Source organism: Caulobacter sp. GW821-FHT12A07, assembly GCF_058807655.1.
Genome location: NZ_JBXAQX010000010.1, coordinates 167,011 through 217,042 on the forward strand (window position 1 = coordinate 167,011; position 50,032 = coordinate 217,042).

Below are 50,032 nucleotides of genomic sequence, written 5' to 3' on the forward strand. Positions count from 1 at the left end.
ACGAGGTCGAGACGCTGCAGAAGCGCTTGTCGGAAGTGGTCGACCGTCGCGAAGCCGCCGAGATGCGGGTGGTGATGATGGACGCCGAGGCCGAGGCCGAGATCAAGCGGGCCGAGGGCGACGCGTCGGCCGGCTGGTACATGATCGGCTACCGCAAGGGCGTGCAGGTGCGCCGCGCCGAAGCGATGCTCGAAATCGACCAGATCAGGATCGAGGAAACCGGCGCCCGCGACGCGCTGTCGGTGGCCTTCGAAAACCTCAAGAAATACGAACACGTCGCCGACGCCGCCAAGGCCGCCCTGGCCAAGAAGGTCGGCAAGATGGAAATGGCCGCGCTGGACGAGCTGGGCCTGCGCCGCGCGGCGATGGGCGGGCGCTAAGTTCCTTCTCCCCTTGCGGGAGAAGGTGTCAGCGAAGCTGACGGATGAGGGGTCGAAAGGCCTCTCCGCCACCTTCTGAGAGACCCCTAACCCGACCTCCCTCCGGGAGGCCACCCTCTCCCGCAAGGGGAGAGGGATCGCGCTGAACTTCACCCTTCCCAAACCTCCCCGTGCTTTCCTCGCGCCGATCGCCAGGGAGCCCGCCGCCATGTCCGACGTCTCACGCCGCGCCGTGCTCGGCTCCAGCCTGGCGCTGGCCGCCTGCGGGCAGACGGCGCAGGGCCAGCCGGTTCCGGCCAACCTGCCGCCGCTGAAGAGCGTCGCGCCGTTCCGGATCGGCTCCTCGGTGCAGGCCCTGCATCTGGATGACCCGGCGCTCTCGGCCCTACTGCGCCGCCAGGTCAGCCAGCTGACGCCCGAGTGGCAGATGAAGATGGAATACATCGTCCAGCCGGACGGCTCGTTCCGCTTCGACGCCCCCGACCGCATCGCCGCCTTCGCCGCCGCCAACGGCATGGCCCTGCTGGGCCACACCCTGGTCTGGTACGCCCAGGCGCCCGAGGCCTTCGAGCGGCTGGACGAGAACCGGGTCAGCTTCGAGCAGGCCTATCGCAACTACATCCTGGCCGTCGCCGGGCGCTATCGCGGCAAGGTCGTGGGTTGGGACGTGGTCAACGAGGCCGTGGCGGAAGACGGCGACGGCTGGCGCACGAGCCTGTGGTCGAAACGCCTGGGCGACTTCGAGCACATCGCCCTGGCCTATCGCACCGCCCGCGAGGCCGATCCCGGCGCGGTCCTGCTGCTCAACGACTACAATCTCGAATACATGCCGAGGAAGCGGGCGACGTTCCTGAAGCTGGCCGAGCGCCTGCTGGCCTCCGGCGCGCCGCTGACCGGCATCGGGACCCAGATGCACGTCGCCGCCGACATCCGGCCCGGCGAGATCACCACCATGATGAAGGACCTGGCGAGTCTCGGCCTGCCGATCCACCTTTCGGAATTGGACGTCTCGCTGGTGCGCGCCCAGAACAAGTTCCTGTCGCGCGCCGACCTGGAACAGCGCCAGGCCCGCACCTACGGCGAGGCGGCCGAGGCCTTCATGGCCCTGCCCGCGCGCCAGCGCTTCGCCTTCACCCTGTGGGGCCTGCGCGACGGCGACTCATGGCTGAAGAAGGAAAACGCCTCCGACGCCCCCGCCCCGTTCGACGACGCAGGGCGGGCGAAGGCCGGCGCGGCGGCGCTGGTGGAGGGATTCAGAAGGGCTTAAGCGCCCGCAGGCCGATACAAAGGCCTATTTTCTCCGAGCATCCCCGCGCAGGCGGGGATCCAAGCGGCGTCGGAGAAGACCCCTTAGACCGCGCCAGATTCTGGAATCAGCTTGGGTCCCCGCCTTCGCGGGGATCTTACGGTTGGAAATGGCCTCGCGACTTCACGCGAGGCGCGGTTCCAGACCTCAGGCGCCCGGGCCGCGCACGCTGGTGGCCACTGCGTGGTCGGCGTCGTTGGCCTGGCGCAGGGCGCGCAGGTCTTCGCTGATGCGGAAGACGGCGACGTAGAACTCGCAGAAGGCGCGCCACAGCAGCACCATGCCGGCGGCGACCAGCAGGCCGGCGATCAGCACCGGGAAGGCCAGCAGCAGCGAGGCGACGCCGCGTTCCTTCAGCGCCAGGCCCACGGCCGCGCCGACGACGGAAAAGGCGAACAGGGCCACGACGCCCAGGCCAGCCCAGTAGATCAGGTGGATGACCGGCCCCGTCACCAGTCGGTCGAAGGTCAACAGATCCCAGAACAGCGCGCTCGAACCGCGCCCCTTGGATTTCCTGGCCGGAGCCATCCGACGCACCTCATATCAGCGGACTGGCGGAGACCGCCTAAGTTTACGCTGCATCGCTAGCAGCGTGAGGCCCGCTCGGCAATGCTGGGCGGGCCTCGTGCGTGTTCGGAAGAAGGGACGCTGTTACTTCGGCCCCGTTACTTGGGCGCGGCCGCGCCGGCCAGGGCCGCATCGATCTGGGCCTTGGTGGCCGTGGTGCTGATGCTGCCGTCGGCGCCGGCGCTCAGGCTGGCCTTGGGCAGGGCGAACTTCTTCTCGCCGCTGCTGACCACGACATTGGCCGAGCCGTCGGCGCCGGTCGCGGTGTCGCTGATCGTGCCGACCACGGCGCCCGAGGGATCCTTGATCTCGGAGCCGACCTTGAAGTCGCCCGAGACGGTGGCCGAGGACGGCGTACCGGCCGCGCCGGCGGCGGCGGCCGAGGTGTCAGCCGGAGGCGTGGTCGTGGTGGTGGTCGAGGTGGTGCTGGTCGTCGAGGACGGCGGCTGCGCGGCGGCGGCCGGATCGGCCGGAGCCGTGGTGTTGGTGTCCTGCGCGGTGCTCTGCGCATAAGCGGCGCCGGCCATCGAAAGGGTCGCGGCGGCGGCGAGATAGGCGAACTTGGTCTTCATATTTACGCTCCGTCGGAGGGCCCCTGCCCGCTCAACCAACGCAAGCTCGTTTGTAACGGTTCCGAAACAGCGCGTGATCGGCGCCTAGGGAAAACCCTAGCCACACCTCAAGGCGCGCCTCATGGAAACCTTAGCCGCGCCTCAGGGCGCGGTGGGCGTGACCGGCGGCGCTTCCTGGATCGGGGCCTCGTCGTCCTTCAGCCCGGCCGCCTTCATCGCCGTCTTGAGGGTGTAGACCGAGGTCGCGGTATTGGTGGTGAAGGCCAGTTGCGCGGTCAGGGCCGGGTTCTCGGCCTCGTTGGCGAAACCGCCCTCGCGCACGGCGTTGAAGCTGATCGCATAGCTCTTGCCGGGCTTGGTGCGGCACAGCAGCACGAAGGTCTTGCCGTCGTTGAGCAGGCGCGGGGCGCGGACGCATTCGGGCCGCTCGCCGCCCGCCGCATCGGCGTAGTTCCAGGCCAGCGGCGTCATCTTCTGGTCGAAGGCGACCTTCAGCACCAGGACGCCCGGGGCCACGGCCTCGCCGGCCGCCGGCCAGGTGGCGGTCACCTTCGGCGGCAGGGTCGGCGGCATCACCGTCACCGGCGAGACCGGCGTAGGCTCGGGCCGCTGGGCCGACTGGGCGAGAGCGGTCCCCGAGAAGGCGACGACAGCCAGGATCGGGGCCAGGATCGGAAGGGCGGGAAGGAGCGCGCGCATGAGCTCGACAATGGCGATCAAGCGCGGCCTTCTCAAGGCGCCGCGAAAAGCCGCCGCTACGTGAATTTTCGGACATGAAAACCCAGGATGGGCGCCATTCAGGTGGCGTTCACGGCGGTTGCGGCTAGCTTGGCCTCAACGAACAACGGGCGGCGAAAGGCCGCCAGAACCGGGAGACTTCGCCATGCGCGCCGCCCTCGCCCTCATCGCCGCCGCCGGCGCCCTCGCCGCCGCAGCCGCCCCGGCCGCCGCCCAGGACCGCGGCTACGGCCGCCCCGACACGCCGCGCGGCTCCTACCAGGACAGCTGCCGCGACGTGCAGCTGCGCCGCGGCGAGATCAGCGCCCAGTGCCGCGACAATCGCGGCCAGTGGGTGTGGAGCACCGCCAGCGCCGACTGCCGCGGCGACATGACCAACCAGAACGGCCGCCTGACCTGCCTGTCGGGCAGCGGCCGCCCCGGAACCCTGCCGCGCGGCTCCTACCTGGAAAGCTGCCGCGACGCCTCGGTTCGCGGCCGCGAGCTCACCGCCCAGTGCCGCGATGATCGCGGCCGCTGGAACTGGACCAGCGCCAGCGCCGAATGCCGAGGCGACATGACCAACCAGAACGGCCGCCTGGTGTGCTTCGGCGGCTCTGGTGGTCCGGGCGGTCCCGGCGGCCCGGGCGGCGGACGCGGCCAGGCCGTGCTGTTCGAGGACGCCGGCTATCGCGGCCGCGCCGTCAACGTCGACGGCGACATCGCCGACCTCGGCGCCTTCGGCTTCAACGACCGCGCCTCGGCCATCCGGGTCGGCCGCGGCGAATGGGAGCTGTGCGACGACATCAACTATCGCGGCCGCTGCTGGCGGATCTCGTCGGACATCAGCCTGTTCTCGGGCGAGATGAACGACCGCGTCAGCTCGATCCGCCGCATCCGCTGATTTCTGGGCGCTGATCCTTCGGCGCTGATCCTTCCGTCGTAAACTCGACCTTGAAGCGGCGCGCGGGGCGGCTAAGCTCCGCGCGCCTTTTTCCACCATGAGATTTTCCATGCGCAAGTTCGTCGTCCTGGCCGCCGCCGCGGCCGCCCTGCTGGTCTCGGCCTGCAACACCGTCGAGGGCGTGGGCCGCGACGTCTCGGCCGCTGGCCGCGCCGTCACCGGCGCCGCCAGCGACGCCAAGCACTAGGCTCCGCTCTCAGCAGCAGATCCGGCGCGCGTCGCCCTGAGCGACGCGCGCCACATACTGGCCGCAATGACGCGCCAGTTTTGCCATTGTCACGGCAAGTAAACTCCGGCGACCTCGTTCATCATATCAAGCTTAACCGGAAGCGGCGTTTCATTAACCCTGCCGAACAGTTCATTCGCGCGCGATGAACGCGGAGGATGAATTCTTTCGGTAGTCGCCCATTCAGGGGCGCAATATCTGCTTCCAAAGCGCACATGCGACCGAAAGTGCTATTTGCACAAAGCGGCGCCGGAGCCATATGGACGCCATGACCGACCGACCCGTACCCAGCGTCCTGACCGGCATGAAGCGCGGCGTCCGCCACCGTTGCCCCAACTGCGGCGAGGGGCGGCTCTATTCGCGCTATCTGAAGGTCGAGTTCGACTGCGAGGTCTGCGGCCATCACCTGGCGGCCTATCCGGCCGATGACGGCCCGGCCTATTTCACGATCCTGATCATCGGCCACCTGTTCGTCGCGCCGCTGCTGCTGTTCCCGTTCATCTGGCAGGCCTCGCCGTGGCTGGTCGCGCCGCTGACCATCCTGCCGCTGGCCGGCCTGACCCTGCTGCTGCTGCCGCGCGTCAAGGGCGCGGTGATCGGGGCCCTTTGGGCCAACGGCCTGCGCAAGCCCGAGGACGCCGCCGGCGGCTGACCGCCCAGGCCAGGCGGAACCGTCGCCGCACGGACGGCATTCCCTCCCCCTAAGCCAGGGCGCCGAACGCGGCTGGCCCGGCCATCTGGGAGACGCGAATGCTCGGCACGATCCTCATCATCATCCTGATCCTGGCGCTGGTCGGCGCCCTGCCCACCTGGGGCCACAGCCGTTCGTGGGGCTATTTCCCCAGCGGCGGTCTCGGCCTCGTGCTGGTGATCATCATCATCCTGGTGCTCATCGGCAGGATCTGACGACGCCCGCTGAAAGCCCGCCCCAAAGGGGACTTTGAGCGCGACGGCGTCTTGACCTAAGGTCTCCCTAACGGCCGCCCAACCCAGGAAGGGGGCCGACAGGGGGAACCAGGGATGACCGACGCCGTCGCGCCGCAGGACCAGCCTGCGCCCCCCTCGGCCCCATCGCTCTCGGCGGGCGCCCGCGCGCGGGCCATCCTCGGCGGCTCGGCCGGCAACCTGGTCGAATGGTACGACTGGTTCGCCTACGCCGCCTTCACCCTCTATTTCGCGCCGCACTTCTTTCCGAAGGGCGACCAGACCGTTCAGCTGCTGCAGGCGGCGGCGGTGTTCTTCCTGGGGTTCGTGGCGCGCCCCGTCGGCGCCTGGCTGATGGGCCACTACGCCGACCGGGCCGGACGGCGCGCGGCGCTGAGCGTCTCGGTGTCGCTGATGTGCGCCGGCGCCCTGATCATCGCCCTGACGCCGGACTTCAAGACCATCGGCCTGTTCGCGCCGGCCGTGCTGCTGGTCGCCCGCGTGCTGCAGGGCCTGTCGGTCGGCGGCGAGTACGGTGCCAGCGCCACCTATATGAGCGAGATGGCCGGCAAGCGGCATCGCGGCTTCTGGTCCAGCTTCCACTATGTGACGCTGATCGCCGGCCAGCTGATCGCGCTGGCGGTGCTGATCGTGCTGCAACGGACCCTGGCCAAGGAGGACCTGGCCGCCTGGGGCTGGCGCATTCCGTTCGTGATCGGCGCGGGCCTGGCCGTCGTCGTGTTCTGGATCCGGCGGGGCCTGGATGAGAGCGTCTCGTTCAAGACCGCCGACAAGCCGGCCGAGCGCATCGGCGCGGCCCAGCGCAATCTCGCCTTGCTGTTCTTCGGCCTGACCCTGGCGGCCGGCGGCTGGATCCTGGCCAGGCCGGGCCTCGTGCCGCAGGTGCTGGCGGGCGTCTTCCTGGTCGGCTTCTTCGCCACCCTGATCGCGCCGCTGATGCGCCGCCACCCGCGCGAGACCCTGATGATCATGGGTCTGACCGCCGGCGGCTCGCTGACCTTCTACGTCTACACCACCTACATGCAGAAGTTCCTGGTCAACACGGCCGGGTTCGACAAGGCCCAGGCCTCGGAGATCAGCGCCATCAGCATGATCGTCTTCATGCTGCTGCAGCCGCTGGCCGGCTGGCTGTCGGACCGGCTGGGCCGCAAGCCGATGCTGATCGCCGCCTTCGCCGGCGGGGCCCTGACCATCTGGCCGATCATGAGCGGCATCGCCGCCACCGACTCCGTGCCGGTGGCCCTGTCGCTGATCGTCGCCGGCATGACCTTCCAGTCGGCCTATACCGCCATCAGCGCCGTGGTGAAGGCCGAGCTGTTTCCCGCCCACGTGCGCGCCCTGGGCGTGGCCCTGCCCTACGCCGTGGCCAACGTGCTGTTCGGCGGCACCGCGGAGATGGTCGCCCTGGCCTTCAAGCACGCCCATGTCGAGAGCGGCTTCTACCTCTATGTCGCCGCGATCATGACCGTGGGCCTGGTGGTCTCGATCCTGCTGCGTGACACCGCAAGACATAGTCTCATCGCCGAGGATTGACCCCGGCGCTCGCCCCGATATCCCCTGTCGTAGACTCCCGTTTCCCCAACAGCGTTGCCCATGCCGATTCTCGACATCCTGGCCCTTGGCCTCTTCGTCTTCGCCTGGCTGTTCTACGAGCCGCTGCTGCGGCGACTGGGACAGGGCAAGAACCTGATCAACACCGACATGACGGTGATCCGCCGCCGGTGGATGTCCGAGATGGCGGTGCGCGAGGTCGCCCTGCTGGACGGCCAACTCCTGGGCCACGCCATCAACTCGGCCAGCTTCTTCGCCTCGTCGAACCTGATCCTGATCGCGGCGGCGGCCGGCGTACTGTTCGGCGGCGACGCGGCGCTGAAGAGCGTCGAGGGCCTGCAGGTGCTGGAAAAGACCGCCCCCTGGATGTTCCAGGTCAAGCTGGGTCTGGTGCTGTTCACCCTGGCCCGGGGGCTGCTCGACTTCATCTGGGCGCTGCGCCAGATGAACTACTGCCTGGCCGCGATCGGCGCGACGCCGATGTGGGCGCCGCCCAGCGTGCTGGCCGAATACGCCGAGGCCGCCGGCGGCATCCTCAACCCGGCCCTGTCGGCCTTCAACGCCGGGGTGCGCGGCTACTACTTCGCCCTGGCGGCGGCGGCCTGGCTTCTGGGCCCCTACGCCTTCCTGGCCGCCAGCCTCGGGGCCCTGGTGCTGCTGGTCTGGCGCCAGCGCCGCAGCCGCGCCTCGGTGGCGGTGCGCAAGGTGCGCCAGATCCTCGAGCGTCAACCAGTGGTGCATGGCCCGCACATGCGGGGTCTGGCGGGCGATCCGCCGGAGGACCGGATTTAGTCCGGGGAGGACCCCCTCCGGCCCTCCGGGCCACCTCCCTACTCCTCCCCCGTGCAACGGGGGAGGTGGCGCGGTGCGGATACGCGCCGTGACGGAGGGGGCGACGGCCGGCACAGAGCCCAGTCTCGCCCCCTCCACCACTTCGTGGTCCCCCTCCCCCGTTTCACGGGGGAGGAGAAAAGATGCTCCCCCTCTGGGGGAGCTGTCGCGGAGCGACTGAGGGGGGCCGCAAAGCGGCTAAAGCCCCAGTTCCGCCCTGGCCTTCTTCGTCAGCTTGGCCGCGATCAGCGCGTGGGCCGTCTTCAGCCAGTCGGCGACCTCGGCGTCGTCGAACGACGCCAAATCCTCCAGCTTCACCCATTTCGCGCGAGCCAGATAAGGCGCGGCGATCGCCCGGCCGGTCTCGGTCAGCACCTCGTAGGCGACGTCCGAGACCTTGAACGACGCGCCGCCGCCGTGGGTGACGCCGGTCCCGATGACGGCGAACATCTTGCCGCCGACCTTGTAGACCTGGTCGTCGCCCCACTGGACGGTCATGGTCGCCGCGGGCAGCGCCATGGCCGCCTTGTGGAAGGCCTCAGGGCTCATCAGGCCTCGACGCCCACGCCGATCGGGCAGGTCACGCCGGTGCCGCCGATGCCGCAATAGCCGCCCGGATTCTTGGCCAGGTACTGCTGGTGATAGTCCTCGGCGAAGTAGAACGGACCGGCGGCGGCGATCTCGGTGGTGATCGCGCCCAGGCCCTTGGCGCTGAGAGCCTGCTGGTAGGCCTCCTTCGACGCCACGGCCGCGGCGGCCTGGGCGTCGTTGGTCGGATAGATCCCCGAGCGGTACTGGGTGCCGATATCGCCGCCCTGGCGCATGCCCTGGGTCGGGTCGTGGTTTTCCCAGAAGGTCTTCAGCAGGGTCTCGTAGGTGACGGCCTTGGGGTCGAACACCACCAGCACCACCTCGGTATGACCAGTGCGGCCCGAGCAGACCTCCTCATAGGTCGGGTTCGGGGTGATGCCCGCAGCGTAGCCGGCGGCGGTGACGTAGACGCCCGGGACCTGCCAGAACACCCGCTCGACGCCCCAGAAGCAGCCCATGGCGAACACCGCCGTCTCCAGGCCGTCCGGATAGGGACCCTTCAGCGGGTGGCCGTTGATGAAATGGACGTCGGCGGTCGGGATGGCGGCCTCGCGCCCCGGCAGGGCGGTGTCGATGGTCGGCATCTCGAGGAGCTTCTTGAACAGCATGGGACGGGGCCTTTCGGAGGCGGGAGTTTCTTGAGGCCCGATATAAGTCGTCGCAGGCCCGTTTTCACCCCGTAACGGCGCTTGCTACGAGTCGCTGCCTGAGTATATTGCGCCCCTTCCCGCGCCGGGGGTCTCAACCACCCCCGACTCGAAGTGCGCTGGTGAGGTGGCCGAGTGGTTGAAGGCGCACGCCTGGAACGCGTGTATAGGGGAAACTCTATCGAGGGTTCGAATCCCTCTCTCACCGCCACTACTCTTCCTCGCGGGGAAGCCTCACATGATCTCAGTCGCGCCTACGACCCAGGATGACGGCCGCGCGCGGCAAGGCGTGCTGCTCCTGCATGGCCATAGCCGCACCGGCCGGTCGATGGGCAAGCTGGCGGCGCGGCTGAGGGCCGCCGGCTTCGAGACCTGGGCGCCGACCTACTCCTTCCGCGCCCCGCTGCCCAAGGTCGTGGACCGCCTGCTGCCCGAACTCGCCGCCTTCGAGCGGTCCTTCGACGGTCCGCTGCACATTGTCGCCCACTCGCTGGGCAGCCTGGTCGCCCGCGCCCTGCTGGTCAGGCAGCGGCCCGATCCCCTCGGGCGGGTCGTCATGCTGGCCCCGCCCAACGGCGGCAGCGAATGGGCCGATGTGCTCTCCCGCGCGCGGCTGAACCGGATCGCGCTGGGAGCGATGGCGCCCCACCTGCTGACGCAGCCGCAGGACGACGCCAGCCTGCCCGCCGCCGTCGATTTCGAGCTGGGCGTCATCGCCGGCGACCGCGCGCTGGATCCAATCCTGCCCCGGCTGATCCTGCCGCGCCCCAACGACGGCAAGGTCTCGGTGGCGGCGACGCGCATCGCCGGCATGAGCGCCCACGTCGTCCTGCCGGTCACCCACACGCTGATGATCTTCAATCCCCGGGTGGGCGAGCAGGTGCGGGCCTATCTGGAAACCGGGCGGTTCCTCGACGTGGAAAACGACGCCCTCCGCCGGACCGCGTGACCACGCGGGTGCGCCTGGCGTAAAGACGCGGCATGATCCGCCCGGCCCTCCTCCTCCTCGCAGCCCTGAGCCTGTGCATGACGACCAACGCCCTGGCCGCCCCCACCGTCGTGACCTCGCCGCAGACCCTGCCCGCCGATCACGCCAGGCCGCGCGTGTTCCTGGGGGGCAGCATCGACATGGGCAAGGCGGTCGACTGGCAGGCCCAGGTGATCGCCGCCCTGGCCGACCAGGACGTGGTCATCCTCAATCCGCGCCGCCCCGACTGGAACCCGGCCTGGAAGCCGATCGCCGACGAGCCCGAGTTCCGCCGCCAGGTCGAATGGGAACTGGCCGCCCTGGAGAGCGCCGACGTCATCGTGCTGTACCTGACGCCCGGCTCGCAGGCCCCGATCAGCCTGCTGGAGATGGGCCTGCACGCGCGCTCGGGGAAGCTGGTGGTGCTGTGTCCCGAGGGCTTCTGGCGCAAGGGCAATGTCGACATCACCGGCGAGAAGTATGGGGTCAGGCAGGTGGAGAGCCTTGAGGCGCTGATCGCCGAGGTGAAGGCGCGGGTTAAGCGGTAGGTCACCGCTCTCGGGACCTCTTCCCGTAAAATCCCCGCGAAAGCGGGGACCCAGGTGTTTTATCGTCGAGCGCCCCACGTTTCAGAAAAAGCCTGGGTCCCCGCTTTCGCGGGGATTTTACGGAGAGAACCGGTGAGAAACGGAGAGAAGGCGTCACCTCCTCTCTACAGCTCCACCTCCCGCTCCACCCCGATCCCCGCCAAAAAGTCTGGATCGTGGCTGACCACCAGCAGCGCGCCGTCATAGCCCGCCAGCGCAGCCTCCACGGCCGCCACCGAGTCGAGGTCCAGGTGGTTGGTCGGCTCGTCGAGGATCAGCAGTTGCGGCGGGGTCGGGCCCGCGAGCACGCAGGCCAGGGCCGCGCGCAGACGCTCGCCGCCGCTCAAGCTCCCCGCCAGCCGGTCGGCGGCGCTGTTGCGGAAGAGGAAGCGGGCCAGGGCGGCCTGGGCGGCGTTGCGGTCGGCGGCGGGGTGCAGGCGCTGGAAGGCCTCGCGCAGGGTCTCGTCCGGACGCAGGATGGCCAGCGACTGGTCGAGCATCACCGCCGGAACGCCGCGCGTCACCGTTCCCGCCGTCGGGGCCAGGACGTCGGCAGCCAGGTTCAGCAGGGTCGACTTGCCCGCGCCGTTGGGGCCGCGCACGGCCACCCGCTCGGGACCGGCCAGGCGCAGGCTGACGCCGTCGAGCACCGGCGAACGACCGGGCCAGGCGAAGGCGACGTCCTCCATCGACAGCACCAGCCGGCCTGCCGGCAGGCCAGTGGGCGGCAAATCGAAGCCGAGAGTCCGCGCCCGCTCGACCCGCTTTTCGGCGCTCTCCACCGCCTCGCGGGCGCCGGACTGCAAGCGCTCGGCCAGGCGGCGTTCCTTGCCGCCGGTGTTCTCGGCGCGCTCGGCCCGGGCGCCGAGCAGGATCTTGGGCTCGCTGCCCTTGGCGGCGAAGCGCTTGCCGGCGGCGTCGCGGCGGGCTTTGCGTTCGAGCGCGGCCTGGGCCTCGCGGGCGGCGCGGCGCTCGTCGCGCTCGGCGCTGTCCAGAGCCCGGCCGGCGGCCTCCACCTCGGCCGCCTTGCGCTCGGTGTAGAGGTCATAGCCGCCGCCGTAGCTGGCCGCGCCCAGGCTGGAGATCTCGACGATACGGTCCATGCCGCGCAGCAGGGCGCGGTCGTGGCTGGCGACGATCGCCCCGCCCTTCCAGCGGGCCAGCACCAGCGCCACGAGGTCCCGCGCCCGGGCGTCGAGGTGGTTGGTCGGCTCGTCCAGCAGGATCAGGTCGGGCGCGGCCAGCAGCAGGGCGGCGAGACCCGCGCGGGTCTGCTGGCCGCCGCTTAGGGCGCTCGCGGGGCGGTCGGGATCGAGGCCGGTCAGACCGACCTCGGCCAAGGCCTCGTCCAGCCGCACAGGCAGGGTCCAGTCGGCCTCGGCGAAGTCGGTGTCGTCGCCTTGCCCCGCCTCGATGCGCGAGAGCCGCCGCCAGGCCTGCCCGACGGCCAGGCGATCGGCCAGGATCGCGTCCGGCGCAAGCTCGGGCGTCTGGTCGAGCACGCCGATCGTCCCGACCCGGGCGATGGTCCCGGCCAGGGGCGCCCGCGCGCCGGCGATCAGCGCCAGCAGGGTCGACTTGCCCGCGCCGTTGCGACCGACCAGGCCGACGCGCTCGGCGCCGACCGACAGGTTCAGGTTTTCGAAGAGAACGCGGCCGTCAGGCGCGGCGGCGGAAACGGAGTCCAGAGTGATGAAGGCAGGCATGGGAAACCACGAACAGGGAAACGGGAAGGACGAAGCGGTCTTCCGTCTGGCTGATCATGGCGGCCTCCATCAGGGGTGGAGCAGCCGATGTAGAGGTCGCGCCGGCCTTGGGCAAGCGCGACCGCGATTCAGAACGTCTTGCTGACCATCACGAAGGCGCTGGCCGAAGGGCGCGTGATCAGGGGCGATATGGCGGTCGCCGAGTCGGCCTTGATGGCGTCCCGATAGTCCGGCAGGACCAGCATGCTGTCCTTGTCGATGATCCGGTAATCCACGACCTTCGAGTCGGTGTCGAACAGCACGCCGATGCCGACGCCGAAATCCGCGCGATTGCTCCCCTCCTTCTTGCCCAGACCCAGGGCCCAGCCGACGCCGAACTGGTCGATCTTGGCGTCGCTGTCGAGCACGGCCGTGAACAGCGGACCGCAGCCCACCACCTGTCCGCTGGAGTCGTTGGCGAGGGCGAACGGACCGCAGGCCACGAGCTTGCCTACGCCGTCCCACCACCTCGCCCAGTTGCTCGGGCCTTCGCCTTTGTCGACTTTGACGTCTTTGGCGTTCCTGCCGGCGCTGATCCCCTGGAAAAGGCTCTGGTTCCGCAGCAGGTAGTGGGTTTCGACCGCGATCTGGATGTCGACGTCTTCCGACTTCTGGACCTGGGCCAGCACCTCGCCGTCCTGGCGGGTGATGAACTTGATGGCGTCGGCGCGCCGACCGCCGAGATTGCCGCTGACCAGCGCGCCCGTGCCGGCATAGAGGTCGGCGACGACGCTCTTCTTGTCGAGTGTCGTCGTCTTGGTTTCGACGACTTCGGTCGTTTCGGGCGTCCCGCCGTCCTTCGTGGTCGTGGTCGTGGTTTTCGTCTCGACCGTGGCTTTTTCCGCGTCCTGCGCCTCGCCGTTCCCACCGCCGCTGCCGGTTTCGACGGCCGGAGGGGCCTGATCGGCGCCGCCACCGCCAGCCGCGAGCGCAAGGGTCGAGGCCTTCTGAATGGCCGAGGGCGGCAGGGCCGTAGCGATCGGGGCGTCCTTGATCGCCGCCGCGGGCGCCTTCCTGGCGGCCGTCGGCTTGACGGCGGCGGGCTTGACCGCGACCGGCGTCGCGTCGGAGGCCTCGCCGAACGTGGTCACCGCGCCCTCGCCGGTCTTGACCGACATCGAGCCGTCCGCGCCGAAGGTGATCGTCACCTCGCCGACGATCTTGACCGTCGGCTTGGTCGAAGCGGCCATGACCGCCGCCGGCGCCAGCCAGGCCGCGATCGCCACGACACACGCGCGTGAAAGTGCTTTCCGCATGCCAGCCCCCCAGCATCATGCTCATGAAAACAATGTCGGAAACGCCCGCCGTTTCGGCGCGAACAGGAGTGCGCCACGGCGTTTTCGAATAGTGACGTTATCTCGAATTTATTGCAACCATGAATTGCTAAGATCGAAGCACTGAAGCCATGGGTTAGCTGAAAATCAGCAGATCCCGTCGCGCAGGCGCGGCTGCTCGGCGCGGCCGGCGCGATAGGCGCCGCAGCGGGCCTGCTTGCGGGCGTCTTCGGCGAAGGGCGGCGGGGGCGGCGGCAGGCCGCGGGGCACGAACTTCGCGGGCGGCGGGGCGGGACGGCCCACGGGTCCCATCCGCGGCGACGGGGCCTTGGCGGCGAGACTGCCCCAGCACTTGTCCTTCTCCTCGTCGGTCAGGTGCTCGCTGCTGAGGCCCTTGCAGGCCCGGTGGTAGCGGCCCCAGCGGAAGTCCGGATTGCCTTCCGTCAGCTTCCAGCGATCGACGGCCCGGGGATCGACCCGCCAGGCGGGGTCGATCGGCGGCGCGGCGGGGCCGGGCGAACCGGCCGACGGCGCGCCCTCACCTTCGCCCGTCGCGGCGGACGCGACGCCGTCGGGGCTGGTCCGAGGTACGGAAGCGCTGAGCGCTGAAGGGGCGGACGACGTTCTAGCCGCCCGTTTCGGCGCGGGCGGCGGGTCTTCCTCCTCCGTCCGATCGAGCTCGATCAGCATGGCCGGCGGCTCGACCGGCGGCGGCGCGCGCTCGACCAGCGACAGCAGGCCGATCAGCAGCAGGTTGGCGGCCAGACCCGCCGGGGCCGCAAGCGCCCATCGTCCGACCTCGCGTCGTCCCCGCCCCATCGCCCGCCACCGAAGATTGCCCTGACGACGAATGCTCGCGCTTCGATGGCGTCCGAAATTCGACCGCGCGGCGCCCGCTTTGCGCCCTCGAAAGCGCCTCCTGCTGACATCTGATGTCAGCAGGACTGGCAGCAGGATGGCTGCGGCGTTTGTTCGCATGTTGTTCTTGTGTTAATGCCGCGCCAGCGCCCTACATATAGCCGCTGCGCCGCGCCTCGCGCGTGGCTCCCAATCCGACCTTCGAGCGTTCCGGACACCATGGCCGAGCAACTGAACTTCATCCGCGTCCGCGGCGCCCGCGAGCACAATCTCAAGGACGTCAGCGTCGACATTCCGCGCGGCGAGCTGGTCGTGCTGACCGGCCTGTCGGGCTCGGGCAAGAGCTCGCTGGCTTTCGACACCATTTATGCCGAGGGCCAGCGCCGCTATGTCGAGAGCCTGTCGGCCTACGCCCGCCAGTTCCTCGAGCTGATGAGCAAGCCGGACGTGGACCTGATCGAGGGCCTGTCGCCAGCCATCTCGATCGAGCAGAAGACCACGTCGCGCAACCCGCGCTCGACCGTCGGCACGGTGACCGAGATCCACGACTACATGCGCCTGCTGTGGGCGCGGGTCGGGGTGCCCTATTCGCCCGCCACCGGCCTGCCGATCGAGAGCCAGACCATCAGCCAGATGGTCGACAAGATCACCGTCCTGCCCGAAGGCACGCGCCTCTATCTGCTGGCCCCGGTCGTGCGCGACCGCAAGGGCGAGTACCGCAAGGAGATCGCCGAGTGGCAGAAGGCCGGCTTCCAGCGGCTGAAGATCGACGGCGAGTACTATCCGATCGAGGACGCCCCGGCCCTCGACAAGAAGTTCAAGCACGACATCGACGTGGTCGTGGACCGCGTGGTGACCAAGGCCGGCATGGAGCAGCGCCTGGCCGACTCCCTCGAACAGGCCCTGCGCCTGGCTGACGGCCTCGCGGTGGCCGAATGGGCGACGATCGACGAGGGCGAGAAGGAGCCCAAGCGGCTGCTGTTCTCCGAACGCTTCGCCTGCCCGGTCAGCGGCTTCACCATCGCCGAGATCGAGCCGCGCCTGTTCTCGTTCAACAATCCGGCCGGCGCCTGCCCCACCTGCGACGGCCTGGGCGCGAAGCTGGCCTTCGACGCCGACCTGATCATCCCGGACAAGGACAAGACCCTGCACAAGGGCGCCGTCGCGCCCTGGGCCAAGGGTCCCTCGCCGCTCTACACCCAGACCCTGCAGGCCCTGGCGCGCCACTACGGCTTCTCGATGGACGAGCCCTGGTACAAGCTGCCGGAAAAGGCCCGGACCGTGGTGCTGAACGGCTCCAAGGGCGAGAAGATCAAGTTCACCTACGACGACAACGCCCGCAAGTACGAGGTCGACAAGCCCTTCGAGGGCGTGCTGCCGAACCTGGAGCGCCGCTGGCGCGAGACCGACAGCAGCTGGGTGCGTGAAGAACTCGGCCGCTATCAGTCCGACACCCCTTGCGAGGCCTGCGGCGGCAAGCGCCTGAAGCCCGAGGCCCTGGCCGTGAAGGTGCATGGCCTGGACATCGCCGCCGTCTCGAACCTGGCCATCCGCCCGGCCCGCGACTGGTTCACGGCGCTGGAAGGCCACCTGACCGACAAGCAGCTGGAGATCGCCCGGCGGATCCTGAAGGAGATCAACGATCGCCTGCGGTTCCTGGTCGACGTCGGCCTCGACTACCTCAACCTGTCGCGCGGCTCGGGCACGCTGTCGGGCGGCGAGAGCCAGCGCATCCGCCTGGCCAGCCAGATCGGCAGCGGCCTGACCGGCGTGCTCTACGTGCTCGACGAGCCGTCGATCGGCCTGCACCAGCGCGACAACACCCGCCTGCTGCAATCGCTGCAAGGGCTGCGGGACCTCGGCAACTCGGTGCTGGTCGTCGAGCACGACGAGGAGGCCATCCTCACCGCCGACTACGTGATCGACATGGGCCCGGCCGCCGGCGTCCACGGCGGCGAGATCGTCGCCGAGGGCAAGCCGGAAGAGATCATGGCCAATCCGGCCAGCGTCACCGGCCAGTACCTGACCGGCGCGCGCGAGATCGCCGTGCCGGAAGAGCGCCGGCCGATCAACAAGAAGAAGATGCTGAAGGTCATCGGCGCCAAGGGCAACAATCTGAAGGAGGTCACCGGCGAAATCCCCGTGGGCACCTTCACCTGCATCACCGGCGTCTCGGGCGGCGGCAAGTCGACCTTCACGATCGAGACCCTCTACAAGGCCGCCGCGCGCCGCCTGAACAACGCCAGCGACGCTCCGGCGGCGCACGAGCGGATCGAGGGGCTGGAGAACTTCGACAAGGTCATCGACATCGATCAATCGCCGATCGGCCGCACCCCGCGCTCGAACCCGGCGACTTACACGGGCGCCTTCGGCCCGATCCGCGACTGGTTCGCCCAGCTGCCGGAGAGCAAGGCGCGCGGCTACGGCCCGGGTCGCTTCAGCTTCAACGTCAAGGGCGGCCGCTGCGAGGCCTGCCAGGGCGACGGCGTCATCAAGATCGAGATGCACTTCCTGCCCGACGTCTACGTCACCTGCGATATCTGCAAGGGTAAGCGCTACAACCGCGAGACCCTGGACGTGCTGTTCAAGGGCAAGACCATCGCCGACGTGCTGGACATGACGGTGGAAGAGGCCGCCGACTTCTTCAAGGCCGTGCCGCCGATCCGCGACAAGATGGAGACCCTCAAGCGCGTGGGCCTCAGCTACATCAAGGTGGGCCAGCAGGCGACGACCCTGTCGGGCGGCGAGGCCCAGCGGGTGAAGCTGTCCAAGGAGCTTTCCAAGCGCGCCACCGGCCGCACGCTCTACATCCTCGACGAGCCCACGACGGGGCTTCACTTCGAGGACACCAAGAAGCTCTTGGAGGTGCTGCACGAGCTGGTCGACCAGGGCAACACCGTGGTCGTCATCGAACATAACCTCGACGTGGTGAAGACCGCCGACTGGCTGCTGGACTTCGGTCCGGAAGGCGGCGACGGCGGGGGCGAGATCGTCGCCGTGGGCTCGCCCCAGGACGTGGCCAAGGTCGAGGCCAGCTGGACCGGCAAGTACCTGAAGGAACTGCTCGATCGCCACGAAGAACGCCGCTTGGCGCGGGTGGGCGAACTGAAGAAGACCAAGCGGGCCTGATCAGGGCGTCCGCCTGAAGCGAGCTTGAAACAACAAAGGGCGGCGGGTCTCCCCGCCGCCCTTTTTCATGTCGGTGTCCCTGGAGGGATCAGACGTCGAACGGCCCTCTCGGAGCGGCCGTCGCGGCATCGGCCGCCCGTTCGACGATCTCGCGATAGATGAAGGCCGACGGGGCGTAGATCGTCACGCTGGTCAGCACCGTGATCAGGCCGCCGACGGCCAGGCTGAGCACGCCGGTCGGGGTGAGCAGCGACTCCAGCGTCAGCTTCTGCGACTGCATCAGGTCGTTCAGGGTGTCGAGGTTGAAGCCGCTGAGCGCGCCGCCCAGCAGGGTGATGATCAGAAACAGCAGCAGGTAGACGACAACCGCCAGGATGGTGGCCACGAAATAGGCCCCGAACATCGGCCAGAAGCGCCCCTTGGTCAGGGCGAACGAGCCGAAGACGTTGATCTTGCCCTCGGTGAAGGTCAGCACGTTGGCCAGCGACAGGCGCACGCCCAGGAAGATCAGCACCCCGAAAGAGGCCGGCACGATCAGCAGGCCGACCAGCGCGGCCAGGGGCGGCGCGATGGCGCCCAGGATGACGAGGATGAGCGTGACCGCCACCAGCAGGACCAGATAGGCCGCGAACAGCAACAGGCCCAGCAGGATGGAGACGCCGGCCTGGCGCAGCTCGTCGGCGCCGAACCGCAGATAGGCGCGCCGGGAGTCGGCCGGGCGCAGAACCGCGCGATAGATCGCCGCCAGCAGCACCGAATAGAAGGCGACGCTGTAGACCAGCGAGAACAGCGCGAACGGACCCAGCTTGGCCATGGCCTGCAGGGTTTCGGTCGGATCGGTGGAATTGTTCTGGCTGAGCGTCGTGAACGCTTCGAGCTCGGCGCCGAACAGGCCGATCATGGCCACGGACACGATCGCCGAGACGATGGTCGCGATCAGGACCCAGACCGCGACGGTCTTGAAGTGCTCGCGCACCAGGACGAAGCCTGAAATAGCCGCGTCCGTCGCCGAAAAGGTCTTCATCTTGCTCTTGCTCGCCCTGTGCGGTGTGTCGCAGGCAGGAACGCGTAACAAGCTTCGTTGGCCAGGGACAGAGCCCGGGCCTCAAATATCCGGGTGCAGCTGGCGATAGGCGCGGGCCGGGCCGGCGGTCAGGATCACCGTCTGGACGGTGAACATCAGCGGCGCGATCAGCACGTTGGTCAGCAGGCCCAGCAGAACGAACAGCTTGGACCCGCCGCCAACCAGGGCGATGACGCCGGTCAGCAGGCCGCCGACCAGCGAGAAGACGATCGGCGTCAGCACGAAGGCCATGAACAGGTTCAGCACGAACATGCCCAGCAGGCCCCAGAAGTGGCCGTGGGTCAGCACCCAGGCCTCGCGCAGGTTGATCCTGCCCTCGGCGAAGGTCTGGGGCGACAGCAGCGACAGGCGCACCCCCACCCACATCGACAGGCCGATGACGCCCAGGCCGCCGAGGAAGGCGATCCAGGCCGCGACGCTGCGGGCGCCCGCGCCGGCCACGGTGGCGGTCAGCAGGGTCACCAGGCCGCTGGGAATGGCGGTGACGAACAGGGCCGCGGCCCAGGTGATCAGGGCCACGACGAACAGCCGGACCTCGTCGGCGCCCAGGCGCAGATAGGCGCCGCGGTTCTGCTCGGGATGCAGCACCGAGCGCAGGATGGCGCTGGCCAGCACCGCGCAGATGGCGGCGGCCAGCAGGATCAGCAGGGCCATGGCCCCGCCCAGGTGCGCGATCAGGTCGAGCACCTCCTTGGGGTCGGCGGTGAAGCGGGTCTGGGCCAGGTCGCGCCGCACCTCCTCGCCGAAGGCGACGGCCAGCAGCACCCACAGCAGGATCAGGGCGGCCCAGTAGAACCCGCCCCAGGCCAGCAGCGAGGCGGGGTGGCGGCGCATGGTGCGCGGCCCTTCGAGAGCGGCGGCGATGGGCGACAGGGCGATCATGGTCAGGCTTCCGGCCGCTCGGCGACGGCCAAGCTCGGGCCGTGTCTGTAGACGTGGACGCACGCCGCCGTCCAGGCCGGCGCGACGCAGAAATAGTAGAGACACACGGCCACGGCTTGCAGCGCCAGGGCGGCGGGGCCGTCGAGGGCGGTGCGCCCGCCCACGGCGATCACCACGCTGGGCAGGTAGAACACCAGGCCCAGGGCCACCAGCAGGCCGGCGCGGCCCTTGGTCAGGTCGAAGGCGCTGAGCACCTGCAGCCGTCCGGCGGCGATGCTGGCGGCCGGAGCCAGCGACAGACGGGCGGCCAGCCAGGCCAGGACCGCCAGGCTGGCCAGCGGCGCCAGGCTGGCGGCGAAAGCGGCCAGGGGACCCGACAGCGCCGCCTTCCAGGCCTCGGACGAGGTGGCGTCGAAGCCGGGCGCGGCGGCGCGGGCGACGCCCAGGGACACGGCCCCGACCACCACCAGCAGCACGGAGATCACCACCAGGAAGATCAGGGCGAGCAGCAGCTGCACCCCGGCCATCAGCGCCTCTTCACGCCCCCAGCGCAGGCCGGCCAGGCCCGCCGGACGGTCGAAGGCGGCGCGATAGAGGGCGCCATAGGCCAGGGCGGCGGCGAGGAAGTCGGCCAGCAGCACCCAGCCCCCGCCGGCGAAGCGGCCGACCAGTCCGAGCAGGCTGGCCGCGGCCAGGGCGGCCCAGGTGCGGGGCGCAAGACGGGTCACGCCGGTGATCCCGGCCCGCGCCGTCGCGCCGATCGCGATCGATGCCTCGCCCATTTCGCTCCCAAGCCCTCAGCCGCCGGCAGTCTAGCCCGCGCCGCGCCATCAGACGACGAGTCGGCGCGGGCGTGGCGTGGATTTTACGCCGGCGTGGCCTCGGGGCCGCTTTCGACCGGCGGTTCGGGCGGAGCGGGCGGCGGCGGCGGCGGCGCTGCGGCCTCCCCGGCGGCCCCCTCGGCGGTACGGGCCGTCAGCTGCTGATAGGCGCTGGCCCACGGCGCGATGTAGATCGTCAGCACGATCGACTGCAGCAGCGCCAGGATCGGCGCGGCCGCGAGCAGCCAGGGCCAGAGCAGATGCAACAGCTCGTCCAGGCCACTGACCTTCGACAGCGCCGACCAGGTCCCAGCCATGGTCAGGGCGAAGACGATCAGCACGACGACGCCCAGAACCATCTCCACCGCCATGACCAGCAGGACGGCCAGCACCGCCATGCCGAACAGGCGCAGCGACGAGCCCTTGGTCAGGGCCCAGGACTCGAACAGCACCAGACGCCGGCCCGCGAAGGTCATGGGCCAGGCCATCGACAGACGAAGCATCGCCCAGACGATGGCGACCAGACCGCCGATCACCGTCAGCACGCCGATCGTGACCCCCAGGAGCTTGCCGGTCGCGAAATAGGCCAGGGCGCCCACCAGCACGCCCGCGATCAGCGCGACGGCATAGACGATGTAGAAGCCGATGAGGGCGATCACCGACAGCAGCAGCATCCAGCCCTCGCTGGCGCCGACGCGCAGATAGAACCACCGGCGGGCCTGGGGCTCCAGCACGGCGCGGAAGATCGCGGCCGCCACCAGCGTCTGCACCAGGATCTGCAAGCCGGACGTCGTCAAGTTGATCAGCATCAAGCGCATCTGCATGGCCATGAACTGCCCGAAGACCGCGGGGTCCTGGCTCGCCGTCACGTCCCTGTTCAATTCGGCCATTTGCTGGATCTGGCCGAGGAGCGGCACGTAGAGCCCGATCAGCGGGGCGATCATCAGCACCAGCGCCACCAGCCCCCAAACCGCCACGGACGCCGGTTCGCGCCCCAGCAGGTTCCAGCCGGCCAATGCCGCCGTCGTCGCGGAAAACCTCTTCGCCACCCCAAATCCCCCAAATCCGGAAACACGTCTGGAGGTCGAGCTTACACGGCGGTTCCGTCTTGGCGAGGGCGGAGGTATGAGGGCGGCCATGACCACCTCCCCCATTCACGTGATCGGCGGCGGCCTCGCCGGTTCCGAGGCCGCCTGGCAGATCGCCCAGGCCGGCGTTCCCGTCATCCTGCACGAGATGCGTCGCGACGACGCCGCCGGCAAAGTCACCACCGACGCCCACCAGACCGATGGCCTGGCCGAGATGGTGTGCTCCAACTCGTTCCGCTCGGACGACTGGCAGTTCAACGCCGTTGGTTTGCTGCACGCCGAGATGCGGCGCTGCGATTCCATCATCATGTCGGCGGCCGACCAGCACCAGGTGCCGGCCGGCGGCGCCCTGGCGGTCGACCGCGACGGCTTCTCCGAAGAAGTCACCCGTCGCCTGGAAGCCCATCCGCTGGTCACCATCGTCCGCGAGGAGATCGCCGGCCTGCCGCCGGAAGCCTGGGACAGCGTCATCGTCGCCACCGGCCCTCTGACCTCGCCGGCCCTGGCCCAGGCGGTGCTCGACCTGTCGGGCGAAGGCCAGCTGTCGTTCTTCGACGCCATCGCGCCGATCATCCACCTCGAGTCGGTCAACATGGACGTCGCCTGGCGCCAGTCGCGCTACGACAAGGAAGGCCCCGGCGGCGACGCGGCCGCCTACATCAACTGCCCCATGAACAAGGAGCAGTACGAAGCCTTCATCGACGCCCTGCTCGAAGGCCCCAAGGCCGAGTTCAAGGAGTGGGAGAACGTCCCCTATTTCGACGGCTGCCTGCCGATCGAGGTGATGGCCGAGCGCGGCCGCGAGACCCTGCGTCACGGGCCGATGAAGCCGGTCGGCCTGACCAACCCGCGCGACCCGACCGTGAAGTCCTACGCCATCGTCCAGCTGCGCCAGGACAACGCTCTGGGCACCCTGTGGAACATGGTCGGCTTCCAGACCAAGCTGAAGCACGGCGTCCAGGCCGAGACCTTCCGCATGATCCCGGGGCTGGAGAACGCCCAGTTCGCGCGCCTGGGCGGCCTGCACCGCAACACCTTCATCAATTCGCCCAAGCTGCTGGACAAGGGCTTGCGCCTGAAGGCCCAGCCGCGCCTGCGCTTCGCCGGCCAGGTCACCGGCGTCGAGGGCTATGTCGAGAGCGCCGCCATCGGCCTGCTGGCCGGCCGCTTCGCCGCCGCCGAGCGCAAGGGGGCGAGCCTTGAAGCCCCGCCGCCCTCGACGGCCCTGGGCGCCCTGGTCGAGCACATCACCGGCGGACACCTGGAGGGCGCGCACGGCGGCTCGTTCCAGCCGATGAACATCAACTACGGCCTGCTGCCGCCGCTGGAGGCCCCCAAGGTCGACGAGGACGGCAAGAAGATCCCGCTGAAGGAACGCGGCCGCGCCAAGAAGCGGCTGATGAGCCTGCGGGCGCTGAAGGACCTGGAGGCCTGGCTGACGGCGGGCTGAGCCGAAGCCGGTCTCCTCCGACTTGAAGAAAACGGCGTCCGCCCCGTCCAAGGCGGAAACGCGCGGCCGTGGAACCTTGGCGTTCCCGGCCGCGCCCCGTCGCGGCGTCTTTCGCGAGACCGCCCCATGCTCCGCCTCATCAGCGCCGCCGTCGCGACCACGGCCCTCCTGACCGCTCCGGCCCTCGCCCAGGACGTGGTCTCCCCGGCCAAGGAGACGATCCTGGCCCCGTTCGACATCGTCCGCACCGAGGTGAAGAGCGTCGGCCCCGACGTGGTCTTCCGCGTGCAGGTGCGCGGCAAGGCCGGCGAGCTGAAGCCCAAGGCGACCGGCCAGTTCGCCGGCAGCGCCGTCTGGAGCTACGTCTGGCCGACCTCGCTGGACAGCGGCGGCGTCGGCTTCGAGGGCGGCCAGGGCATCCTCGCCCTGGCGGTGACCTTCCACCCCGACTTCGACGACGCGGCCTACGGCGGCGTGAACCGCCACGTCTGGCATCCGCACTGGGTGGTGCTGGTTCCCGACGACGCCTGCGGCAAGGGCGCGCTGAAGGTCCGCGACATTCCCGAGGGCGCCAAGCCCAAGGTGCCTGCCACCTGGCCCGGCGTGCCGCTGCTGATCGACAGCCCGAGCTATCCGACCACCCTTGCCACGGACACGGTCGAGGTGAAGGTCCCGGCCGGCGTCATCGGCGCGGTCGAGGGGGTGAAGTTCGACGGCGTGACCTCGGCCCTCAAGGTCAACGCCAACCTGCACGCGCCCTTGCTGTGCATCTCCGACATCTTCGACGTCGCTTCCGGCGACCTCAGCCTGCCCGGCCGCATCGGCCGCTGATCTCCCGCCGATCGCGGATCAGGCGCCGGGCGGCCCTCCCCGCCCGGCGCTGTCGCACGCCTCGGACGCGGGCGCCGCCCCGGCGGCGGCGCCCCGGAAAGCGGAGCCGTTTTCCGCCCTGGCGCGACATTTCGCCCCAGTTCGCAAACCACCGGTTTGTTGCCCGGAAGCTACGCCCGACCGCATATTTGCCGTCATCGACGCTCGCGGATCGATTTCGATTTGATCCCGACGCCATGTTTCGCCTTAATGACACCGGTAGCTATTTTAATGACACCGGTGGCGGTTAGCGCTACCAACAAGAAACGTATCACGGGTCAGGCCGCTCAATGAGCCGGGCCCGTCGGGAAGAACTGGGAGGGAATATGTTGCAAGTCACCTCGCGGCGGAGCCGCGCCCGCGTGCTGTGCGACCGCGCGTCGCTCGGCGCTCTGACCATCGCCGGCAGCCTGCTGATCACCGGCGCCGCCTTCGCTCAAACAGCCTCTGCACCGGCCCAGGCCGAAGAGACCGCGGTCGAGGAAGTGGTCGTCACCGGCTACCGCGCCGCCCTGCAGAGCGCCCTCAGCGTCAAGCGCAACTCCAACGTGATGGTCGACGCGATCAACGCCGAGGACATCGCCGACTTCCCCGACGCCAACCTCGCCGAGTCGCTGCAACGCCTGCCGGGCGTGTCGATCGACCGCGACAACGGCGAAGGCCGCACCATCACCGTCCGCGGCCTGGGCCCCGACTTCACCCGCGTGCGCCTGAACGGCCTGGAAGCCCTGTCGACCGCCGGCTCGAACGACTCGGGCACCAGCGGCAACCGCACCCGCGGCTTCGACTTCAGCGTCTTCGCCTCGGAGCTGTTCAACTCGCTGAAGGTCCAGAAGACCGCCTCGGCCGAGACCGACGAAGGCTCGCTGGGCGCCACGGTCGACCTGCAGACGGGCCGTCCGCTCGACTTCAAGGGCCGCCGCCTCGCCATCTCGCTGCAGGACGCCTATTACGAAGCCGGCAAGCACCACAATCCGCGCTTCGCGGGCTTGGTCTCGGACCGCTGGGACACCAACTGGGGTCAGTTCGGCGCCCTGTTCTCGGTGGCCTACAACGAGCGTAACAGCACCATCGACAGCTACGGCCGTCAGGCCGGCCAGTCGGACTACACCTATCGCGGCGCCACCTTCGCCGGCACCGCCCTGACCACCAACGGCACCTCGATCCTGCAACGCCAGGGCTTCGCGGCCCCGACCGGCACCGCCTGCAACAACGGCGTCGTGCCCGGCGTCAACGTCACCAACGTTGCGCTCTGCAACGCCCTGCGCGGTTCGGACCCGACGGCCTACGCCCTGATCAACAACCCGATCGGCGCCCAGCTGACCCGCGCCGGGGGCGTCACCACCACGACCGCCCCGGGCTCGCTGGTCCGCATCCCGGCCCTGCCGACCATCAACCAGCAGGAGCTGGAGCAGGAACGCCTGGGCATCACCGGCGCCCTGCAATGGCAGCCGACCGACCGCACCAAGATCACCTTCGACGGGGTCTATTCGCGGTTCTACAACAGCTCGACCAACTACCAGATCAGCGCCGTCGGCCTGAACCGCAACAACACCACGGCCAACTACAACACGGCCGGCGCGTCCACCGCGGTCGCCACCAAGCGCGGCCTCTACAACGGCTGTAACTTCAACGCCGGCAGCGACGGCAGCAACGGCACCCTGGTGTCGCAGCCGCTGGACTGCGGCCAGTCGCTGAACGGCACGACCCCGCTGACGGGCTACACCTACAGCTACAACCCCAACAACCGCGACCCGTACGAGTACTACAACAACCCGCTGTCGCCGGGTTACATCGCCAGCGCCGACGGCCTGGCCATGCGCGACCTGTTCATCGGCCGTCCCAGCGTCAAGCTGATCGACGCCGCCCTCAGCGAGACCGGCGCCAACGCCAGCTACCTGAAGCTGGGCAGCGTCGACATGCGCTCGGCCGCCGACCAGCAGTACTACACGACCTTCTTCCAGCAGGGCTCGCTGACCCTGGAGCACGAGTTCACTGACAAGTTCCGGATGACCGCGCTGTGGGGCAAGTCACGCTCGTACAACAAGGGCACCGGCCTGCTGGCCGACTACCTCAAGCTCGACTCGGGCAACGGCACGGCCGGCAACGACTACTTCGTCTATGACGAGCGGGTCGGCGGCTCGATGCCGCTGGTCAACTTCGGCTTCGACGCCACGAACCCGGCCAACTGGGACTTCGTGAAGGGCTATTCGTCGCTGCGGATCTACCGCTCGCTGACCGACAACCGCTACAACGGCACGCGCTTCGACTTCACCTACGACGCCGACGACAACCTGACGATCAAGTTCGGCGCCACCCAGCGCAAGTACGGCTTCTTCACCTCGCGCACCGGCCGCGCCGGCGGCTCGGCGGGCGAGACCCTGAACCCGTCGTTCAAGGAAGCGGGCAGTTCGGTGGCGGCCACCAGCCGCCTGATCAACTGGGGCCACGGCCTGGACGTGCCGGCCGGCACCACCACCGCCTTCCTCGCGCCCGACCTCGACAAGTTCACCCAGCTGTTCGACTTCAACTGCGAGTGCATCAACAAGTGGGGCGACTGGCGGACCTCGACCCTGTCGAACCCGGCCAACACCTACGGCGTGGACGAGACCGACACCGGCGCCTACGTGCAGTTCGACTACCGCACCCTCGTCTTCGACCGCGAGCTGCGCGGCAACGTCGGCACCCGCTACGCCCTGACCGAGGTGAACTCCTACGGCTTCACCAACCTCAACCGTCCGATCTACGGCGACAACAAGTACAGCGACGTCCTGCCGTCGCTGAACGCCGCCTATGAGGTCGCCGACAACATGCTGCTGCGCTTCGGCGCTGCCAAGGTCATGGCCCGTCCGCTGCTGGCCAACCTGGCGCCCAGCATCACCGCCTTCAGCGCCCCGAACAGCTCGGGCGCCACGACTGGCGGCACGATGACGGTCGGCAACCCCGAGCTGGCGCCGTTCCGCGCCATCAATCTCGACCTGAGCTTCGAATGGTACTTCGGCCAGGGCTCGCTGATCTCGATCGCGGTCTTCGACAAGGACGTCCGCAGCTTCCCGCAGACCGTCGTCAGCTCCTCGACGCTGGCCGACGTGCTGCCGGCCCAGGCGATCGCCGACCTGATCGCCGGCGTCAACGCGGGCACCGGCACCCAGGTGCAGAAGGACGCCCAGATCGCCTACATCAACACCCAGACCTTCGACGTGCGCCAGTATCGCGACGCCCCGGGCGGCTACATCCGCGGCTTCGAGATTGGCTATCAGCAGAACCTGACCTTCCTGCCGTGGTTCCTCGACAAGCTGGGCGTACAGGCCAACTACACCCACCTGGAATCGGAGCTGCAGTACATCATCGATCCGGGCGCGCTGGAGATCCGCAACGCCTCGGGCGTGGTGACCACCGCCGGCCGGCCGCAGGTGGTGGCGCCGGGTCCGTTCACGGGGGCCTCGCCGGACTCGTTCAACGTCACGGTCTACTACGAGACCGACAAGTGGTCGGCGCGCGTCTCCACGGCCTATCGCGCCAAGTACTACACCCAGTACCCGATCGCCTCGGGCAGCTGTAACCCCGGCTACTGCGACTCCCCGCTGGTCAACGACTTCCTGGGCAGCGAGGCGACCACCAACGTCGACGCCTCGTTCAGCTACAAGTTCAGCAAGAACATGTCGCTGAGCCTGGAAGCCCTGAACCTGACCAACGAGACCAGCAACCGCTTCGGCTACGCCGACGATCCGGTGGTCACGCAATACGCCGCGCCGGGCCGCCAGTTCTTCATGGGCTTCCGGTACGTCTTCTAAGCGCTCTTCTTCCCCGAAAGTGCGATACTGGGCGGCGCGGACATCTTCCGCGCCGCCTTTTTCTTGTCCGCGCCGGTCCCGCGCGGATTGGGGAAGAAGCGGAAGCCCTTGAACAGGATCCGCAGCGCCTCCCAGTGGATCGCCGCCAGCACCCCGACCACCTGCCAGGGATGGCCCAGCATGGCCCGCAGCAGCCCCCGGTCGGTCAGCGGCTCGCGCCGGCCGGTGAAGCTGGCCGCCAGCACCCGGCCCTGGTCGTCATGGACGTCGATCCCCACCCGCACCGCCTCGCGCGGCGGGGCCAGGGTGAAGGCGTAGCGCAGGTCCATCGGCATGAAGGGCGAGACGTAGAAGGTCTTGTCGCAGCCCTGCACAACCACCCCGTCCTCGCGGGCGGTGGCCGGCAGCACGTAGTCGCTGCGCTCGCCGAAGGTGTTGCTGACCGCATAGACCACCGCCGCCAGCCGCTCGTCGGCGTCGTGGTGGAAATAGACCGTCAGCGGGTTGAAGCCGTGGCCCAGCACCCGGGGCATGCACAGCGCGGCGATACGGCCGCCGGGATGGTGCAGGCCGTGCCGCGCCAGCAGCGCCTCGATCTGCGGCTTGACCGGCGCGCGCCGACGCTCGGCGTGGTCGCGGTCGTGGTAGCTGAGCAGGTTCAGGGCGTTGTGCGAGAAGAGGCGCAGGCGAGCGCCAGCCGCGTCGAGCTCGTCGAGATCGAGCAGCAGCATGAAGATCCGATAGCTCAGCCGGTGCCGGCGCGGCCGGGCGCGGTCGTGGACGACGAGGCCGGAATAGAGGGCCGAGCGCAGGGTCATGCGGCCAGCTCCGGCTGCGCGGGCGCCGCCTTGCCCAGGACGATGCGGCCGGAGGGATCGGCGACGGTCCAGGGCCGGCGCACCCCGCCCAATTGCTCGGCCACGGCCAGGCCCGCCTGCAAGCCGTCCTCGTGGAAGCCCGAGCCGAAATAGGCCCCCGCGAACCAGGTGCGCCGCGCGCCCTGCAGCGACCACAGGCTCGCCTGCGCCGCCATGGCCGGGCCGTCGAACAGCGGATGCTCGTAGACCTGGTCGTGCAGCACCTGGCCCGGCGCGCGGTCGGGATTGAGCGACAGGAAGAAGGGATCCTGACCGGGCAGCGGCTGGAGGCGGTTCATCCAGTAGGTGACGCCGCCGACGCCCTCGCCGTCCCGCCGGCCAACGTGATTCCAACTGGCCCAGGCCTTCGCGCGGCGCGGCATCAGGGCCCGGTCGCGGTGCAGCACCGCGCGGTTGCGGCTGTAGCGGAAGGCGCCCAGCAGGGCCGCCTCCGCCGAGGTCGGCCTGGCCAGCATGGCCAGGGCCTGGTCGGCATGGGCGGCGATCACCACCTGGTCGAAGCGCCGGGTCTCGCCCGCGGCGTCCTCGATGGTCACGTGGTCGGGCTGGCGGTCGATCCGCCGCACCGGCCGCGACAGCAGGATCTCGCCGTCCGTATCGGCCGCGATGGCGGCGACGTAGCGGGCGCTGCCGCCGGCCACCGTGCGCCAGATCGGCCGCTTGTCGATCGGCAGCATCAGGCCGTGATTGTCGAAGAAGCGCAGGAAGGCGCCGGCCGGGAACTCGCGGATGTCGGCCAGCGAGGTCGACCAGATCGCCGCGGCCTGCGGCAGCAGGTGGTCCTCCTGGAACGCCCGCCCGAAGCCTTGGGCGTCGAGATAGTCCACCAGCCGGCAGAAGCCGTCGTCGCGCAGGGCCCGGGCGTCGCGCGCCCCGGCCCGGTAGAAGCGCATGACGTCGAGCAGCATGCGCAGGAAGCGCGGGTTCACCAGGTTGCGCTTCTGGGCCAGCAGGTTGCTGGAGGAATATTCAAGCGCCCCGTCATCGAGCGACACCCCGAACGACATGTCGCTGTCGACCGTCTCGACGCCCAGATGCGCGAACAGGGCCGTCAGGTTGGGATAGTTCGGCTCGTTGTAGACGATGAAGCCGGTGTCGACCGCCGCCTCGCCCACCCGCACGGTGTTGGCGTGGCCGCCCAGCCGCTCGTCGGCCTCGTACAGCGTCACCTCGTGGCGCTTCGACAGCAGCCAGGCCGCCGAAAGCCCTGAAATCCCGGAGCCGACGACGGCGATGTGCTGACGAGAGGGCGAACTGGACATCGATGCTCCTGGGGTGCTCCTGGCAAGGCTCTGCTTGAAGCTACGGAGCAAGGGCGATCCCGGACGCATGCATCCGAACATCGATCGCCGCCGTAGCTCCGACCAAAGGTCGCCGGCGGCGATCGATCGGACGGAGATCCCATGACCGACGCGACGACGAGCGACCCCGCCCTGGCCGCGCCTGGCGCCGAAACAGAGCGTGGGCGGGCCGGCGGCGGCCTGGTCTCGGCCCTGGTGCGCCTGGCCCAGGACGCCCCGGTTCCGGATTTCGTCGCGCGGCTGGCGATCGAGCGGCTGGTGTCCGGCGCCCGGCGCTCGCTGGAGGGCGCGCCGTCAGAAGCCAGCCAGCGCTTCGCCGAGGCCATGGCCGAGCGCCCGATCGCCACCCACGTCGAAGACGCCAACGCCCAGCACTACGAACTGCCCGCCGCCTTCTTCGAGGCGGTGCTGGGGCCGCACCTGAAATATTCCAGCGGCTTCTACCCGCCCGGCGCCCGCGACCTGGCCGAGGGCGAGGTCGCCGCCCTGCGCGAGACCGAGATCCACGCCGACCTGCGCGACGGCCAGTCGGTGCTGGAGCTGGGCTGCGGCTGGGGGTCGCTGTCGCTGTGGATGGCCGAACGCTTTCCCAATTCGACGATCACGGCGGTGTCGAACTCGGCCTCGCAGAAGGCCTTCATCGACCGCCGCGCCGCCGCCCGAGGCCTCTCGAACCTGACCGTCGTCACCGCCGACATGAACGCCTTCGAGGCCGGGCGGCGGTTCGACCGCGTCGTCTCGGTCGAGATGTTCGAGCACATGAGCAACTGGCGGGCGCTGCTGACCCGGGTGCGGACCTGGCTCGCGCCCGACGGCCTGCTGTTCCTGCACGTCTTCACCCACGTCGCGACGCCCTATCGCTTCGAGACCGACGACCCGGACGACTGGATCGCCCGCTATTTCTTCAGCGGCGGCGTCATGCCCAGCCACGACCTGGCGAGGCAGTTCCCCGACCTGTTCGAGGTGGCCATGGACTGGCGCTGGAGCGGCGAGCACTACGCCCGCACCGCGCGGCAATGGCTGGAGCGGTTCGACGCCGCCCGCGCGACGATCGATCCGATCCTGGTCGAGGTCTATGGCGACCGGGCCGCCGTCTGGCGGAGGCGCTGGCGGCTGTTCTTCCTGGCCACGGCCGGCCTGTTCGGCCATCGCGGCGGCCGCGACTGGGGCGTCAGCCACTACCGCCTGCGACCCGTCGCCTGATCCCCAATCCAAGGAAACACCATGCTTCGCTACGCCGCCGGCTACTTGGCGACCGCCGTCGTCTTTCTGGCCATGGACGCCGTCTGGCTGACCCAGACCGCCGAGCGCCTCTACCGCCCGCACATCGGCGCCCTGATGGCCGACAAGCCCAACCTCGTCGCCGCGCTCGCCTTCTACCTGATCTACATCGCCGCCGTTCTGGGCCTGGCGATCATCCCGGCCCTGCGGCCAGGCGGCGGCTGGTCGCGGCTGCTGACCAGCGCGGCCCTGTTCGGCCTGGCCGCCTACGCCACCTACGACCTGACCAACCAGGCGACGCTGAAAACCTGGTCTACCGTGATCACCCTGGCCGACATGGCCTGGGGGACCTTCGTCACCACGATCGCGGCCTCGGCGGGCTATTTCGTCGCCAGTCGGCTTGGCGGACGCTAGCCGTTGCCAGCCTCGCGGCCCCGTGCGACCGTCCGTCGCAGATTCAGGCGCCAGGGGACCCTCGGTTGGACGCAGACTCAAGCCGCGCCTTGCTTTCGCGAGCCCTCGCGCGCGTCGCCAACCGCGACCACGACGCCCTCAAATACGTCTATCGGCACACCTCGGCGAAACTGCTGGGCGTGGTCCTCCGTATCTTGAATGATCGCGAGGAGTCCGAGGACGTGCTGCAGGACGTGTATCTGACGGTTTGGAACAAGGCCGACCGGTTCGATCCGGAGAAGGCCAGCCCCATCACCTGGCTGGTCAGCCTGGCCCGCAACCGCGCCATCGACAAGCTGCGCGCGCGCGGAACCCGGGTGATGACCGGCGTCGAGGAAGCCGAGGCCCTGCCCGACGCCGCCCCGCTGGCCTCGGCCCGGGTCGAGGCCGACGAGGACCGCCAGCGCCTCGACGGGTGCCTCGACCAGCTCGATCCCAAGCATTCGGGCGCCGTGCGCAAGGCCTTCTTCGAGGGCCTGACCTATGACGCCCTGGCCCAGGCGGTGGGGGTGCCGCTGGGCACGATGAAAAGCTGGATCCGGCGCAGCCTGATCAGCCTGCGGGCCTGTCTCGAAGCATGACCGACGCGACCGACATCCCGCCGGAAGGTGAAGAGCGCCCCCTGGCCGGCGAGTACGTGCTGGGCGTGCTGGCGGCGGACGAACGCGCCGAAGCCGAGCGCCGCATCGTGGCCGAACCGGCCTTCGCCCGGTCCGTGGCCTGGTGGGAGGAGCGCCTGACGCTGCTGGCCGCCGACATCCCCTCGGCGACACCGTCAGAAGGCCTGTGGCCGCGCATCCAGAACCTGATCGTCGAGCCGCTGAAACCGTCGGCCTGGAACAGCGTGAACCTGTGGCGCGGCGTGGCCGCCGGCGCCTTGGCCCTGGCGGCCGCCAGCGTCGTCATCGCCGTGCTGCCGCGCCCGGCCGCGCCGCCGATCGTCGCGCCGACCCCGGCCAAGCCGCAGGCCGCCGAAGTGGCGCTGATCGCCGATCCGACCAGCAACAAGCCGATGGTGGTCGCCACCCTCGACCACGCCACCGACCAGGTGATGCTGACGCCGATGGGCATGAAGATGCCGCAAGGCCGCGACGCCGAGCTGTGGATCATCCCCGAGGGCCAGAAGGCGATCTCGCTGGGCGTGATCCCGACGGACGCGCCCAAGCGCATCCCGATGCCCGAAGGCCTGCGCGGCGCGGGCACCTACACCGCCCTGCTGGCCGTCACCGACGAGCCGATCGGCGGCTCGCCCACGGGCGTGGCCACCGGCTCGGTGCGCGCGGCGGGCAAGTTCCTCCGCGGCTAGACCGGGAGCCTCTTCGCGCCGCACGCGTTGGCCCCGGTCATGAGCACCATCGCAGACCGGCTGCCTGACTGGCTGAACGACTCCGTGTGGCTGATCGCCTGGGCGCCGCCCTGGATCGTCAGCCTCGTGCTGATCGCCCTGGCCGTCGTGCTGGCCTGGAGCGTCCACGCCATTGCGGTGCGGATGGTGCGCCACTCGCTGTCCAAGCGCGACGCCTTCTGGCAGGCCCTGATCGCCCGCACCCGCCGGCCCACCCGCATGGCCTTCGTGGTCGCCGCCCTGGGCGCGGCGGCCTCGGTCGCGCCGCTCGACGCCGCCCAGGCGGAAACCGCCAAGCACGTGCTGCTGGTGCTGTTCATCCTGCTGCTGGGCTGGATGGCCATGACCGCGCTCGACATTGGCGCGGCCCTCTACCTGCGGGGCTTCAAGGTCGACGTCGAAGACAACCTGCTGGCCCGCAAGCACATCACCCAGATCCGCATCCTGCGGCGGGCGATGGCCATCCTCGTGGGCATCTTCACCCTGGCCCTGGCCTTGATGACCATCCCCGGCGTGCGGCAATGGGGGGTCAGCCTGCTGGCCGCAGGCGGCGCGGCCTCGGTGATCGTGGGCCTGGCCTTGCAGCCCCTGCTGACCAATCTGATCGCCGGCATCCAGATCGCCGTCACCCAGCCGATCCGCATCGACGACGCCGTCATCGTCGAGAAGGAGTGGGGCAATATCGAAGAGATCAACGCCACCTACGTGGTGGTGCGCCTGTGGGACTGGCGGCGGATGGTGCTGCCGCTCAGCTACTTCATCCAGACCCCGTTCCAGAACTGGACCCGCGAGAACGCCGCCCTGATCGGCACGGCCATGCTCTATGTCGACCCCGCCGCTCCCGTGGACCGCCTGCGCGCCAAGCTGGAGGAGATCGCCAGGGCCTCGAAGCTGTGGGACGGCAAGGTCGTCAACCTGCAGGTCACCGACATCACGCCCGAGGTCATGGAAGTCCGCTGCCTGGTCAGCGCCCGCAACGCCCCGGTGACCTTCGACCTGCGCTGCGAGGTCCGGGAAAAGATGATGGCCTTCCTGCGCGACGAACTGCCCGAGGCCTTCCCGAAGCGCCGGCTGGCGCTGGCGGCGGAGGGTTAAACCACGTTTCCCCTCCCCCTTGATGGGGGAGGGGCCAGGGGTGGGGGTGAATACGGCGGTTGAAGCCGCGCACGACCGTCAACTCAGCAATCACCCCCATCCCCAACCCTTCCCCCATCAAGGGGGAAGGGAGCGAGACAATCATCAAGTAAGTGATTTATGACTTACGAACAGGCGCCCGTCTCGTTGGCTGGCGCTTGCGCGGGCAATCGGCGATGACTTGACCGTCGCGCCGCTTGCCCAGGGGGACGGGCGGGCGCAGCCTGCTACCCATGGGGGCGACGAAATGCGGGGAGCGTGGTGACGCGGGAATTCGAGATCGGCGTCAGGGCCAAGGCCCGCTGCGACCTGATGGGCGCGGCGCCCTTCAGCGAGGCCGACGACATGCTCGTGCGCCGGTTCCTGACCAGCGCCCACAAGGCCGCCCTCGACACCCTGAAGTTCTGGATGGAAGAGGCAGGCATGGCCGCCCGCCTCGACGCCGCCGGCAACCTGGTCGGCCGCTACGAGGGCGAGACGCCAGGCGCCCCGGCCCTGCTGATCGGCTCGCACATCGACAGCGTGCGCAACGGCGGGCGCTATGACGGCGCGCTGGGCGTGATGCTGGCGATCGACGTCGTCGAGGCCTTCCACCGCCAGGGCCGCCGCCTGCCCTTCGCCATCGAGGCCATCGCGTTCGGCGACGAGGAAGGCTCGCGCTTTCCCGCCTCCATGGCCTGCAGCCGCGCCGTCGCCGGCACGGTCGATCCCAAGGTCATGGAGATGACCGACGCCGAGGGCACGAGTCTCGCCCAGGCCTTCGCCGCCTTCGGCCTGGACCCGACGCGCCTCACCGAGGCCGCCCGCAAGCCGGACGAGATCTTCGCCTTCCTCGAAGCCCATATCGAGCAGGGCCCGGTGCTGGAGGCCGAGGGCCTGGCCCTGGGCGTCGTCAGCGCCATCGCCGCCCAGAAGCGGCTCATGGTGCGATTCAAGGGCCAGGCGGGCCATGCGGGCACCACGCCGATGGGCCTGCGCAAGGATCCCGGCCCGGCCGCCGCCGAGGCGGTGCTGGCCCTGGAAAGCATCTGCCGCGACGGGCCGCTGGCCGGGACCGACGGCCTGGTGGGCACGGTCGGCCGAATGACCGCCCTGCCCGGCGCCTTCAACGTCATTCCGGGCGCCGTCGAGTTCTCGATGGACATCCGCGCAGAGACCTCGGCCACACGCGACGCGGCTGTCGAAGCGATCACCACCGAGATCGAGGCCATCGCCGCCCGGCGCGGCCTGACGGTTTCGGTCACCCTGATGCAGGCCCTGGCCGAGAGCCCCTGCGACGCGGGCCTGACCGACCTGCTGTCAGGAGCCGTGGCCGACCTCGGCGGCCCGGTCCGCCGCCTGCCCAGCGGCGCCGGCCACGACGCCATGGTCATCGCCGACCTCTGCCCCACCGCCATGCTGTTCATCCGCTGCGAGGGCGGGATCAGCCACAACCCCGCCGAAGCCGTCACCGACGCCGACTGCGCCCTGGCGGCGCGGGCGATGGTCGGGTTCGTGGAGCGGCTGGCGACACGCAACGATTTCTCGAAGACGCCCGAATGAACACCTTCAAAGAACTCGACCACCCCGCCCGCCTGCTGATGGGCCCCGGCCCGATCAACGTGCACCCGCGCGTGCTGCGGGCCATGTCGGTGCAGTTGCTGGGCCAGTTCGACCCCGAATTCACCGGCTACATGAACGAGACGATGGCGCTCTATCGCGGCGTCTTCCAGACCGAGAACCGCTGGACCTTCCTGATCGACGGCACCTCGCGGGCCGGGATCGAGGCGGCGCTGGTCTCGACCCTGGTTCCGGGCGACGACATCGTGGTGGTCAACGCCGGGCGCTTTGGCCTGCTGCTGGCCGAGATCGCCGAGCGCTGCGACGCCAAGGTCACCTTCGTCGAGGGCGAGTGGGGCCAGGTCGTCGACCCGCAGGCGGTCGAGGACGCGGTCAAGCGTGTGAAGCCCCGGCTTGTAGCCTGCGTGCACGGCGACACCTCGACCACCATCGCCCAGCCGATCGAGGCCATCGGCGAGATCTGCGCCCGCCACGGCGCGCTGCTCTATGTCGACGCCACCGCCACCTTGGGCGGCATGAGCGTGCCGGTCGACGCCTGGAACGCCGACATCGTCACCGCCGGCCTGCAGAAGTGCCTGGGCGGCCCCTCCGGCTCGGCCCCGATCACCATCAGCGACAAGGCCGCCGACCACATCTTTTCCCGACGCCACGTGGAGAAGGGCTTGGCCGTTCCCGGCGCGACGGGCGCCGGCCGCCGCATCGCCTCCAACTATTTCGACCTGGCGATGATCATGGACTACTGGTCCGACAAGCGCCTGAATCACCACACCGAGGCGGCCAGCATGCTGTTCGCCGCCCGCGAATGCGCGCGGATCGTGCTGGAGGAAGGGCTCGAGGCCCGCTTCGCCCGCCACGCCCAGGCAGGCTCCGCCATGACCGCCGGGATCGAGGCCCTGGGCCTCCAGGTCTATGGCGACCAGGCCCACAAGATGGCCAACGTCACCGGCGTGATCGCGCCCCCGGGCGTCGACTACGACCGGGTGAAGGCCCGCATGCGCACCGAGTTCGAGATCGAGATCGGCGCGGCCTTCGGGCCTCTTGCGGGAAAGATCTGGCGGATCGGAACGATGGGCGTGAACGCCCGCAAGCACGCGGTTCTGCAGACCCTGGCGGCTCTGGAGGCGGTGCTGCGGTGGGAGGGCTTCGTCGCGCCGGCGGGGGCGGGCGTGGATGCGGCGGCGGGGGTGTTCGGGTGATAGTGGCGAAGACCCCCTCCGGCTCTCCGGGCCACCTCCCCCAGAGGGGGAGGATCGCGTTCGGCGCCGACGCCAAGATGCTCCCCCTCTGGGGGAGCTGTCGCGGAGCGACTGAGGGGGCCTGCGGCTTATGACGGCTTACCCCCGCGACCTCGTCGGCTACGGCGAACATCCGCCGCACGCCCAATGGCCGGACGGCGCCCGCGTGGCGGTGCAGTTCGTGCTGAACTACGAGGAAGGCGCCGAGCGCAGCGTCCTGCATGGCGACAAGGTGAGCGAGTACTTCCTGTCGGAGATGGTCGGCGCCCAGCCCATCGAGGGCGCGCGGCACATGTCGATGGAGAGCCTCTACGAATACGGCTCGCGCGCCGGCTTCTGGCGGATCCGGCGCCTGTTCGAGGAATTCGGCCTGCCGCTGACCGTCTACGGCGTCGCCCAGGCCATGGAGCGCCATCCGGACGTGGTCGAGGCGATGATGAAATCCGGCTGGGAGATCGCCAGCCACGGCTATCGCTGGATCGACTACCAGCACTTCCCCGAAGACCTGGAACGCGAGCACATCGAGAAGGCCATCGAGGTGCACAAACGGCTGACCGGGGAACGCCCGCTCGGCTGGTACCAGGGGCGCACCAGCCCCAACACCGCGCGCCTCGTCGCCCAGGAAGGCGGCTTCGTCTACGACGCCGACAGCTATAGCGACGACCTGCCTTACTGGGACGACCAGCATGGCCGCGCCCAGCTGATCGTGCCCTATACGCTCGACACCAACGACATGCGCTTCGCCGCGCCCCAGGGCTTCAACAGCGGCGACCAGTTCTTCGCCTATCTGCGCGACGCCTTCGACGCCCTCTGGCTGGAGGGCGAGACGGCGCCGAAGATGATGAGCATCGGCCTGCACTGCCGCATCGTCGGCAAGCCCGCCCGGATCATGGCCCTGCGGCGGTTCCTCGAACACTTGACGAGCCACGACAAGGTCTGGGTGGCCAAGCGGATCGATATCGCCCGCCACTGGATCGCGACGCATCCCTACGGAGCCAAGGCATGAGCGCCCCGCCTCTCACCCTGGCTCGCCTCAACAGCATGAACCAGACGGGTTTCGTCACCGCCCTGGGTTTCGCCTTCGAGCTGTCGCCGTGGGTCGTCGAACGCGCCTGGGACGCGCGGCCGTTCGCCAGCGTCGAGGCCATGCATGGCGCGATGATGGACGTGCTGAACGCCGCCTCCGTCGACGACAAGCTGGCCCTGATCCGCGCCCACCCTGAACTGGCCGGCAAGGCCGCCATCGCCCGGGCGCTGACCGCCGAGAGCACGGCCGAGCAGGCCGGCGCCGGGCTCGACAAGCTGACGCCCGAAGAGTTCGCCCGCTTCCACGACCTCAACGCCGCCTACGGCAAGAGCTTCGGCTTTCCGTTCATCATCTGCGCGCGGCTGAACGACAAGAGCTCGATCCTGCGGGCCATGCAGGCCCGCCTGTCCAACGACCGCGAGGCCGAGATCGCCGAGGCGATCCAGCAGATCGGCCTCATCTCCAAACTCCGCATCCAAGACGCCGTGACGCAATAGATGGACTACGATCTCGCCGCCTGGCTGAACCTGGCGCTCCGCTGGCTGCACGTGATCGCGGGCGTCGCCTGGATCGGGGCCTCGTTCTACTTCGTCTGGCTCGACAACAATCTGCGTGCGCCCGAGCCCCCGAAAGACGGCGTGAAGGGCGAGCTGTGGGCCGTGCACGGCGGCGGCTTCTACCACTCGCAGAAGTACATGACGGCCCCGCCGCACATGCCGGACCACCTGCACTGGTTCAAGTGGGAGGCCTACACCACCTGGCTGTCGGGCTTCGCCTTGTTGTTCGTGCTCTACTACTGGGGCGCGCCGGTCTATCTGATCGACCCGACCAAGCACGCCTTCAGCCACTGGCAGGCGGTGGGCGTGGGCCTGGCCTTCATCTTCGGCGGCCTGGCGGTTTACGAGGGCCTCTGCCGCTCGCCGCTGGTGGAGCGCCCGCGCCTGTTCGGGATCGTCTGGTTCGCCGCCCTGGTCGGCGCGGCCTACGCCCTGCAGCACCTCTTCACCGACCGTGGGGCCTTCATCCACGTCGGGGCGATCATCGGCACGGCCATGGCCGCCAACGTCTTCCTGACCATCATCCCCAACCAGCGGAAGATCGTCGCCGACATGCTGGCCGGTCGCGAAGTCGACCCGCGCCTGGGCGCGGCGGGCAAGCAGCGCTCGGTGCACAACAACTACATGACCCTGCCGATCCTGTTCATCATGATCAGCAACCACTATCCGGCCATCACCGGCCACCCGAAGGCCTGGCTGCTGCTGGCGCTGGTGGGCATGGCGGGGATCTCGATCCGCCACTTCTTCAACCTGCGCCACCACGGGATCATCCGGCACGACTTCCTGTTCTACGGGGCCATGCTGATGTTCGCCGTCAGCGTGATCGTCAGCCAGAAGCCCAAGACCCCCGCCGTGCTGGGGCCGGTCAGCTTCTTCGAGGCCCAGGCCATCGTGCAGAAGCACTGCGTGACCTGCCACAGCGCCGCGCCCAGCCATCGCGGCTTCTCGGCCCCGCCCAACGGCGCGACCTTCGACAGCGCCGAGCACATCGCCCGCTATGCGCCCAAGATCCGTGAGCGCGCTGTGATCAGCACCAGCATGCCGCTTGGCAACGAGACCCATATGACCGATGAGGAGCGCGCCAAGCTTGGCGCCTGGATCGAATCCGGGGCCAAACTGCCCTGACGCCCTCCCCCTTGGCGACGCTGGAGACCGCCCCCTTGTCCGACGCCGATCACGAGGTCGCCCCCGACGCCCCGGCCCCGCGCAAGCGCAACGCCGAGCGGACCCGCAAGGCGATCATGTCGGCGGCGCTGAAGGAGTTCTCTCAAGCCGGGTTCGCGGGCGCGCGCATCGAGCGGATCGTCAAGGCCGCCAAGTGCAACATCCGCATGCTCTACCACTACTTCGGCGACAAGAAGGGCCTCTATGTCGCCGTGCTGGAAAGCGCCTACGAGGACCTGCGCAACCGCGAAGCCGAGCTGAAGATCGACTTCGACAAGCCGATGGCCGGTTTCCTCGAATTGCAGCGCTTCACCTTCGAGTATTTCGAGAAGAACCCGAAGTTCGAGGGCCTGCTGCGCAACGAGAACCTGCTGCAAGGGCGGTTCGTGGCGCAATCGCGGAAAGTCACCGAGACGGCCTTCCCCCTGCGCCGCACCATCGAGCGGCTGATCGAGAGCGGCCAGGCCCAGGGCCTGTTCCGCGACAACCTCGACCCGATCCAGATTTACGTCACCATCGCCGCCATGAGCCGCTTCCACCTGGCCAACGGCTGGTCGCTGTCGGCCACGCTGGACACCGACATGACGACGCCCGAGTGGCGCCGGGCGCGGCTGCAGCATGCGCTGGACGTGCTGGAGGGGTATCTGCGGAAGGCGTGAGACGCCTCTGGCGGATTTCGTGTTAGGCTGACTGCGCGATGAAAGCCGAACCGTCCATTTTCGACGATAGCGACGACGCCGCCGAAGCCGCGGCCGACGCTGAAGGTCTGGCCGACCTGGAAGCAGGCCGGACGATTTCGCACGAGAAGATGAAGGCGTGGCTGTTGTCCTGGGGCACGCCCGAGGAAACCCCGCCACCCGAGCGTGACTGACAGCGGCCGATGACCGACCAAGACGCGCCTGCTTTCAAGGTCGCCTGGTCGATCAGGTCTCGACGCGATCTAGAGGGCATCCGCGCCTATATCGGACAGGTTCGCCCCATCGCGGCGCAGCGCCTGGCTATCCGATTGATCGCCGCCGTCGAGGCCCTGGCTTTCCATCCACATCGCGGACGCCCCGCTGGTGGAGACGTCCGCGAACTGGTGGCGGTAGCGCCCTATGTGGTGCGCTACCGGGTGAAAGGCGGGATGGTGCAAGTCATAAGGATCAAGCACGGCGCGGAACGCCCCGACTGATCCCCTACTTCGCCATCACGTTCATCACCGCCAGGGTCATGGCCTCGACGCCCGTGCGGATGCTCGGCTCGGGGACCGGGGCGAAGAAGGGCGAGTGGTTGACGGGCAGCGGCTTGCCGGCCGCCTTGGCCTCTTCCATCGCCTTGGGATCGAAGCCGCCGATCGAGAAGTAGACCGACGGCACGCCGGCGATGATGAACTCCGAATAGTCCTCGCTGGCCGAGCCGGGCGACGGCACGGCGACCGCGTCCTTGCCGAAGGCGGCCTTGAAGACGGCGGCGGTCTTTTCGGTCAGGGCCGCGTCGTTGACCACCGCCTTGCCGCCGGGGATCAGCTGGAGGTCCGGGGCCGGGGCGCCCGACATCTCGGCCACGGCCTTGGCGGTGCGGGTCACGCCGTCGAGGATTCTGGTGCGCACGCCGTCGTCCTGGGTGCGGATGGTGCCGCGCACCTTGGCCTTGTCGGGGATGATGTTGCCGGCGCTGCCGGCCTGGATCGAACCGACCGTGACGACGCCGAACGCCGCCGGATCCTTCTCGCGGCTGATCACGCTCTGGACATCCACCGTGAAGCGGGCGGCCATCATCACCGGGTCGATCGAGGCGGCCGGCATCGAGCCGTGGGCCCCGCGGCCGTTGAAGGTCAGCTCCAGGGCGTCGGAGGTCGAGGTCAGGACACCGGCCTTGTAATAGACCTGCCCCGCCGCGCCGGGACCGACGTGCAGGGCGAAGCCGTAGTCGGGCTTGCCGAACTTCTCGAAGAAGCCGTCGCTGATCATCGCCTTGGCGCCGCTGACCGTCTCTTCCGACGGCTGGGCGACGAACACCAGCGTGCCCTTCCACTTGGCCTTCTGGGCGACCAGCTGGCGGGCGGTTCCGATCCAGGCGGCCATGTGCACGTCGTGGCCGCAGGAATGGGCGACGAACACCTCGGCGCCGTTCCAGGTGGTCTTGGCGCGGCTGGCGTAGGGCAGGCCCGTCTTCTCTTCCATCGGCAGGGCGTCGAGCTCGGTGCGCACGAGAACGCTGGGGCCCTCGCCGTTCTTGAGCACCGCCACGACGCCGGTCTTGCCGACGCCTTCGGTCACCGTGAAGCCCAGGCTGCGCATTTCAGCGGCCAGCTTCTTGGCCGTCTCGACCTCCTGGAAGCCCAGTTCCGGATGGGCGTGGATGTCCTTGTAGAGCGCGTCGAGCTGCGGGTAGTCGCGGTCCAGCTGGGCCTTGATGGCGGTCGCCGTCGCCGGGACGTTCAGCGGCGCGGCCAGCGCCGGGGTGGCCAGCAGGGCCAGGGCGGCGGCGAGGGTGAGCTTCGGGGTCAAGGTCATGCGGCTCGCGCGGCGGACCGCGCCCTTCTGGTTTTACGCTTGAACTGAACCCTTCCCCCTTGATGGGGGAAGGGCAGGGTTGGGGGTGGTTACGGCGATGGACGTCACGCGGGCGGCGCCAAATCCTGAACCGCTGTCACCCCCATCCCCAACCCTTCCCCCATCAAAGGGGGAAGGGAGAGCATCGAGGATCAGAACTTCCGACGGGCGTTCACCCCGAAGGTGCGCGGGGTCAATCCATAAAGCAGGTCCTGGTACCCGACGTTGCTGTTCTTGTTCATGATGCCCTCGGCGTCGGTGAGGTTGCTGACGAAGGCGTAGACGCCCCAGCCCTCGCCCTCGACCCCGGCCCGCAGGTTCACCGTGCTGAAGCCGCCGAACTTGTCGTAGTAGACGTAGGTCGGGCGGAAGGTGGAGACCATGTCGCCGGTATAGGCGTAGTCGGCGCGCACCAGGCCGTTGAGGCCGGCCGCCGGCAGCGGCCACGTGTATTGGGCCGAGGCCGCGGCCGTCCAGTCGGGCACGTTGGCGATGCGGTCGCCCTTCTTGCCGGTCGAGCCGTCGACCAGGATGTTGGCGTTGGCCTGGTCCTCGGTCAGCTCGGCCTTGGTGTAGCCCACCGAACCGTTCAGCGAGAGGCCGTGGATCGGACGGGCCGAGACCTCGAGCTCGATACCCTGGATCCGCGCCGCGCCGGCGTTGGTGATGAAGGAATAGAGGCCGTCGGCGGTGATGGCGCTGGTCTGGCGGTTCTTCCAGTCGATGCGGTAGACGGCGGTGTTGGCGGTCAGCTTGCCGCCCAGCCAGGTGGTCTTCAGGCCCGCCTCATAGTTCCACAGGCTGTCGGGATTATAGACCACGAGCTTGCTGTTGAGGCCCGGCACGTTGTTGGCGCCGCCCGGCCGGAAGCCCTCGGACGCCGTGGCGTAGGCCATGATGTCCGAGGTGATCTTGTAGCTGGCGTTGAACTTGTAGACCCAGCCCGAGGCTTCGGCGGTCTGCTCGGAATAGGCGGCCGGCGCGGCGCCGGTCAGCAGGTTGCGCTGCGTGCCCGCGCTGCCGGGTGGTCTTGGTGTAGTCGTAGTGGCGCGCGCCCACCGTCAGCGACAGGCCCTCGACCTGCGGCGGCGTCCAGGTCAGTTCACCGAACTCGGCGGTCTGCTTGACGTTGGTGTTGACGTAACGGCCCTGCACGTACTGCATCGGGCTGTAGGGCAGGCCCGTGGCCAGGCTGGTCAGCACCGTGTTGCTGTCGATGTGGTCCTTGCGCAGCTCCATGTAGCCGCCGACCGTCCACTGCAGCTGGCCCTCGCCCTTCGACGACAGCCGCACCTCGTGGTTCCAGGCCCCCAGATAGGCGGGTTGGTAGCCGATCACGCCATAGGCGCTGCCGATATAGGGCTTGTACTGCGGGGTGAAGTCGATCGTCCGCAGCATGTCGTACTTGTAGTAGGCGCTCGAGGCGGTCAGCTCGCCGATCGGGCTCGACCATTTGCCGGTGACGCTGGTCAGGTCCATCTCGGTGTTCAGCGGCAGCTTCACGACGCTGTCGGTCTTGTAGTCGCCCAGGCGGTCGTACCAGCCCTGCAGGTCGTCGGCCGACGAGTTCTGGTGGATCTTGGTGACGACCAGCGAGATGTCGTCAGTGGGCGTGAAGCCCAGCATGGCGCGATAGCCGTCGGCGTGGCTGTCGTTGATGTTCTTGGCGCCGGTCTTGACGTTGTCGACATAGCCGGGGCGGTCCTCGGTATAGGCGACGATGCGGGCGGCCAGCTTGCCCTCGATCAGCGGAATGTTGCCCATGGCCTTCAGGTACGAGCCCTGCGAGCCGCCCTTGGTGGTGGTGGCCTGGGCCTCCATCGAGGCGCTGAATTCGGTGCTGTCGGGCTTGGAATAGATCACCCGGATGGTGCCGCCCATCGAGCCGCCGCCGTACAGCGTGCCCTGCGGGCCGCGCAGCACTTCCACCCGCTCGACGTCGAACAGGTTGAGGTCGGCGGCGTTGTTCGCCGGATCCTGCGTGGTGCCCGAGGGGCCGGTGATCGAGGTCTCGTCGTAATAGAGGCCGGTGGTGGCCTCGCCCGAGCCCTGCACGCCGCGGATGGTCACGCGGCTCTGGCCAAGCTGGCCCTGGGTCAGGTTCACGCCCGGCACGGCGCGGAAATAGTCCTGCAGGCCGGTGGCGCCGATCTTCTGCAGGCTGTCGCCGGTGACGGCGCTGATGGCCATCGGCGTGGTCTGGAGGGTGGTCGAGCGCTTCAGCGCGGTGACGACGATCTCCTCGACCGTCTCGTCGGCGGCCGGCGCGGGCGTAGCGGTTTGAGCGGCCGCCCCCAGCGGCGCGGCCAGGGCGGCGAGCGCCGCCGTGGAAAGCAGGATCTTCAGGTCGGTACGCATAGCAGGTCCCCAGTGCATGCATGGTCACGCCCGCTCTGATGGCGGGTCGACGCCCAGGCTGGGGTCTGGGTCGAAAATATGTCAACACTTATGTATCGATATTATTTGGACCGATATAGGCGCCCTTTTGTGAGGCGCCCATCCGCCGCGCCTCTCATCGTGGTCGAGTCTTTGCCGGCCTATTGGTCTGACCATTGGATTGACAACCACCCTGCCCCGTTTAAACGAGAGGACGGGAAGACATGTCGCCGCGTACCGGCGCCGCCGCGGAAGGACGCCGATGCCGAAGATCACCGCCGCCAGGGTCATCGTCACCTGTCCGGGGCGCAACTTCGTCACCCTGAAGATCGAGACCAGCGACGGCGTCCACGGGATCGGCGACGCCACCCTCAACGGCCGCGAACTGGCGGTGGCCAGCTATCTCAACGACCACGTCATCCCCTGCCTGATCGGACGCGACGCCCACCAGATCGAGGACATCTGGCAGTTCCTCTACAAGGGCGCCTACTGGCGGCGCGGGCCGGTGACCATGTCGGCGATCGCGGCGGTCGACATGGCCCTGTGGGACATCAAGGCCAAGATCGCGAACCTGCCGCTCTACCAGCTGCTGGGCGGGGCCTGCCGCACCGGCGTCATGGTCTACGGCCACGCCAACGGGGCCAGCATCGAGGAGACCCTCGACAACGCCGCCGTCTATGCCGAGCAGGGCTACAAGGCCATCCGCCTGCAATCGGGCGTGCCGGGGCTGAAGACCGTCTACGGCGTCTCCAAGGACCGCTTCTTCTACGAGCCGGCCGACGCCGACCTGCCCAGCGAGAGCGTCTGGTCGACCGAGAAGTACCTGCGCAGCGTGCCGCCGCTGTTCGAGGCGGCGCGCGAGAAGCTGGGTTGGGACGTCCACCTGCTGCACGACGTGCACCATCGCCTGACCCCCATCGAGGCCGGCCGCCTGGGCAAGGACCTGGAGCCCTACCGGCCGTTCTGGATGGAGGACGCCACCCCGGCCGAGAACCAAGCCAACTTCCGCCTGATCCGCCAGCACACCACCACCCCGCTGGCCGTGGGCGAGATCTTCAACTCGATCTGGGACTGCAAGCAACTGATCGAGGAACAGCTGATCGACTACATCCGCGCCACCGTGGTGCACGCCGGCGGCATCACCCACCTGCGGCGCGTGGCCGCCTTCGCCGACATGCACGGGGTGCGCACCGGCTGCCACGGGGCCACCGACCTCTCGCCCGTCTGCATGGCCGCGGCCCTGCATTTCGACCTGTCGATCCCCAATTTCGGGATCCAGGAATACATGCGCCACACGGCCGAGACCGACGCGGTGTTCCCGCACGCCTACAGCTTCGAGGGCGGCATGCTGCATCCGGGCGAGGCGCCGGGCCTGGGGGTCGACATCAACGAGGCCCTGGCGGCGAAATACCCCTACAGCCGCGCCTATCTGCCCCTGGCCCGCCGCGAAGACGGCTCGATGCACGATTGGTAAGCGCGGGATTGGTGAGATCGCCGCCGCGATCTTGTCAGACCAAATAGCCGGGGCGTCCGACAAGGGTTATGTTATCGGTGTCGAACCTTAAGGTTCCGCGCGTCGATTCCAGGACCCCATGTCGGACAACGTCAAGCTCTACCGCAAGATCGCGGACACCGTGGCCGACGCCATCGAGGCGGGCCAGTACAAGCTGGGCGACCGCCTGCCGACCGAGCGCGAACTGGCCGAGCAGTTCGGCGTCTCCCGCCCCACCCTGCGCGAGGCGATGATCGCCCTGGAAATGCTGGGCATGATCGAGGCCCGCCACGGCCTGGGCATCTATGTCACCGGCGACGTGCGCCCCGTCGCGCCGCAGCCGGCCGAGCGCGATACGGAAATCGGCGCCTTCGAGCTGATCGAGGCCCGCCGCCTGTTCGAGGGCGAGGCCGCGGCGCTCGCCGCCACCAGCATCACCGAAGAGCAGATCGCCCAGCTGGAAAGCCTGCTCGATCGCATGCACGAGGAAGAGGAGATCCGGGGCGAGGACGCCGACCGCGAGTTCCACCTCGTGATCGCCGGCGCCACCGGCAACGGCGCGATCATCGCCACGATCGAGAACCTGTGGGATTGGCGCAACCGCTCGCCCCTGGCCCGCAACATCCTGACCCGCGCCCGCGGCATGGGGCTGGAGCCGCGCATCGCCGAGCACCGCCGCGTGGTCGACGCCCTGAAGGCCCGCGACCCCGCCGCCGCCCGCCAGGCCATGCGCGACCATCTGGAACGGGTGATCGAACACCTGCTGCACGCGACCGAGACCGAAGCGGTCGAACGGGCCCAGCAGGAGACGAGCGCGCGCCGCGACGCTATTGCAAAGCGCGTGGCGATCTAGGGGGGCGGGAGCCCCCTTCCACCCGCAATAAATCCGCTCATCCCCGCCTTCGCGGGGATGAGCGGTGTTTGGGAGGCGATACGGCTCGAGACCGATCACCTCCCAAATCCAGAAGCGAGAACTACCCCCGCTCGACTTGGCTGACGTCCCGCACCGCGCCGCGCGCGGCGTTGGTGGTCATGGCCGCATAGGCCCGCAGCGCCGGCGAGACCTCGCGCTTGCGGTCCTTCGGCTTCCAGGCGTCCTTGCCGCGCGCCAGCTGGGCAGCGTGGCGCTCGGCGAGAACCGCGTCGGAGACTTCCAGCTGGATGCCGCGGTTGGGGATGTCGATCAGGATCGAGTCGCCGGTCTCGACCAGGGCGATCAGGCCGCCCTCGCCGGCTTCCGGCGAGACGTGGCCGATCGACAGGCCCGAGGTGCCGCCCGAGAAGCGGCCGTCGGTGATCAGGGCGCAGGCGGCCCCCAGGCCCTTCGATTTCAGATAGGTGGTCGGGTACAGCATCTCCTGCATGCCCGGACCGCCCTTGGGGCCTTCGTAGCGAATGACCACGACCTCGCCGGCCGTGACCTTGCCGCCCAGGATGCCGCTGACGGCGTCTTCCTGGCTCTCGAACACCCGGGCCACGCCACGGAAGGTCAGGATCGACTCGTCGACCCCGGCCGTCTTCACGATGCAGCCTTCCGGCGCCAGGTTGCCGAACAGCACGGCTAGGCCGCCGTCCTTGGAGAACGGGTGCTCGACCGAGCGGATGACGCCCTTCTCGCGATCGAGGTCCAGGTCCTCCCAGCGCGCGGCCTGGCTGAAGGCGATCTGAGTCGGCTTGCCGCCGGGCGCGGCGCGGAAGAACTCCTGGGCCGTGCCGCTGTTGGTGCGGCCGATGTCCCAGCGGGCCAGGGACTCGGCCATGGTCGCGGCGTGGACGGTCGGCTGGGTCGCGTCGATCAGGCCGCCCTTCTCCAGCTCGCCCAGGATCGCGGGCACGCCGCCGGCGCGGTGGACGTCTTCCATGTGCACGTCGCTCTTGGCCGGGGCCACCTTCGACAGGCAGGGCACGCGGCGCGACAGCCGGTCGATGTCGGCCATCGAGAACTCGACCTCGCCCTCGCTGGCGGCGGCCAGCAGGTGGAGCACGGTGTTGGTCGAGCCGCCCATGGCGATGTCCAGGCTCATGGCGTTCTCGAACGCGGCCCGGGTGGCGATGCCGCGCGGCAGGGCCGTGGCGTCGTCCTGCTCGTACCAGCGCTGGCACAGGTCGACGATCAGCCGGCCGGCTTCCTTGAACAGGGCCTCGCGATCGGCGTGGGTGGCCAGGACCGAGCCGTTGCCCGGCAGCGACAGGCCGAGCGCTTCGGTCAGACAGTTCATCGAGTTGGCGGTGAACATGCCCGAGCACGAGCCGCAGGTCGGGCAGGCGGCCTTCTCGATCGCCTCGACTTCCTCGTCCGTGTACTTGTCGTCGGCGGCCACGACCATGGCGTCGACCAGGTCCAGCGAGCGGATCGCGCCCTTGATCTGCACCTTGCCGGCCTCCATCGGCCCGCCCGAGACGAAGACCACCGGGATGTTGAGGCGCATGGCGGCCATCAGCATGCCGGGCGTGATCTTGTCGCAGTTGGAGATGCAGACGATCGCGTCGGCGCAGTGGGCGTTGACCATGTACTCGACCGCATCGGCGATCAGTTCGCGGCTGGGCAGCGAATACAGCATGCCGCCGTGGCCCATGGCGATGCCGTCATCGACGGCGATTGTGTTGAATTCCTTGGCCACGCCCCCGGCCGCCTCGATCTCGCGCGCGACCAGCTGGCCCAGGTCCTTCAGGTGCACGTGGCCCGGGACGAACTGGGTGAAGCTGTTGGCGACCGCGATGATCGGCTTGCCGAAATCGGAGTCTTTCATGCCGGTGGCGCGCCACAGGCCGCGGGCGCCGGCCATGTTGCGGCCGTGGGTGGAGGTGCGTGAGCGATAGGGAGGCATGGGAAAATCTCAGTGTCGGCTGTGGGGTTATTACGCCCCTGCACGGCGCTTTCAAAATATATTAGAACGGCGATATTAGGTCGCCAGAGATATGAGATGGACATCCGCCCGCTGCGCCACTTCGCGGCCGTCGCCGAGACCCTGCACTTCGGCCGCGCGGCCGAGCGCCTGGGCATGACCCAGCCGCCGCTCAGCCAGTCGATCATGGCGCTGGAAAAGACCCTGGGGGCGCCGCTGTTCGTGCGCTCCAAGCGCAGCGTGCGCCTGAGCCCCCTGGGCGAAGCCTGGCTGCCGGACGTGCTGGCGGCCCTGGCCGCCGTCGACGAACTGCCGACCACCGCCCGGCGCCTGCGCGACGGCCAGACAGGCCTGCTGTCGCTGTCCTTCGTCAGCACCGCCGACTACAGCGTGCTGCCCGACCTAGTCAGCCGCTATTCGCGGGCCTATCCAGACGTCGAGATCCGCCTGGTCGAGGCGACCAGCGACGTGCAGATCCCCGCCATCGTCGCCGGCGAGCGCCATGCCGGCATCATCATCCCGCCGTCCGACCGCGCCCTGCCAGAGCCCCTGGCCTACCAGCGCCTGGTCTCCGAGCCCCTGGTCGCCGCCGCCCCGGCCGCCTGGATCGAGAGCGGCCGGCTGACGGTCGAGGACGGGGTGCTCGTGCCGGAGGCCATCGTCGATGCGCCGCTGATCCTCTTCCCCCGCACCGTCGCGCCGGCCTTCCACGACCTGGTCACCGGCTACTTCGCCCGCCTGGGCCGTCCCGCCCACATCGTGCAGGAGGCCATCCAGATGCAGACCATCATCAGCCTGGTCTCGGCCGGGCTCGGCGTGGCCCTGGTGCCGGCTTCCCTACGCAACCTGGCCCGGGCGGGCGTGGCCTATGTCGAGGTCCGCGACCCGCCGACGCTGGAGACGGGGCTCGCGTGGCGGCGGGACGACGATACGCCGACCTTGCGGGAGATGCTGCGGTTGGTGGGGGTGTAGGCGCTACGCGCACCCCCTCAGTCGCTCCGCGACAGCTCCCCCAGAGGGGGAGCATCTACGCCGCGAAATCCTCCCCCTCTGGGGGAGG

48 protein-coding genes, 1 tRNA gene and 1 pseudogene (1 of these 50 cut by a window edge) are annotated in these 50,032 nt (G+C 69.0%); 31 read left to right on the forward strand and 19 right to left on the reverse strand.

The genetic code is table 11. The features are described 5' to 3' along the window. Both AC1RRS_RS19420 and AC1RRS_RS19425 read left to right on the forward strand, forming a co-directional pair. Positions 1-380, forward strand: the 3' portion of a protein-coding gene (locus tag AC1RRS_RS19420) for a flagellar export protein FliJ (protein WP_110118482.1). 40 nt of this gene lie to the left of the window's left edge; the window shows 380 of its 420 coding nt (coding positions 41-420); its start codon lies off the left edge, out of view; it ends in the stop codon at positions 378-380. Positions 381-588: 208 nt separating this feature from the next. Next, on the forward strand, positions 589-1,647 hold the full coding sequence (locus AC1RRS_RS19425; RefSeq protein ID WP_492856551.1) for an endo-1,4-beta-xylanase: 1,059 nt from the start codon (positions 589-591) through the stop codon (positions 1,645-1,647). Positions 1,648-1,833: 186 nt separating this feature from the next. Here AC1RRS_RS19425 and AC1RRS_RS19430 read toward each other — a convergent pair whose 3' ends face one another. The 3 genes from AC1RRS_RS19430 to AC1RRS_RS19440 form a co-directional block, all read right to left on the reverse strand. After that, positions 1,834-2,214, reverse strand: coding sequence for a DUF4282 domain-containing protein (locus AC1RRS_RS19430; protein WP_110118484.1), 381 nt, complete (start codon positions 2,212-2,214; stop codon positions 1,834-1,836). A 137-nt stretch (positions 2,215-2,351) separates the two neighbouring features. Beyond that, on the reverse strand, positions 2,352-2,825 hold the full coding sequence (locus AC1RRS_RS19435; RefSeq protein WP_492856552.1) for a hypothetical protein: 474 nt from the start codon (positions 2,823-2,825) through the stop codon (positions 2,352-2,354). Between the two features lie 141 nt (positions 2,826-2,966). Further along, entirely contained in the window at positions 2,967-3,545 is a 579-nt protein-coding gene (locus tag AC1RRS_RS19440; protein WP_492856553.1) for a hypothetical protein, read from the reverse strand. Between the two features lie 163 nt (positions 3,546-3,708). On the opposite strand from AC1RRS_RS19440, the gene AC1RRS_RS19445 reads away from it, so the two are divergent. From AC1RRS_RS19445 to AC1RRS_RS19470, 6 genes are all read left to right on the forward strand, one after another. Beyond that, the gene (locus AC1RRS_RS19445) at positions 3,709-4,446 is read left to right on the forward strand and encodes a beta/gamma crystallin-related protein (RefSeq protein ID WP_492856554.1); all 738 of its coding nucleotides are present in this window, start codon (positions 3,709-3,711) and stop codon (positions 4,444-4,446) included. Positions 4,447-4,555: 109 nt separating this feature from the next. Beyond that, complete coding sequence (locus AC1RRS_RS19450) at positions 4,556-4,693, forward strand: entericidin A/B family lipoprotein (RefSeq protein WP_487289039.1); 138 nt, start codon at positions 4,556-4,558, stop codon at positions 4,691-4,693. Between the two features lie 298 nt (positions 4,694-4,991). After that, positions 4,992-5,384, forward strand: coding sequence for a DUF983 domain-containing protein (locus AC1RRS_RS19455; protein ID WP_110118488.1), 393 nt, complete (start codon positions 4,992-4,994; stop codon positions 5,382-5,384). 98 nt (positions 5,385-5,482) lie between these two features. After that, positions 5,483-5,638, forward strand: coding sequence for a DUF3309 family protein (locus tag AC1RRS_RS19460; protein ID WP_110118489.1), 156 nt, complete (start codon positions 5,483-5,485; stop codon positions 5,636-5,638). 114 nt (positions 5,639-5,752) lie between these two features. After that, positions 5,753-7,210, forward strand: a complete 1,458-nt coding sequence (locus AC1RRS_RS19465; RefSeq protein ID WP_492856555.1) for an MFS transporter — start codon at positions 5,753-5,755, stop codon at positions 7,208-7,210. A 60-nt stretch (positions 7,211-7,270) separates the two neighbouring features. Then, the gene (locus tag AC1RRS_RS19470) at positions 7,271-8,020 is read left to right on the forward strand and encodes a DUF599 domain-containing protein (RefSeq protein ID WP_110118491.1); all 750 of its coding nucleotides are present in this window, start codon (positions 7,271-7,273) and stop codon (positions 8,018-8,020) included. A 22-nt stretch (positions 8,021-8,042) separates the two neighbouring features. On the opposite strand, the pseudogene AC1RRS_RS19475 reads toward AC1RRS_RS19470, so the two are convergent. From AC1RRS_RS19475 to msrA, 3 genes and pseudogenes are all read right to left on the reverse strand, one after another. Then, positions 8,043-8,123 (reverse strand): annotated as a pseudogene (locus AC1RRS_RS19475) (hypothetical protein); the annotation flags it as partial. A gap of 134 nt (positions 8,124-8,257) precedes the next feature. Next, the gene (locus tag AC1RRS_RS19480) at positions 8,258-8,608 is read right to left on the reverse strand and encodes an MmcQ/YjbR family DNA-binding protein (protein ID WP_492856556.1); all 351 of its coding nucleotides are present in this window, start codon (positions 8,606-8,608) and stop codon (positions 8,258-8,260) included. Beyond that, the gene (msrA, locus tag AC1RRS_RS19485; RefSeq protein WP_492856557.1) at positions 8,608-9,258 is read right to left on the reverse strand and encodes a peptide-methionine (S)-S-oxide reductase MsrA; all 651 of its coding nucleotides are present in this window, start codon (positions 9,256-9,258) and stop codon (positions 8,608-8,610) included. Before msrA ends, AC1RRS_RS19480 begins: the two co-directional genes overlap by 1 nt. 160 nt (positions 9,259-9,418) lie before the next feature. On the opposite strand from msrA, the gene AC1RRS_RS19490 reads away from it, so the two are divergent. From AC1RRS_RS19490 to AC1RRS_RS19500, 3 genes are all read left to right on the forward strand, one after another. Continuing rightward, positions 9,419-9,508: transfer RNA gene (locus AC1RRS_RS19490), tRNA-Ser, on the forward strand. Positions 9,509-9,535: 27 nt separating this feature from the next. Continuing rightward, the gene (locus AC1RRS_RS19495) at positions 9,536-10,246 is read left to right on the forward strand and encodes an alpha/beta hydrolase (protein WP_492856558.1); all 711 of its coding nucleotides are present in this window, start codon (positions 9,536-9,538) and stop codon (positions 10,244-10,246) included. 77 nt (positions 10,247-10,323) lie between these two features. After that, on the forward strand, positions 10,324-10,812 hold the full coding sequence (locus AC1RRS_RS19500; protein ID WP_492856559.1) for a nucleoside 2-deoxyribosyltransferase domain-containing protein: 489 nt from the start codon (positions 10,324-10,326) through the stop codon (positions 10,810-10,812). A 164-nt stretch (positions 10,813-10,976) separates the two neighbouring features. Here the strand turns inward: AC1RRS_RS19500 and AC1RRS_RS19505 are convergent, their stop codons facing one another. From AC1RRS_RS19505 to AC1RRS_RS19515, 3 genes are all read right to left on the reverse strand, one after another. Continuing rightward, the gene (locus AC1RRS_RS19505; RefSeq protein WP_492856560.1) at positions 10,977-12,557 is read right to left on the reverse strand and encodes an ABC-F family ATP-binding cassette domain-containing protein; all 1,581 of its coding nucleotides are present in this window, start codon (positions 12,555-12,557) and stop codon (positions 10,977-10,979) included. Positions 12,558-12,685: 128 nt separating this feature from the next. Continuing rightward, positions 12,686-13,822 carry a hypothetical protein gene (locus tag AC1RRS_RS19510; protein ID WP_492856561.1) on the reverse strand — a complete coding sequence of 379 codons (1,137 nt, stop codon included), beginning with the start codon at positions 13,820-13,822 and terminating at the stop codon, positions 12,686-12,688. A 195-nt stretch (positions 13,823-14,017) separates the two neighbouring features. Beyond that, on the reverse strand, positions 14,018-14,689 hold the full coding sequence (locus tag AC1RRS_RS19515; protein WP_492856562.1) for a hypothetical protein: 672 nt from the start codon (positions 14,687-14,689) through the stop codon (positions 14,018-14,020). A 258-nt stretch (positions 14,690-14,947) separates the two neighbouring features. Between AC1RRS_RS19515 and uvrA the strand changes: the two genes are divergently transcribed. Continuing rightward, positions 14,948-17,857, forward strand: a complete 2,910-nt coding sequence (gene uvrA, locus AC1RRS_RS19520; protein WP_492856563.1) for an excinuclease ABC subunit UvrA — start codon at positions 14,948-14,950, stop codon at positions 17,855-17,857. A gap of 88 nt (positions 17,858-17,945) precedes the next feature. Here uvrA and AC1RRS_RS19525 read toward each other — a convergent pair whose 3' ends face one another. From AC1RRS_RS19525 to AC1RRS_RS19540, 4 genes are all read right to left on the reverse strand, one after another. Beyond that, a complete protein-coding gene (locus AC1RRS_RS19525; RefSeq protein WP_492856564.1) occupies positions 17,946-18,881 on the reverse strand; it encodes a hypothetical protein in 936 nt (311 codons plus the stop codon). Positions 18,882-18,962: 81 nt separating this feature from the next. Beyond that, the gene (locus tag AC1RRS_RS19530) at positions 18,963-19,823 is read right to left on the reverse strand and encodes a hypothetical protein (RefSeq protein WP_492856565.1); all 861 of its coding nucleotides are present in this window, start codon (positions 19,821-19,823) and stop codon (positions 18,963-18,965) included. A 2-nt stretch (positions 19,824-19,825) separates the two neighbouring features. After that, a complete protein-coding gene (locus AC1RRS_RS19535; protein WP_492856566.1) occupies positions 19,826-20,605 on the reverse strand; it encodes a hypothetical protein in 780 nt (259 codons plus the stop codon). A gap of 83 nt (positions 20,606-20,688) precedes the next feature. Next, on the reverse strand, positions 20,689-21,693 hold the full coding sequence (locus tag AC1RRS_RS19540) for a hypothetical protein (RefSeq protein WP_492856567.1): 1,005 nt from the start codon (positions 21,691-21,693) through the stop codon (positions 20,689-20,691). Positions 21,694-21,781: 88 nt separating this feature from the next. Here AC1RRS_RS19540 and trmFO point away from each other — a divergent pair, with 88 nt between their 5' ends. From trmFO to AC1RRS_RS19555, 3 genes are all read left to right on the forward strand, one after another. Continuing rightward, positions 21,782-23,182, forward strand: coding sequence for a methylenetetrahydrofolate--tRNA-(uracil(54)-C(5))-methyltransferase (FADH(2)-oxidizing) TrmFO (trmFO, locus tag AC1RRS_RS19545; RefSeq protein ID WP_487291839.1), 1,401 nt, complete (start codon positions 21,782-21,784; stop codon positions 23,180-23,182). Positions 23,183-23,308: 126 nt separating this feature from the next. After that, positions 23,309-24,013, forward strand: a complete 705-nt coding sequence (locus AC1RRS_RS19550; protein WP_492856568.1) for a hypothetical protein — start codon at positions 23,309-23,311, stop codon at positions 24,011-24,013. 365 nt (positions 24,014-24,378) lie between these two features. Next, positions 24,379-27,846: a TonB-dependent receptor gene (locus tag AC1RRS_RS19555; protein WP_492856569.1), complete on the forward strand. Its 3,468-nt coding sequence runs from the start codon at positions 24,379-24,381 to the stop codon at positions 27,844-27,846. Here AC1RRS_RS19555 and AC1RRS_RS19560 read toward each other — a convergent pair. Continuing rightward, a complete protein-coding gene (locus AC1RRS_RS19560) occupies positions 27,843-28,664 on the reverse strand; it encodes a DUF1365 domain-containing protein (protein WP_492856570.1) in 822 nt (273 codons plus the stop codon). The genes AC1RRS_RS19555 and AC1RRS_RS19560 overlap by 4 nt on opposite strands. Next, positions 28,661-29,986, reverse strand: a complete 1,326-nt coding sequence (locus tag AC1RRS_RS19565) for an NAD(P)/FAD-dependent oxidoreductase (protein WP_492856572.1) — start codon at positions 29,984-29,986, stop codon at positions 28,661-28,663. Before AC1RRS_RS19565 ends, AC1RRS_RS19560 begins: the two co-directional genes overlap by 4 nt. Positions 29,987-30,127: 141 nt before the next feature. Between AC1RRS_RS19565 and AC1RRS_RS19570 the strand changes: the two genes are divergently transcribed. The 13 genes from AC1RRS_RS19570 (at position 30,128) to AC1RRS_RS19630 (ending at position 40,895) form a co-directional block, all read left to right on the forward strand. After that, entirely contained in the window at positions 30,128-31,228 is a 1,101-nt protein-coding gene (locus tag AC1RRS_RS19570) for an SAM-dependent methyltransferase (RefSeq protein WP_492856574.1), read from the forward strand. 21 nt (positions 31,229-31,249) lie between these two features. After that, the gene (locus AC1RRS_RS19575) at positions 31,250-31,660 is read left to right on the forward strand and encodes a DUF2177 family protein (protein ID WP_110118507.1); all 411 of its coding nucleotides are present in this window, start codon (positions 31,250-31,252) and stop codon (positions 31,658-31,660) included. Between the two features lie 89 nt (positions 31,661-31,749). After that, entirely contained in the window at positions 31,750-32,280 is a 531-nt protein-coding gene (locus AC1RRS_RS19580; protein WP_487291846.1) for a sigma-70 family RNA polymerase sigma factor, read from the forward strand. Continuing rightward, positions 32,277-33,005 (forward strand): anti-sigma factor, encoded by a 729-nt coding sequence (locus AC1RRS_RS19585; protein WP_492856575.1) that lies wholly within the window; start codon positions 32,277-32,279, stop codon positions 33,003-33,005. The genes AC1RRS_RS19580 and AC1RRS_RS19585 overlap by 4 nt, the downstream gene beginning before the upstream one ends. A 39-nt stretch (positions 33,006-33,044) precedes the next feature. Then, positions 33,045-34,139, forward strand: coding sequence for a mechanosensitive ion channel family protein (locus AC1RRS_RS19590; protein WP_492856577.1), 1,095 nt, complete (start codon positions 33,045-33,047; stop codon positions 34,137-34,139). A gap of 351 nt (positions 34,140-34,490) precedes the next feature. Then, complete coding sequence (locus AC1RRS_RS19595; RefSeq protein ID WP_492856606.1) at positions 34,491-35,720, forward strand: allantoate amidohydrolase; 1,230 nt, start codon at positions 34,491-34,493, stop codon at positions 35,718-35,720. Then, on the forward strand, positions 35,717-36,934 hold the full coding sequence (locus tag AC1RRS_RS19600) for a pyridoxal-phosphate-dependent aminotransferase family protein (protein WP_492856578.1): 1,218 nt from the start codon (positions 35,717-35,719) through the stop codon (positions 36,932-36,934). The genes AC1RRS_RS19595 and AC1RRS_RS19600 overlap by 4 nt, the downstream gene beginning before the upstream one ends. 130 nt (positions 36,935-37,064) lie before the next feature. Next, positions 37,065-37,979 carry an allantoinase PuuE gene (puuE, locus tag AC1RRS_RS19605; RefSeq protein WP_492856579.1) on the forward strand — a complete coding sequence of 305 codons (915 nt, stop codon included), beginning with the start codon at positions 37,065-37,067 and terminating at the stop codon, positions 37,977-37,979. After that, positions 37,976-38,497, forward strand: a complete 522-nt coding sequence (uraD, locus tag AC1RRS_RS19610; RefSeq protein ID WP_492856581.1) for a 2-oxo-4-hydroxy-4-carboxy-5-ureidoimidazoline decarboxylase — start codon at positions 37,976-37,978, stop codon at positions 38,495-38,497. The genes puuE and uraD overlap by 4 nt, the downstream gene beginning before the upstream one ends. Further along, positions 38,498-39,682, forward strand: a complete 1,185-nt coding sequence (locus tag AC1RRS_RS19615) for a urate hydroxylase PuuD (RefSeq protein ID WP_492856582.1) — start codon at positions 38,498-38,500, stop codon at positions 39,680-39,682. A 35-nt stretch (positions 39,683-39,717) separates the two neighbouring features. Beyond that, a complete protein-coding gene (locus AC1RRS_RS19620) occupies positions 39,718-40,380 on the forward strand; it encodes a TetR/AcrR family transcriptional regulator (protein WP_492856584.1) in 663 nt (220 codons plus the stop codon). 38 nt (positions 40,381-40,418) lie between these two features. Continuing rightward, a complete protein-coding gene (locus AC1RRS_RS19625; RefSeq protein ID WP_492856586.1) occupies positions 40,419-40,592 on the forward strand; it encodes a CopG family transcriptional regulator in 174 nt (57 codons plus the stop codon). A gap of 9 nt (positions 40,593-40,601) precedes the next feature. Beyond that, complete coding sequence (locus AC1RRS_RS19630) at positions 40,602-40,895, forward strand: type II toxin-antitoxin system RelE/ParE family toxin (RefSeq protein WP_487291854.1); 294 nt, start codon at positions 40,602-40,604, stop codon at positions 40,893-40,895. Between the two features lie 4 nt (positions 40,896-40,899). Here AC1RRS_RS19630 and AC1RRS_RS19635 read toward each other — a convergent pair whose 3' ends face one another. The 3 genes from AC1RRS_RS19635 to AC1RRS_RS19645 all read right to left on the reverse strand — a co-directional run bounded on the left by AC1RRS_RS19635 (position 40,900) and on the right by AC1RRS_RS19645 (position 44,616). Beyond that, on the reverse strand, positions 40,900-42,219 hold the full coding sequence (locus AC1RRS_RS19635; RefSeq protein ID WP_492856588.1) for an amidohydrolase: 1,320 nt from the start codon (positions 42,217-42,219) through the stop codon (positions 40,900-40,902). A 191-nt stretch (positions 42,220-42,410) separates the two neighbouring features. After that, a complete protein-coding gene (locus AC1RRS_RS19640) occupies positions 42,411-43,169 on the reverse strand; it encodes a TonB-dependent receptor domain-containing protein (protein ID WP_492856608.1) in 759 nt (252 codons plus the stop codon). Beyond that, the gene (locus tag AC1RRS_RS19645; RefSeq protein WP_492856590.1) at positions 43,069-44,616 is read right to left on the reverse strand and encodes a TonB-dependent receptor; all 1,548 of its coding nucleotides are present in this window, start codon (positions 44,614-44,616) and stop codon (positions 43,069-43,071) included. Before AC1RRS_RS19645 ends, AC1RRS_RS19640 begins: the two co-directional genes overlap by 101 nt. Before the next feature lie 280 nt (positions 44,617-44,896). On the opposite strand from AC1RRS_RS19645, the gene manD reads away from it, so the two are divergent. Further along, on the forward strand, positions 44,897-46,108 hold the full coding sequence (gene manD / locus AC1RRS_RS19650) for a D-mannonate dehydratase ManD (RefSeq protein ID WP_492856591.1): 1,212 nt from the start codon (positions 44,897-44,899) through the stop codon (positions 46,106-46,108). A 118-nt stretch (positions 46,109-46,226) separates the two neighbouring features. Next, positions 46,227-46,979 carry a FadR/GntR family transcriptional regulator gene (locus AC1RRS_RS19655; RefSeq protein WP_492856593.1) on the forward strand — a complete coding sequence of 251 codons (753 nt, stop codon included), beginning with the start codon at positions 46,227-46,229 and terminating at the stop codon, positions 46,977-46,979. Positions 46,980-47,100: 121 nt separating this feature from the next. Here the strand turns inward: AC1RRS_RS19655 and ilvD are convergent, their stop codons facing one another. After that, entirely contained in the window at positions 47,101-48,954 is a 1,854-nt protein-coding gene (gene ilvD, locus AC1RRS_RS19660) for a dihydroxy-acid dehydratase (RefSeq protein WP_492856595.1), read from the reverse strand. A 96-nt stretch (positions 48,955-49,050) separates the two neighbouring features. On the opposite strand from ilvD, the gene AC1RRS_RS19665 reads away from it, so the two are divergent. Continuing rightward, positions 49,051-49,944, forward strand: a complete 894-nt coding sequence (locus tag AC1RRS_RS19665) for a LysR family transcriptional regulator (RefSeq protein ID WP_492856597.1) — start codon at positions 49,051-49,053, stop codon at positions 49,942-49,944. The last annotated feature ends 88 nt before the right edge of the window (positions 49,945-50,032 follow it).

Excerpts from the sequence above, each read along its gene's own strand:
- AC1RRS_RS19425 (WP_492856551.1), top strand. The coding sequence starts at position 589 with ATGTCCGACGTCTCACGCCGCGCCGTGCTCGGCTCCAGCCTGGCGCTG.
- AC1RRS_RS19430 (WP_110118484.1), bottom strand. The coding sequence starts at position 2,214 with ATGGCTCCGGCCAGGAAATCCAAGGGGCGCGGTTCGAGCGCGCTGTTC.
- AC1RRS_RS19435 (WP_492856552.1), bottom strand. The coding sequence starts at position 2,825 with ATGAAGACCAAGTTCGCCTATCTCGCCGCCGCCGCGACCCTTTCGATG.
- AC1RRS_RS19445 (WP_492856554.1), top strand. The coding sequence starts at position 3,709 with ATGCGCGCCGCCCTCGCCCTCATCGCCGCCGCCGGCGCCCTCGCCGCC.
- AC1RRS_RS19450 (WP_487289039.1), top strand. The coding sequence starts at position 4,556 with ATGCGCAAGTTCGTCGTCCTGGCCGCCGCCGCGGCCGCCCTGCTGGTC.
- AC1RRS_RS19455 (WP_110118488.1), top strand. The coding sequence starts at position 4,992 with ATGGACGCCATGACCGACCGACCCGTACCCAGCGTCCTGACCGGCATG.
- AC1RRS_RS19460 (WP_110118489.1), top strand. The coding sequence starts at position 5,483 with ATGCTCGGCACGATCCTCATCATCATCCTGATCCTGGCGCTGGTCGGC.
- AC1RRS_RS19465 (WP_492856555.1), top strand. The coding sequence starts at position 5,753 with ATGACCGACGCCGTCGCGCCGCAGGACCAGCCTGCGCCCCCCTCGGCC.
- AC1RRS_RS19470 (WP_110118491.1), top strand. The coding sequence starts at position 7,271 with ATGCCGATTCTCGACATCCTGGCCCTTGGCCTCTTCGTCTTCGCCTGG.
- AC1RRS_RS19480 (WP_492856556.1), bottom strand. The coding sequence starts at position 8,608 with ATGAGCCCTGAGGCCTTCCACAAGGCGGCCATGGCGCTGCCCGCGGCG.
- msrA (WP_492856557.1), bottom strand. The coding sequence starts at position 9,258 with ATGCTGTTCAAGAAGCTCCTCGAGATGCCGACCATCGACACCGCCCTG.
- AC1RRS_RS19495 (WP_492856558.1), top strand. The coding sequence starts at position 9,536 with ATGATCTCAGTCGCGCCTACGACCCAGGATGACGGCCGCGCGCGGCAA.
- AC1RRS_RS19500 (WP_492856559.1), top strand. The coding sequence starts at position 10,324 with ATGACGACCAACGCCCTGGCCGCCCCCACCGTCGTGACCTCGCCGCAG.
- AC1RRS_RS19505 (WP_492856560.1), bottom strand. The coding sequence starts at position 12,557 with ATGCCTGCCTTCATCACTCTGGACTCCGTTTCCGCCGCCGCGCCTGAC.
- AC1RRS_RS19515 (WP_492856562.1), bottom strand. The coding sequence starts at position 14,689 with ATGGGGCGGGGACGACGCGAGGTCGGACGATGGGCGCTTGCGGCCCCG.
- uvrA (WP_492856563.1), top strand. The coding sequence starts at position 14,948 with ATGGCCGAGCAACTGAACTTCATCCGCGTCCGCGGCGCCCGCGAGCAC.
- AC1RRS_RS19525 (WP_492856564.1), bottom strand. The coding sequence starts at position 18,881 with ATGAAGACCTTTTCGGCGACGGACGCGGCTATTTCAGGCTTCGTCCTG.
- AC1RRS_RS19530 (WP_492856565.1), bottom strand. The coding sequence starts at position 19,823 with ATGATCGCCCTGTCGCCCATCGCCGCCGCTCTCGAAGGGCCGCGCACC.
- AC1RRS_RS19535 (WP_492856566.1), bottom strand. The coding sequence starts at position 20,605 with ATGGGCGAGGCATCGATCGCGATCGGCGCGACGGCGCGGGCCGGGATC.
- trmFO (WP_487291839.1), top strand. The coding sequence starts at position 21,782 with ATGACCACCTCCCCCATTCACGTGATCGGCGGCGGCCTCGCCGGTTCC.
- AC1RRS_RS19550 (WP_492856568.1), top strand. The coding sequence starts at position 23,309 with ATGCTCCGCCTCATCAGCGCCGCCGTCGCGACCACGGCCCTCCTGACC.
- AC1RRS_RS19555 (WP_492856569.1), top strand. The coding sequence starts at position 24,379 with ATGTTGCAAGTCACCTCGCGGCGGAGCCGCGCCCGCGTGCTGTGCGAC.
- AC1RRS_RS19560 (WP_492856570.1), bottom strand. The coding sequence starts at position 28,664 with ATGACCCTGCGCTCGGCCCTCTATTCCGGCCTCGTCGTCCACGACCGC.
- AC1RRS_RS19565 (WP_492856572.1), bottom strand. The coding sequence starts at position 29,986 with ATGTCCAGTTCGCCCTCTCGTCAGCACATCGCCGTCGTCGGCTCCGGG.
- AC1RRS_RS19570 (WP_492856574.1), top strand. The coding sequence starts at position 30,128 with ATGACCGACGCGACGACGAGCGACCCCGCCCTGGCCGCGCCTGGCGCC.
- AC1RRS_RS19575 (WP_110118507.1), top strand. The coding sequence starts at position 31,250 with ATGCTTCGCTACGCCGCCGGCTACTTGGCGACCGCCGTCGTCTTTCTG.
- AC1RRS_RS19585 (WP_492856575.1), top strand. The coding sequence starts at position 32,277 with ATGACCGACGCGACCGACATCCCGCCGGAAGGTGAAGAGCGCCCCCTG.
- AC1RRS_RS19590 (WP_492856577.1), top strand. The coding sequence starts at position 33,045 with ATGAGCACCATCGCAGACCGGCTGCCTGACTGGCTGAACGACTCCGTG.
- AC1RRS_RS19595 (WP_492856606.1), top strand. The coding sequence starts at position 34,491 with ATGGGCGCGGCGCCCTTCAGCGAGGCCGACGACATGCTCGTGCGCCGG.
- AC1RRS_RS19600 (WP_492856578.1), top strand. The coding sequence starts at position 35,717 with ATGAACACCTTCAAAGAACTCGACCACCCCGCCCGCCTGCTGATGGGC.
- puuE (WP_492856579.1), top strand. The coding sequence starts at position 37,065 with ATGACGGCTTACCCCCGCGACCTCGTCGGCTACGGCGAACATCCGCCG.
- uraD (WP_492856581.1), top strand. The coding sequence starts at position 37,976 with ATGAGCGCCCCGCCTCTCACCCTGGCTCGCCTCAACAGCATGAACCAG.
- AC1RRS_RS19615 (WP_492856582.1), top strand. The coding sequence starts at position 38,498 with ATGGACTACGATCTCGCCGCCTGGCTGAACCTGGCGCTCCGCTGGCTG.
- AC1RRS_RS19625 (WP_492856586.1), top strand. The coding sequence starts at position 40,419 with ATGAAAGCCGAACCGTCCATTTTCGACGATAGCGACGACGCCGCCGAA.
- AC1RRS_RS19630 (WP_487291854.1), top strand. The coding sequence starts at position 40,602 with ATGACCGACCAAGACGCGCCTGCTTTCAAGGTCGCCTGGTCGATCAGG.
- AC1RRS_RS19635 (WP_492856588.1), bottom strand. The coding sequence starts at position 42,219 with ATGACCTTGACCCCGAAGCTCACCCTCGCCGCCGCCCTGGCCCTGCTG.
- AC1RRS_RS19645 (WP_492856590.1), bottom strand. The coding sequence starts at position 44,616 with ATGCGTACCGACCTGAAGATCCTGCTTTCCACGGCGGCGCTCGCCGCC.
- manD (WP_492856591.1), top strand. The coding sequence starts at position 44,897 with ATGCCGAAGATCACCGCCGCCAGGGTCATCGTCACCTGTCCGGGGCGC.
- AC1RRS_RS19655 (WP_492856593.1), top strand. The coding sequence starts at position 46,227 with ATGTCGGACAACGTCAAGCTCTACCGCAAGATCGCGGACACCGTGGCC.
- ilvD (WP_492856595.1), bottom strand. The coding sequence starts at position 48,954 with ATGCCTCCCTATCGCTCACGCACCTCCACCCACGGCCGCAACATGGCC.
- AC1RRS_RS19665 (WP_492856597.1), top strand. The coding sequence starts at position 49,051 with ATGGACATCCGCCCGCTGCGCCACTTCGCGGCCGTCGCCGAGACCCTG.